At 39.4% G+C, this 47,479-nt stretch carries 24 protein-coding genes; 22 read left to right on the forward strand and 2 right to left on the reverse strand.

Going from position 1 to position 47,479, the window contains the following annotated elements; all coding sequences use genetic code 11:
- Positions 1-5: 5 nt before the first annotated feature.
- The 22 genes from RDN93_RS12335 (at position 6) to RDN93_RS12440 (ending at position 44,316) form a co-directional block, all read left to right on the forward strand.
- A complete protein-coding gene (locus tag RDN93_RS12335) occupies positions 6-2,066 on the forward strand; it encodes an acetate--CoA ligase family protein (RefSeq protein WP_308745831.1) in 2,061 nt (686 codons plus the stop codon).
- 98 nt (positions 2,067-2,164) lie between these two features.
- A complete protein-coding gene (locus RDN93_RS12340) occupies positions 2,165-6,181 on the forward strand; it encodes a two-component regulator propeller domain-containing protein (protein WP_308745813.1) in 4,017 nt (1,338 codons plus the stop codon).
- 12 nt (positions 6,182-6,193) lie between these two features.
- Complete coding sequence (locus RDN93_RS12345) at positions 6,194-7,072, forward strand: AraC family transcriptional regulator (RefSeq protein WP_308745814.1); 879 nt, start codon at positions 6,194-6,196, stop codon at positions 7,070-7,072.
- Positions 7,073-7,150: 78 nt separating this feature from the next.
- Complete coding sequence (locus tag RDN93_RS12350) at positions 7,151-8,575, forward strand: L-fucose/L-arabinose isomerase family protein (protein WP_308745815.1); 1,425 nt, start codon at positions 7,151-7,153, stop codon at positions 8,573-8,575.
- A gap of 40 nt (positions 8,576-8,615) precedes the next feature.
- Entirely contained in the window at positions 8,616-9,968 is a 1,353-nt protein-coding gene (locus tag RDN93_RS12355; RefSeq protein WP_308745816.1) for a glycoside hydrolase family 99-like domain-containing protein, read from the forward strand.
- 175 nt (positions 9,969-10,143) lie between these two features.
- The gene (locus RDN93_RS12360) at positions 10,144-13,056 is read left to right on the forward strand and encodes a glycosyl hydrolase 115 family protein (RefSeq protein ID WP_308745832.1); all 2,913 of its coding nucleotides are present in this window, start codon (positions 10,144-10,146) and stop codon (positions 13,054-13,056) included.
- A 7-nt stretch (positions 13,057-13,063) separates the two neighbouring features.
- Positions 13,064-16,018, forward strand: coding sequence for a glycosyl hydrolase 115 family protein (locus tag RDN93_RS12365; protein ID WP_374047409.1), 2,955 nt, complete (start codon positions 13,064-13,066; stop codon positions 16,016-16,018).
- Between the two features lie 206 nt (positions 16,019-16,224).
- On the forward strand, positions 16,225-16,725 hold the full coding sequence (locus tag RDN93_RS12370; protein WP_308745817.1) for a DUF1735 domain-containing protein: 501 nt from the start codon (positions 16,225-16,227) through the stop codon (positions 16,723-16,725).
- Between the two features lie 13 nt (positions 16,726-16,738).
- Positions 16,739-19,867: a TonB-dependent receptor gene (locus RDN93_RS12375; protein WP_308745818.1), complete on the forward strand. Its 3,129-nt coding sequence runs from the start codon at positions 16,739-16,741 to the stop codon at positions 19,865-19,867.
- 11 nt (positions 19,868-19,878) lie between these two features.
- A complete protein-coding gene (locus RDN93_RS12380) occupies positions 19,879-21,594 on the forward strand; it encodes a RagB/SusD family nutrient uptake outer membrane protein (protein WP_308745819.1) in 1,716 nt (571 codons plus the stop codon).
- A 34-nt stretch (positions 21,595-21,628) separates the two neighbouring features.
- Positions 21,629-24,637 carry a TonB-dependent receptor gene (locus tag RDN93_RS12385; RefSeq protein ID WP_308745820.1) on the forward strand — a complete coding sequence of 1,003 codons (3,009 nt, stop codon included), beginning with the start codon at positions 21,629-21,631 and terminating at the stop codon, positions 24,635-24,637.
- A gap of 12 nt (positions 24,638-24,649) precedes the next feature.
- Positions 24,650-26,467: a RagB/SusD family nutrient uptake outer membrane protein gene (locus RDN93_RS12390; protein WP_308745821.1), complete on the forward strand. Its 1,818-nt coding sequence runs from the start codon at positions 24,650-24,652 to the stop codon at positions 26,465-26,467.
- A 22-nt stretch (positions 26,468-26,489) separates the two neighbouring features.
- Positions 26,490-28,328 (forward strand): SUMF1/EgtB/PvdO family nonheme iron enzyme, encoded by a 1,839-nt coding sequence (locus RDN93_RS12395; RefSeq protein ID WP_308745822.1) that lies wholly within the window; start codon positions 26,490-26,492, stop codon positions 28,326-28,328.
- An 83-nt stretch (positions 28,329-28,411) separates the two neighbouring features.
- Complete coding sequence (locus RDN93_RS12400; RefSeq protein ID WP_308745823.1) at positions 28,412-29,815, forward strand: family 43 glycosylhydrolase; 1,404 nt, start codon at positions 28,412-28,414, stop codon at positions 29,813-29,815.
- Between the two features lie 528 nt (positions 29,816-30,343).
- Positions 30,344-33,466: a TonB-dependent receptor gene (locus RDN93_RS12405; protein WP_308745824.1), complete on the forward strand. Its 3,123-nt coding sequence runs from the start codon at positions 30,344-30,346 to the stop codon at positions 33,464-33,466.
- Positions 33,467-33,493: 27 nt separating this feature from the next.
- Positions 33,494-35,287, forward strand: a complete 1,794-nt coding sequence (locus tag RDN93_RS12410) for a RagB/SusD family nutrient uptake outer membrane protein (RefSeq protein WP_308745825.1) — start codon at positions 33,494-33,496, stop codon at positions 35,285-35,287.
- Between the two features lie 183 nt (positions 35,288-35,470).
- Positions 35,471-36,025, forward strand: a complete 555-nt coding sequence (locus RDN93_RS12415) for a glycoside hydrolase family 99-like domain-containing protein (RefSeq protein WP_308745826.1) — start codon at positions 35,471-35,473, stop codon at positions 36,023-36,025.
- 35 nt (positions 36,026-36,060) lie between these two features.
- Entirely contained in the window at positions 36,061-37,371 is a 1,311-nt protein-coding gene (locus RDN93_RS12420) for a glycoside hydrolase family 99-like domain-containing protein (protein WP_308745827.1), read from the forward strand.
- A gap of 4 nt (positions 37,372-37,375) precedes the next feature.
- Complete coding sequence (locus RDN93_RS12425; protein WP_374047410.1) at positions 37,376-38,353, forward strand: family 43 glycosylhydrolase; 978 nt, start codon at positions 37,376-37,378, stop codon at positions 38,351-38,353.
- A gap of 76 nt (positions 38,354-38,429) precedes the next feature.
- Positions 38,430-40,328, forward strand: a complete 1,899-nt coding sequence (locus tag RDN93_RS12430; RefSeq protein WP_308745835.1) for a beta-L-arabinofuranosidase domain-containing protein — start codon at positions 38,430-38,432, stop codon at positions 40,326-40,328.
- A gap of 44 nt (positions 40,329-40,372) precedes the next feature.
- A complete protein-coding gene (locus RDN93_RS12435; protein ID WP_083589266.1) occupies positions 40,373-42,412 on the forward strand; it encodes a hypothetical protein in 2,040 nt (679 codons plus the stop codon).
- Between the two features lie 92 nt (positions 42,413-42,504).
- Positions 42,505-44,316: a sugar-binding domain-containing protein gene (locus tag RDN93_RS12440; protein ID WP_308745828.1), complete on the forward strand. Its 1,812-nt coding sequence runs from the start codon at positions 42,505-42,507 to the stop codon at positions 44,314-44,316.
- Positions 44,317-44,795: 479 nt separating this feature from the next.
- Here the strand turns inward: RDN93_RS12440 and RDN93_RS12445 are convergent, their stop codons facing one another.
- Positions 44,796-46,334: a YifB family Mg chelatase-like AAA ATPase gene (locus RDN93_RS12445; protein WP_308745829.1), complete on the reverse strand. Its 1,539-nt coding sequence runs from the start codon at positions 46,332-46,334 to the stop codon at positions 44,796-44,798.
- 13 nt (positions 46,335-46,347) lie between these two features.
- Complete coding sequence (locus RDN93_RS12450) at positions 46,348-47,421, reverse strand: TlpA disulfide reductase family protein (RefSeq protein ID WP_308745830.1); 1,074 nt, start codon at positions 47,419-47,421, stop codon at positions 46,348-46,350.
- Positions 47,422-47,479: the final 58 nt, after the last annotated feature.

Genomic DNA, 47,479 nt, shown 5'->3' on the forward strand with positions numbered 1-47,479 from the left:
ATGATATGATAACAACCCAGTTGCTTCGTCCTGAAAGCATTGTTGTAGTAGGGGCATCGAATAATGTACATAAGCCGGGTGGCGCAATATTGAAGAATTTGATAAACGGAGGTTATCAGGGAGAACTTCGGGCGGTGAACCCGAAAGAGAAGGAAGTTCAGGGAGTGCCTGCCTTTGCGGACGTGAAAGATCTGCCTGATACGGACTTGGCGGTATTGGCTGTGCCTGCCGTGATGTGTCCCGATATTGTGGAAACATTGGCTAGTACAAAGCAAACTCGTGCGTTTATCATATTATCTGCCGGATTTGGCGAGGAAACTCATGAGGGGGCGTTGCTGGAAGAACGAATATTGGAAACAGTCAATAAGTACGGTGCTTCACTGATTGGTCCTAATTGCATCGGTTTGATGAACACCTGGCATCACAGTGTGTTCAGCCAGCCTATTCCTAATCTGAATTTGAAAGGAGTGGATTTAATTTCCAGTTCCGGTGCTACGGCGGTATTTATCCTTGAGAGTGCCGTAACCAAAGGATTGCAGTTCAATTCCGTCTGGTCGGTGGGAAATGCCAAGCAGATTGGTGTGGAGGATGTACTGCAATTCATGGATGAGAACTTCGACCCTGAGAAAGACTCCCATATCAAACTACTCTATATTGAAAGTATTCAGAATCCGGACAGATTATTGTTTCATGCTTCTTCCTTGATAAGAAAAGGATGTAAGATTGCGGCGATAAAGGCGGGAAGTTCGGAAAGTGGAAGTCGTGCGGCTTCTTCACATACGGGAGCTATTGCCAGTTCCGATTCTGCTGTTGAGGCTTTGTTCCGTAAAGCGGGGATTGTGCGTTGTTTCTCCCGTGAAGAACTGACCACCGTTGGCTGTGTATTTACTCTGCCGGAATTGAAGGGAAAGAACTTCGCCATTATCACTCATGCCGGCGGACCGGGGGTGATGTTGACAGACGCACTGAGCAAAGGCGGGTTGAATGTGCCGAGGCTCGAAGGCGAACTGACGGAAGAACTGAAAGTGCAACTTTTCCCCGGTGCTGCTGTTGGAAACCCGATTGATATTCTTGCTACGGGAACTCCCGAACACCTGCGCCTCTGCATTGATTACTGCGAAGAGAAATTTGAAAATATAGATGCCATGATGGCTATCTTCGGAACACCGGGATTGGTCACCATGTTTGAGATGTATGACGTGCTTCATGAGAAGATGCAGGTTTGCAGCAAACCGATTTTCCCGATCCTGCCTTCCATCAATACCGCCGGAGCGGAGGTTGCGGCATTTTTGGCGAAAGGACACGTGAACTTTGCAGATGAAGTGACACTCGGGACGGCCCTTTCGCGTATTGTCAATGCTCCTAAACCGGCAGTCCCGGAAATAGAATTGTTTGGAGTGGATGTTCCGAGGATTCGTCGTATTATCGATTCGATTCCGGAAGACGGATATATCGAACCTCATTATGTGCACGCATTGCTTCATGCAGCGGGTATTTCGTTGGTAGACGAGTTTGTTTCGGATAACAAAGAGGAAGTAGTCGCTTTCGCCCGCCGATGTGGTTTCCCGGTAGTGGCAAAAGTCGTTGGTCCCGTACATAAATCGGATGTTGGCGGAGTGGTATTGAACATCAAAAGTGAGCAACATCTGGCTTTGGAGTTTGAACGTATGATGCAGATTGCTGACGCGAAGGCAATCATGGTGCAACCGATGCTGCGAGGTACAGAACTCTTTATCGGTGCGAAGTATGAAGAGAAGTTCGGGCATGTAGTGCTTTGTGGTCTGGGAGGTATCTTTGTGGAAGTATTGAAAGATGTATCTTCCGGTTTGGCTCCGCTTTCTTACGAAGAGGCTTATTCAATGATTCATTCATTACGTGCTTATAAGATAATCCAGGGAACACGTGGACAGAAAGGAGTGAATGAGGATAAATTTGCGGAAATTATAGTCCGTCTGTCTACCTTGCTCCGGTTTGCGACAGAAATCAAAGAAATGGATATAAACCCGCTTTTGGCGACTGAGAAGGCTGTTATTGCAGTCGATGCACGTATCAGAATAGAGAAATAGGACGATTTTTTCATTCATTGAGACGTATTTATTATCTTTCGATTGTTATTTTGCCTACATTTGGTAACTCAAACGGGAAGATAGAAAACACGTATGTTATGAAGAAAGCACTGATACTTTTACTCTGTTTAATTTGCTATCAGATAAGCTGCCATGCGCAAGTGGCGGACGAGCATTATTATTTCAAAAACCTGAGCGTGCAGAACGGATTATCCCAAAACACAGTCAATGCGATTCTGCAGGATAAACAAGGGTTTATGTGGTTCGGTACGAAAGACGGGCTGAACAGATATGACGGTTTGTCGTTCCGCAAATTCAAGCACGATGACCGTAGCCAACGAAGTATCGGCAACAATTTCATCACAGCGCTTTATGAGGATGAGAAAGGAAATATCTGGGTAGGCACGGATGTGGGGCTTTATATTTATTATCCGGAAAAAGACTTTTTCGAGCATTTCATCGGGCTGAGCGCGGAAAATACGAAAATAGAACATACTGTGACTGCAATCTCCGGCGACAATCAAGGTTGTGTCTGGGTAGCAGTGGAATCTCAGGGACTCTTTTGCTATGAACTGGAAAAAGAAAGGCTTCGGAACTATACGTTAGAAAACTTCTCTTTTCTTACCACCAATGTGCAGACTTTTGCCTTCGATAATAGTGGAACCCTTTGGATAGGCTGTTACGGTGACGGGCTTTTCTATTCGAAAGACCGCCTGAAAACGCTTCATCCTTACCTCTCTCCGGTAGATAATAAAGAAACTTATGCGAACGATGTAGTGACCTGTCTTGTGAAGGGTGCGTACAACTGTCTGTATGTGAGTTCTTTGAAAGGTGGAGTGAAGGAACTGAACCTGACTTCAAACAAATTGCATGATTTACTTTTGGCAGATGAGTCCGGAGAGTCTGTCTTTTGCCGTGAGCTGCTGGTTGCTTCTGACAATGAATTGTGGATTGGCGCTGAATCGGGGCTTTATATTTATAATCTCCGGCTGGGGAAATTTGTTCACTTGCGCAGTTCGATCAATGACCCTTATTCCTTGTCCGATAATGCTATTTATTCGCTGTGTAAAGATCGTGAAGGTGGTATCTGGATTGGTTCTTATTTCGGTGGCATAAACTATTACCCCCGTTTCTATACGAACTTTGAGAAATATTATCCGAAAGGGACAGAAAACGGGCTGCATGGAAAGCGGGTACGTGAATTCTGCCAGGATAATCAGGGAATCTTGTGGATTGGCACGGAAGACGGTGGTTTGAACCGCTTTAACCCGAAGACCAAGACTTTCTCTTTCTTCACGCCAAGCAATGCCTTTACGAACGTGCACGGGTTGTGTCTGATTGGCGACCATCTTTGGGTGGGAACTTTCTCGAAAGGGGTGAAAGTGGTAGATACACGCACGGGAGCTATTGTGAAAACATATCAGAAAACTGATTCGCCCCGTTCTTTGATAGATAATAGTGTTTTTTCCATCTGCAGGACAACGACGGGAGATGTTTATTTAGGCACATTGTTCGGCCTGTTGCGTTATAATAAGCAGTCCGATGATTTTGACCGGATTCCGGAGCTGAATGGTCGGTTTGTATATGACATCAAAGAAGACTCCGGCGGAAACCTTTGGCTGGCGACTTATGCAAATGGGGCTTACTGTTATAATGTGAGTGAGAAGAAATGGAAGAATTACCTGCATGATGAAAACAACCCGAAAAGCCTTCCTTACGACAAGGTAGTGAGTATCTTCGAGGATTCCCACCGGCAGGTTTGGCTCACGACACAGGGCGGTGGCTTCTGTTTGTTCCATCCGGAGACAGAAACCTTCACCAGCTATAATCTGGCGGACGGATTGCCTAACGACGTCGTTTATCAGATTGTGGAAGACAAGGACGGGCTTTTTTGGCTGACAACTAATAATGGCTTGGTATGTTTTCAGCCTACCACCGGAGCAATGAAAGTATATACCACTTCCAACGGTTTATTGGGCGACCAGTTTAATTATCGTTCAAGTTTTGAAACGGAAGACGGTACAATCTATTTGGGAAGTATTGATGGTTTTGTAGCTTTCAATCCCAAGAATTTTTCAGAGAACAAGTCGCTTCCGTCTATTGTGATTACAGATTTTCTACTGTTTGGTAAAGATGTATATGTAGGTGAGCCCGGCTCTCCGTTGGAAAAGAGTATCACCTTTTCCGACGAACTTGTACTTCAATCCAATCAGAACTCTTTCTCTTTCCGTGTGGCGGCACTGGACTTCCAGGCTCCGAGGATGAGTAAGATTATGTATAAGCTGGACGGCTTTGATGCAGATTGGCTGACGGTGGGCGAGAGCCCTATTGTCACTTATTCCAATCTGCGGTATGGCAATTACACTTTCCGGGTGAAGGTTTCCAATAGTGACGGGGTGTGGAATGAAGAAGGGATAATTTTGAACATCCATATTCTCCCCCCCTTTTATTTTTCTATTTGGGCTTATGTTGTTTATGTATTGTTGATTGTTGGTTGCTCTGTCTATACATTCCTCTATTTTAAAAGACGGAGTAATAGAAAGCATCGTCGGCAAATGGAGAAATTCGAACAGGAGAAAGAACGGGAAGTATACCATGCAAAAATTGATTTTTTTACGAATGTAGCTCATGAAATACGTACTCCTTTGACTTTGATAAAAGGACCATTGGAAAATATTATTTTAAAGAAAGAAGTTGATCAGGAGACACGTGAAGATTTGGATATTATGAAACAGAATACGGAACGTTTGCTAAATTTGACAAATCAGTTGTTGGATTTCCGGAAAACAGAAAGTCAGGAGTTTCGATTAAATTTTGTTGAATGTAATATCACAGAGGTACTAAAGGAAACCCATAGACGTTTTACTTCTTTGGCTAAGCAGAAAGGTTTGAAATTCCTACTGAATGTGCCTGCACAGGATTTTTATGCGCATATTAATAGAGAGGCGTTTACTAAGATTGTAAGTAATTTGCTTAATAATGCAGTAAAGTATGCGGAAACTTATGTGCATATCTTTTTAGAGTTCGATGATAGTGAGGAGAAGATGCAATTCCATCTTCGTACAGTAAACGATGGGGTAATTATTCCGGATGAGATGAAGGAAGAGATATTTAAGCCATTTGTACGCTTTAACGAAAAAGATGATGGCAGAGTTACTGCTGGTACTGGTATTGGACTAGCTTTATCTCGCTCATTGGCAGAATTGCATCAGGGAAGTTTGATCATGTTGGAAGGGGAAGAAACGAATTGTTTCTATTTGACACTTCCGGTAGTACAAAACATGACGATTAAATTAGCTTCTGAAGTAACTGCCGGAATCGAATCTGTAATAGGAGCACATACAGAACAAGCTGAAGATATGGAAGATAGACCGACAGTGCTGATTGTAGAAGATAATCCTGATATGCTTGCTTTTGTGGCTCGGCAATTGGCGGATAGCTATGCTGTCTTGACTGCTACTAATGGTTCTGAGGCATTAGAAATATTAGATGGGCATTATGTAAGTCTAGTGATTAGTGATGTTGTTATGCCAGTTATGGATGGTTTTGAACTATGCAAGAAGATAAAATCAGATTTAACTTATAGTCATATCCCAGTGATTCTGTTGACGGCCAAAACGAATATTCAGTCAAAAATCGAAGGTATGGAGTTAGGTGCGGATGCTTATATTGAAAAACCTTTTTCTGTGGAATATTTACACGCTTGTGTTTCTAATTTAATTCAGAACCGGGAAAAACTGCGGCAGGCATTTACGCAATCTCCTTTTGTGGCAGCTAATACAATGGCATTAACTAAGGCTGATGAGGAGTTTATACAAAGATTGAATGAAGTGGTTCAAATGAATCTCAGCAATCCGGATTTCTGTATGGAAAATATGGCGGATGGTATGAATATGAGTCGTTCTAACTTCTATCGTAAGATAAAAGGGGTTTTGGACTTAAGCCCGAATGAGTATCTTCGTTTGGAACGCTTGAAAAAAGCTGCTCAATTATTAAAAGAAGGAGAAAATCGGATTAATGAAATTTGCTATACGGTAGGATTTAATTCTCCGTCCTATTTTTCTAAGTGCTTTCAAAAGCAGTTTGGAGTGTCCCCAAAAGATTTCGTTGGATAAATATCGGATATTATGGAACGAACTTCTATTAAATATTTTGTGAATAATAGTCCGGGATTAGATAGGAATATTTCCTCTGTGGGGTTTGAAGAGATTCCTCCTAATACTTCTTATCCTACGTATAATCATTCTGCCGGATATTATTTCAATCCTGATAAAGGGCGTGTTTTGAAGGAATATCAGTTAATATATGTCATAGATGGGGAAGGAGTGTTGGAGACAGGGAGTGGGGGCGTATTTACGATTAGGCGGGGGATGATATTTGTGTTGTTTCCAGGAGAATGGCACACGTATTATCCGAATTATCAAACGGGGTGGAGCCATTACTGGATTGGGTTTTGCGACTCTGAAGTTGATAATTGGATGAGGAATGAGTACTGTTCTCGAAAGAGTCCTGTTTTTAGAGTAGGCATCAATGACGAGATTGTTTCTTTGTTTAGAAAAGCTATTAATGTAGCCAATGAGGAGCTGAGTTTATATCAACAGGTGCTTGGTGGGTTGGTTACTTATTTGGTAGCACTGATGTGTAGCATTGATAAGAATCGTCGGGTAGAAACCGACGACTTTTCTTCTAAGATAGATTATGCTTGTGTACTTATGCGGGAATTAATAGATCAATCTGTTTCTATGCAAGAGATAGCAGAAAAATCGGGAATGGGATATTCCCTTTTCCGTAAATTGTTTAAAGAGCGAATGCATTGTGCCCCGGTGCAGTATCTCCAGAATCTTAGAATACAAAAAGCTATTGAATTATTAACCACTACAACTATTCCTATAAAAGAAATAGCTTATCAATTAAATTTTGAATCGCCTGCCTATTTCTCTGCCCGCTTTAGAAAACAGACGGGGAGATCTCCTGTAGAATATCGAGATGAATTTTGTAGCAAATAGTTATATTATTCTGGCAATAATTGAAAGCTCTTCTGTAGAATAGTTTCTAAGTTTGTATCGTAACTAAAAAATAGAATTATGATGCAGAATAAAGTGAAAATAGGGCTTTTGGGAGTTGGACTGGATACATATTGGGGGCAGTTTGAGGGACTTCTTCCCCGCTTATTGGCTTATCAGGAGGAAATATGTGCGGGTATTGAGCAGATGGATGTAGAAGTAATTAACGTAGGAATGGTGGACTCCCCGCAAAAAGCAGGGGAAAGTGCATTATTGCTTAAACAAGCGGATGTCGAATTTGTATTTTTGTTTATTTCTACTTATGCTCTTTCGTCTACAGTTTTGCCTGTTGCACAACAAGTTGGGAAACCTGTAATCATGTTGAATATGCAGCCTGTTCCTGCTATTAATTATCAGAAAGTCAATTCGATGGGGGATCGGGGAAAGATGACTGGGGAATGGTTAGCTCATTGCCAAGCTTGTTCTGTTCCGGAGTTTGCAAGTGTATTTAACCGGTCGGGTATTAGATATGATATCATAACAGGGTATTTGTCTGATCAATTGGCATGGAAAGAGATCGCTTCTTGGGTAGATGCTGCGCGTGTGGTAGGTGGAATGCGTAAGAACCGCCTGGGGATTTTAGGACATTATTATTGTGGAATGCTGGATGTTTATACGGATGTAATGCAGCAAAGCGCAACATTCGGAACGCATGTGGAATTGTTGGAGATGTGTGAATTAAAAGCTTATAGGGATGAGGTGACGGATGCTGATTTGAGACGTAAGTTAAATGAGTTTTATGATAAATTTGATGTAGAAACATCGTGTGAGTCGGATGAACTAGTAAGGGCGGCACGTACTTCTGTTGCTTTGGATAAACTGGTGGAAGCTCATCGATTGGGGGCGATGGCTTATTATTATGAGGGTTTTAATGGAAATGATTATGAGAATATTGTTACTTCGGTTATTGCAGGTAATACTTTGTTGACAGGGCATGGGATACCTGTTGCGGGAGAATGTGAGGTAAAGAACGCACAAGCGATGAAGATAATGTCATTATTGAAAGCTGGAGGCTCTTTCTCTGAATTTTATGCGATGGACTTTAATGATGATATTGTTATGCTGGGGCATGATGGACCGGCGCACTTTGCCATTGCCGAAGAAAAAGTAAAACTAGTGCCGCTTCCGTTGTATCATGGTAAGCCGGGAAAAGGATTGTCTATTCAGATGACTGTAAAGCCGGGAAATGTTACGTTATTGTCTGTTTGTGAAGGAAAAGACGGAGTTTTCTTGTTAGCGGCAGAAGGAGAAGCAGTACAAGGAGAAACATTACATATCGGCAATACTAACAGCCGTTATCGTTTCCCATGCGGAGCTCGTCGTTTTATGGATATGTGGAGTAAGGCAGGACCATCACATCATTGTGCGATTGGGGTAGGACATAAAGTATCGGAACTAAAAAAGCTTGCGTTTCTTCTGAATATTCCTATTGTTATAATTGAGTAAGATAATTTCCTTTTAATAACTGTAAAATCATCTTATAATTATGGATAGAAGGACGTTTTTAAAATCTGCAGGAGCTAAGGGGGCGGTTGTAATGGCTACTTCTGTTGTGGGTACGGAAATGTTACATGCAACAGAAGTCTTGGAGGAAAGGACTATTTTAACACCTAAACAACAAGCGACAGTGCCTCGGCTGCCGGAAGATCTGAATACGTTGGTAGGCGATGTCGCTTTACTGGATAAACCTCAAAATCTGACAGTAGCTTGCTATACATTCCCTAATTATCATGCTTCTGCCATACATGATAAAATTTATGGACCGGGATGGACAGAATATAATCTTGTAAGGAGTGCTCGTCCATGGTATCCAGGGCATGCTCAACCTAGGGGACCATTGCTGGGTGAACTCGATGAAAGTAAACCGGGGACATGGGAAAAATATAATGATTTATGTAAACAGAGTGGAATTGATGTTCTTATCTGGGACTGGTACTGGTATAATAATGAACCTTGTTTGCATGAAGCATTGGAGAATGGCTTTTTACGTGCTTCTAACAGGAATGACGTGAAGTTCGCATGTATGTGGACCAATCATCCTTGGTATGTGCTATACCCTACCTCTATGACGAATGGACATAATGCTTATCCACCCAGTTTTGCACCTGCAGATAGTTCTTTGAAAGAGTGTTGGCAAAGCTTATCATATATTATATCCAGGTATTGTCATTTGGAAAATTATTGGAGAATAGATGGAAACCCCGTGATTTGTATTTGGGATCCTAACCGTTTGGAAAAGAAGATAGGAGTGTCTCAGACTAAACAATTATTTGCGGAATTAACAGAATTCGCCAGGAAGCTGGGGCATAAAGGCTTGCATTTTCATTCTTCAGGATTTTATTCCCCTAATTCTAAATATGTGGGTTATAGTACGGCAGGCTCTTATAATCCTTTTACATGGGTTGCTGATAATTATCAGCCTAAAGATGTAGAATTACCGGACTATGGAATAGCGGCTGCGGATGTTGCTTTTAAACTGTGGCCGAAACATCATCATGATTTTGAGATTCCTTACTTGCCTTCTCTTTCTCCGGGATGGGATTCTACTCCTCGATATATCCCGCCACTGGCACGACCTGATAAACCTAATCGGGATAAATGGCCTACTTGTGTGATTCTGGAGGGTGAGAACCCGGCATCTTTTAAGGCATTAGTACAGTCGGCTTTTGCCTATTTAAACAAACATAAAGATGTACCTCCAATTTTGACTATTGCATGTTTTAACGAATGGACTGAAGGACATTACTTGTTACCAGATAATCGCTTCGGATACGGAATGCTTGATGCTTTGGCAGAGGCTTTGGGTAAGGAGAATAATCACTCAATACATGGTATATGACCTGTGTGAATAGCTATATATATTCTAGAGGAATGTGTATGGGACGTTTGTTTTATTAATTGGGATATTTATTTTATCTTGGAATGCTCGAATTGCCTACATTTGTAACATGGAACAAACTCCCAATAATACTAATAACATGAAAACATTTATAAACTCAGATAGATTTGAAATAATGAAGAAAGCAACCTTATTTTTATTGTTGTTCTGTTTTGTAACTACTGGTTATTCACAGGTAACTCTGTCAGATAAACAGCAGGACAAAAAAAGTTTTCCAATCGTTACTTCTGCTGCTAAAGCAGTGGTTTGTTATGATGAAGCAGATGCGGAAGTGGTCAGAAGAACGGCAGGGCTGTTGGTGGAAGATGTAAATCGAGTCACTAATAAAAAATTGAAATTGGTATCTGATTTGCCGTCTAAACAAGAGTATATTATTCTAGCCGGAACTTTGGGAAAGAATAAAGCAATAGATCGGTTAGTGGTGAATAAGAAGATTGACGTTAGTAGAATTCGTAATGGCTGGGAACAATATGCGATTGATTTAATAGATAATCCTTTCCCGGGAATAAAAAAAGCATTGGTCGTAGTTGGTTCTGACCGTCGGGGAACAGCTTATGGATTGTTCTCTATTTCTGAAACCATTGGAGTATCTCCCTGGTACTGGTGGGCAGATGTTCCGGTAGTCAAAAAGAAATCTTTATGCTTGAATGTAAATACCTTCTCGTCTAAGACACCTTCTGTCAGATATAGGGGAATCTTTATTAATGACGAGGATTGGGGATTAAAACCATGGGCTTCTAAGAATTTTGAACCGGAGGTCGGAGATATAGGACCAAAAACCTATGCGAAGATTTGTGAGTTGTTGCTTCGTTTGAAAGCTAATTATTTGTGTCCGGCCATGCATTCTTGTACGAAAGCATTTAATCATTATCCGGATAATAAATTAGTGGCGGATAGTTTTGCAATTGTCATGGGGTCAGTGCATTGTGAACCATTATTGTTTAATAATGCTTCGGAATGGGATCAGAAAACAATGGGAGAATGGAACTATGTGACTAATCGAAACGGCATTAATAAGGTTTTGCGTAAGCGGGTGAATGAGAATGGTAAATTTGAGAATGTGTACACGCTGGCTATGCGTGGAATTCACGATGCTGTGATGGCTGGTAATTTAACATTGGAAGAACAGGCACGTGTATTGGAAAAAGCTTTTGATGATCAACGCGAGATTTTGTCTAGTGAAATTAATAAACCGGCTGACCAAATTCCGCAGGCATTTACTCCCTATAAAGAAGTATTGGAAACGTATGACCATGGAATGAATGTACCTGATGATGTTACTTTGGTGTGGTCGGAAGATGACTTTGGATATATGAAGCGTCTTAGTAATTCAAAAGAACGGAAACGCTCAGGGCGTTCGGGGGTTTATTATCACGTTTCTTATTGGGGACCTCCAAAACATTATCTTTGGATAGCTTCTACGCCCCCTACACTGATGTATGAGGAGTTGGAAAAGGCTTATCGTTCTACCGCCGACAGACTTTGGGTTGTGAACGTGGGTGATATTAAGCCGGCAGAATATCATATAAATTTATTCATGGATATGGCTTATGATATTGAAAGCTTTAATTATGATAATATTAATGCACATAGTGTTGATTTTCTTTGCCGTATATTCGGTGAAAAATATAGGGAAGATCTGACTGATATCCAGCAAACTTATTTTCAGTTGGCTTTTGCCCGGAAACCTGAATATATGGAGCGGAGTACGGATACGGAATTCTCTATTCAGAATTACAAGGAGGTTGAGAGAAGATTAGCCGCCTATGAACGTATTGCCGCAAAAGCGGAGAGAATATTAAAAGAACTGAATAAAGAGGCGGTACCGGCATTTTTCCAGTTGGTATATTATAATGTTAAAGGAGCGGCCTTAGTGAATCAGATGACATTAGGCGGGCAGAAGAATCGTCTTTATGCTACTCAACAAAGAGCGACTGCTAATTTAATGAGAGATAAAGTTAAAGTGTATGGGGATAGCTTGGTTTTGATAACAGAACAATACAATTCATTATTAAATGGTAAATGGAAAGGTATGATGTCTTTGATTCATGGTGGAGCTCGTTCTTTCGGACGTGCAAAAGTTGATTCGGTGACATTAGAATCTGTCCCTACATTAGGCGTATCTTGTGAGGGAGAGGATAATAAGAAAGGTGTAATGAGCTTTCATACAATACCCTGTTTTAATAAATACCTTCCAGATGCTCATTATATTGATGTTTTTAATAAAGGGGTGGGAAGTTTGAAATGGAAGGCTGCTCCTTCTGCGCCTTGGATTCTGATTGATAAGAAAGCCGGGAAGACACTTTATGAGGATCGAATTACGGTTTCTGTAGATTGGAGTAAAGCTCCAGTTGGTGAAAGTGGTTCTGGGTTTGTAGATATTTATACAGATAATAATGAAAAGGAAACTGTATATGTGTCTGTATTTAATCCTGCTGACCCTTCAGTTGAAGAATTGAAAGGATTATATGTCGAGAATAACGGTTATGTATCTATTGATGCTGCAAAGTTTCATAGAAAGCAGGAAATTGGTGAGATTAAGTTCGATATAGTAGATGGGCTTGGATTCGACAATAAAGTTGTTCGTTTAGGAGATCCTTTTGCGAAAACACCTTATTATGACGGGTTACTGCTCACGTCCAATTATGTTGCTCCAGTGCGTGGCAATAAGTTTCCGGTACTGGAATATGACTTCTATTCTTTCCAAACTGGTCCTGTAGATGTATATACTTATATGTTGCCTATTTTCCCATTGGATAATGAACATGGTTCACGTTATGGTGTAATGGTCGATAATAGTCCTGTATACTTGCCGGAAGCAGGTGCACCTTATTATAGTACTCTATGGATTCAGAGTGTGCTGAGAAACTGTAGAATCAATAAGACTACTCATTTTATTGATAAACCGGGTAAGCATACGGTGAAAATTTATTGTGGCCATCCCGGAATGATGTTACAAAAAATTGTAGTTGATTTCGGAGGGTTGAAGAAATCGTATATGGGACCTGAATCGACCAGAATAAACTGAAAGAGATATGACAAAATTAAGATTGATATTATGGGGGTTGGCTGTAATAGCTTGTATGCCTGTTACCTTTGGTCAAGTAGTCTTGACTAAAGGTAACAGCAAAGCCAACGAATTTGGTATGATAAATCGGAAAAGTAATGCTCATCTTTATTTTGATGAACAAGACTTTGAAGTGGTAAAAAAGGCAGCTAATTTGTTTTCAGATGATGTGCAATTAGTGACAGGAAAGAAAATGCAAGTAGAAGCTACAAAAAACAAGTTAGCTTCGAATAGCATAATTGTAGGAACACTTGGACATAATGAATTGATAGACAATTTGGTTGCTAGAAATAAATTAGACGTCAAGGCATTAGAAAATCAATGGGAGAGTTATTTGATAGAAGTCGTTCGTAATCCTTTCCCTGGAGTTAATAAGGCTTTAGTTATTGTTGGTAGCGATCGTCGAGGTACTGCTTATGGATTGTTTTCTATATCTGAGATAATAGGGGTTTCTCCTTGGTATTGGTGGGCAGATGCTCCTGTAGCCAAACATACTGAACTAAATCTTAAAGTAGATAAAATAATCTCTAAAGAACCTACAGTGAAATATCGTGGTATTTTTATTAATGATGAAGACTGGGGATTATTACGTTGGGCAAAGAATACATTTGAAAAAGAGCGTGGAAATATTGGTCCTAAAACGTATGCCAAGGTTTGTGAACTTCTTTTGCGTTTGAAGGCGAATTATTTGTGCCCGGCAATGCACGAGGCTTCTACTGCATTTAATAAAATACCAGAAAATAAACTAGTTGCCGACAGCTTTGCTATTGTTATGGGGTCTGTACACTGTGAACCATTATTGTTTAATAATGCTAGTGAATGGGATAAGAAAACAATGGGGGAGTGGGATTATGTTAATAATAAAGAAACACTTAACAGGGTGTTAAAACAGCGTGTCACAGAAAACTCTCTTTATGAGAATGTCTATACGCTTGCTTTACGCGGACTTCATGATAAAGCGATGGGGGGAAGTAATGATATGAAGGAGCGTGTGAAGATGTTGGGTGAGGCTTTAAAAGATCAGCGTCAGCTTTTGACAGATGTTATTAAAAAGCCTGCTGATGAAATTCCGCAAGCTTTCACTCCTTATAAAGAGGTGTTGGATGTATATAGTGCCGGTTTGGATTTGCCGGAGGATGTAACTATCATCTGGCCGGATGATAATTACGGATATATGAAACGTTTGAGCAGTCCTCGTGAGCAAAAACGTTCGGGGCGTGCGGGAGTCTATTATCACGTTTCTTATTTGGGTAAGCCTCACGATTATCTATGGATGAGTACTACTCCGCCTGCATTGATGTATGAAGAACTTCGCAAGGCTTATGATGCAACAGCCGACCGAATCTGGTTGTTGAATGTCGGGGATATAAAATCATGCGAATCTTCTATGGATCTGTTTTTGACAATGGCCTATGATATTGACTCATTTAATTATGATAATATTTCTCTTTATCAGGCTCGCTGGTTATCCAAAATGTTTGGTAATAGATATTATGATGATTTTGTAGATATAACGAATACGTTTTATCACCAGGCATTTTCTCGTAAGCCCGAGTTTATGGGATGGGGATATCAATGGTCAACTAATAGGCATGGAAAAGAACGTAATACTGATACAGATTTCTCATTTGCCAATTATCAGGAAGCAGACTCACGATTAGCTGCTTATGATCGTATTGGGGCAAAGGTTGAGCGTATTTTGAGTGAATTGCCGGAAGAACAGAAAGCTGGTTTTTATCAATTACTTTATTATCCGGTGAAAGGTTGCGAACTGATGAATAAAATGGTCTTGAATGGGCAAAAGAATAGATGGTATGCTTTGCAACAAAGAGCAGCGGCAAATGAACTAAAAAATCAGGTAAAGGTTTATTATGATAGTTTACAAACGATCACTCAAGGGTATAATTCTTTGTTGAATGGAAAATGGAATCATATAATGACAACACGTCAAGGGTTTGCTGCTTCCTATTTTGAATTACCTAAGTTGGAGACGGTAACATTATCTAATACCCCTTCTTTAGGAGTGTGGGTAGAAGGGGAAGATGTATTGAAAGGAAAAAGTAGTTTTCATATGCTGCCTGTGTTTAATACCTATTTACGTCAACCGTATTTTTTTGATGTCTTTAATAAAGGTAAAGGCTCATTAAACTGGAATATTAAAACTTCAGAAAATTGGATACAGGTGAATAAAGAAAAAGGAAGTACAGCTTCTGAAGACCGGATATGGGTCTCTGTAGATTGGACAAAGGTGCAGTCTGGAGAACGTATCTCGGGTATGATTGAGGTCACTGCTGATGGTGTGGGAAAAGAAAATATATACGTTTCTGTTTTTAATCCTTCTTCTCCTTCATTAACAGAAATGGATACTTTGTTTGTCGAACACAATGGGTATGTCTCAATAAATGCGGCAGATTATCATAGAAAGGTTGAGAATGACGCTATTAAGATTATGACAATCCCTAATCTAGGCTTTGAGAATGCTTCTGTTCAATTAGGTAATCCTATTGCGCCTATGCAAAGAACCGGAAGTAGTATTGTACCGAGAGTTGAATATGATTTCTATACTTTCGGGCAAGGATCAGTGGATGTATATACTTATGTGTTGCCAACCTTTACATTAAGTGCTGATAAGGGGTATGCAGGTCATGAAGCTACTAATATTGAAACACGATATGGCGTATGTATTGATGATGGCCCGGTAATGAACCCCTCGACTTCTTCTTTCGAGTATGCACAAATCTGGTATGAGAGTGCCTTGAAAAATTGTCGTATTAATAAAACGACATTGCATATCAATAAACCGGGAAAACATACAATAAAAGTTTTGTGTGGCGATGCTGGTACTGTATTGCAGAAAGTTGTATTGGATTTTGGAGGAATGAAACGTTCATATTTAGGGCCAAAGCCGACAAAAGCGAAATAAAGGATTCGGATTATATATAAAATCAATAATGATTTACAAGAAAGCTACGTATAACACTTGTACGTAGCTTTTTTATATCTTATAGATGCTTTTGAGACGTATTTTCTATTTATTGGGATGTTTATTTCATTCTTAAATAATCGAATAACATACTTTTGCGTCAGTGAAATAACCCGATTATTAATTATAAATGGTTAACTTGTATTATGAGAATCAACACAGTCTTGCTTGTGCTATGTGCACTACTGTTCATCAGTTGTAATGATGATGAGCAGATGCAGTATGCAAAGATCTATTTCCCGCTAGCTACGTGGGCAGAAAAAAACGACTTTTTTATTGCTGATTTTAATTATGAGAAAGATACGACCTTCATTATTGGTGCGTATTGTGGGGGAAGTATCCCTGTTCCCCAAGAAGTGAAAGTTTCTATTGGCTTGGCAACTGATTCATTAAGGAGACTTCAAGCGAAAGACCCTTCTTTTGCAGATTATGAAGTACTTCCTGAAGGTAGTTATGAAATTACTCCGGTGGATATGGTCGCAGTGATAAAGAAAAATACTAATAGGGGGGATTTGCAAGTTGTTTTTCATACTACCAATTTGGATCCGGCCAAACGATATGTATTGCCTTTGTATATGAAATCTGCCTCTCATTATGAACTGGCTCCACAGCATGGTTATCTTTTTTTTGGAATCAAGAAACAATAATTTAGCCTTATAGATGATGAAAAACTGTATTAAGTTTCACTTATTATCGAAACAAACTGTTTTTTTTAAACTGCTTTGTTTTGCTGTTTTTTGTAATTGCAGCTTTTATGCCTCAGATGTGTTTGCACAAAAAAAGAAGCAAATAATAGTAAGAGGTAAAGTCGTTGACCCTAAAGGTGAAGCATTACAAGATGTACTGGTAGATGTGAAAGAAACCTTAGGGTTTGTTCTCACAGATAAAGAAGGACGATTTACGATTGCTGTACCTGATGAAGAATCAAGCCTCATATTTACATTAGATGACTATGAAAGGGCTACTGTTCAAGTCGGGAAAAAAAGAGACTTGAGTTTGACACTTTTTAAAGCGGTAGAAAAATATGAAGATAGAACCATAAACTTAATGTATGGTACACAGAAAGAGTCTCGATTAGTAACGGCTGTGGAAACAGTGCGTGGGGAACAAATAGAAAATGTCCCGGTCATGTTTCAAAATGCAGCAATTGCCGGTTTGATGATGGGCGTTCAAACAATTCAGACTACTGGTTTGCCCGGAGCGGATAACGCTAGTTTGTATGTGCGCGGACAGCGCTCTTGGCGCAGTGGTTCTCCCGTTGCATATGTGGATGGGCATTTGCGTTCTTTCTCTCTGCTCGATCCACACGAAATAGAATCTATTTCGGTATACAAGGATGCAGGTTCTCTTTCTATTTTAGGACTAAGGGGGGCTAATGGAGCATTTATGGCGACCACTCGCCGTGGTAAAGAGGGAAAGCCTGTTATACGTTTCAATGCGCAATTGAGTATTTCAAAACCGACACAAATGCCGGAATATTTAGACTCATATCATTATGCACAATTGTATAATGAGGCTTATCTTAATGACAATCCGGGAGCAGAGCCGGTATATAAGCAAGAAGATTTTGATTTGTATGTGAGTGGCGAGTCTCCTTATACTCATCCAAATGTAGACTGGGTTGGTGAACTCTTGAAAAAACAGACAATCGCTCAACGATATAATTTAAGTATTCAAGGAGGAAGTTCCAAGGCTAAATATTTTGTAAATTTCTCCTACCTTCATAATGATGGTTTGTATAAGACTGATGGCTTGAATACTTATAATACGAATGCTAACTTCCAAGCGTATTCAATTCGTTCTAATGTTGATGTATCATTAACTAAAGACTTATTATTGTCAGTTGATCTTTTTGGACGGCAACAATTGAGGAATAACCCGGGGGGATCGATGAGTGCGGACGTACTGTTCAAGACACTTTATTCGCTTCCCGCTAATATTTTCCCATTGAATTATGGTCCAGATAAGGTTGCGGGTACAAATGATTATCGCAAGAATCCTTATGGTATTCTGAACCATAGTGGATATTCAAAATACATTCACAGTACTATGGAGGCTTCTATGAAGGCAAATCAAAAACTGGATTTTATTACCAAGGGCTTAAGTGTATATGCTTCATTAGCCTTCGATGCTCGTTTTGATAATACAATTGATCGTAGCAAAGCATATATGGTATATGAGTATACTGGTAAAGATGCAGCTACAGGTGAAGATTTATTCACTACGTGGGGTGAACCAGGTAAGCAGGTAAATAAGAACTCTTTCGGTGACAGTAAAGTTAGAATCTTTGATGTGGAAGCAGGGGTGAATTATGCGCATATATTTGGAAAGAAACATGATGTCTCAGGATTATTGACATTTAATCGTAATCAGCAGACTACGGATACACAGCAGATGGCTAATTATCATCAAGGGCTATTTGGACGTGCGTCTTATGCTTTTGATTCTCGTTACTTGGCAGAGTTTTCTTTCGGGTATCAGGGGACAGAACAATTACCGAAAGAGAATCGTTATGGATTTTTCCCTGCAGTTTCATTGGGGTGGGTTTTGTCGGAAGAACCTTTCGTGAAAAATACTATTGGAAATGATTTGCTGAGTTTTGTGAAATTTTATGGCTCATATGGGTTGACAGCTACTGATGATGGTCTTCCTTATTTTTATTATTTACCTACTATGTCCAATAAAGGTTCAAGCCGCTATCATTTTGGTGTAAATGGAGCTAATGTTGGTGGATGGGGAGAAAATAGTGTGTTCAATCCTAATGTAACTTGGGAAGAGTCATTGAAATTAAATCTTGGTACTGATATTCGTTTATGGAAGGATCGCATAAGTTTAGGGTTTAATTATTTTAAGGAAAAGACGTCACAGATATTAACGACACGTTATACTGTATCTACTCTTTCGGGGTATGGCTTTGGAGGTCCTTTGGAAAATATCGGTAAAACGGAAAACAAAGGATATGAGGCACGTATTGCTTATGCTGATAGGAGGGGAGATTTTTACTGGACAGTAGGAGGCAATTTTAGTTTTATTGATAATACAATTCTGTTTAACGATGAACAACCATATCCATATGATTATCAGAAACGAACAGGAAACTCTATAAATGATTTATTTGGTTATGTTTCGGATGGGCTTTATATTGATGAACAGGATCGTCTTAATAGTCCCAAGACTGATTCTGGAGCAGCATATGCGGGGGATATAAAGTATCGTGACTTAAATGGTGATGGTGTTATTAATGAACAGGATCAGCGTAAAATTGGAGATGCAAATTTGGCAGAATGGAGTTATGGCTTTTTTGTTGGTGCTGCTTATAAAGGGTTTGATGTAAAGGCTCTTTTTACGGGAGTAGCTAATAGGGATTATACATATGGTGACCTTAATATCATGGCTTTTAAGAACGAAGCTGGAAATGGAAATGAATGGGGAGGCGGTAGTGTGCAAAAGTATCATTTGGAAAACCGTTATAATCCCCAAGATCCCTCAACTTGGCGTACTGCTAAATACCCTCGTTTGTCTTTATTAGGAGGAACTCATAATCGTTTGGATTCGGATTTTTGGCAAGATAATGGAAATTTCCTTCGATTGAAAACTTTGGAAATCGGTTATACGCTTCCGCAGAACTGGACTCGGAAAGTCAAAATCTCAAAGGCACGTATCTTTTATACAGGATATAACCTTTTTACTTGGCATAATATGCGTGTTATTGACCCAGAGAGCCAACCAGGGGCATGTAATTATCCGGTACAAAAAGTGTCAAGCTTTGGTGTGAGTCTTCAATTTTAATAGTTGTGAATATGAAAAAACAGATAATAATATTATTTGCTGGTTTGGCGTTATTATCCTCTTGTTATGATGCAATGAACGAGGTTCCATTAGAGAGGATGCCACCAGAAATAGCCTTTAAGGATAGCATAAAGGTAGAGATGTTTGTAAATGAGCTGTATGTTGGACTGAATACAGGCTTAGGAGGATATAATCGATTTGGCGGAGGTTCTGCTAACCAAAATAGTTTCTTCGATTGTGTGACAGATTTGGGAGTACTTTCTCCTGTTAGTACTAATACGGAGGTTAATAGTTTTACACGTGCTACTTTTCATTCAGGATCGGGAGGTAATAAAGACGCACGTTGGGCGGAGACTTATCAGTTGATACGTAAGACAAATATTGTTTTGGCATACATTCACTATTGTGAGACTTTGTCGGAAGCAAGAATGGCGCAGTATATTGGCGAGGCCAAATTACATAAGGCAATACTGCATTATGAAATGTTGAAGCGTTATGGAGGAATTTCTATTATGGATGAACTATTTGAAGGAGGTGATATTAATATTCCTCGTAATACCTTTGATGAATGTGTGGAATATATTGTTCGTTTATGCGATGAGGCTGCTGCCGGGCTGCCTTTACGCTATCCGGATAATGATTATGGACGTTTAACGAAAGGAGCCGCTTTAGGGCTGAAAGCCAGAGTTTTGCTTTACGCTGCCAGTCCCTTGTTTAATGAATCACCAATAGCTAATACAACTGAGCTACAACGTTATGCATCGCCTGAACGTACTCGTTGGGAGCGTGCGGCAAATGCAGCATATGATGTAATTAACCTAAGGTTACCGGATGGAACTCTTGCCTATGAACTTTATCCTTCATATGAACGACTTTTTTTCACTCGTGAAGGAAACCGTGAATTACTTATCATGAGGATGCAGGGACTGACTAATAATGTAGAGAAACGTAATGGTCCTGCTGGTTTTCCTGGAGCTACGGGAAATACCAGTTTGACGCAAGAATTTATTGATATGTTTGAATTGAAGAGTGGAAAATTACCTAAAGATGATCCTACTTATGACCCACAGAAACCGTGGGAAAACCGATGTGAGCGGTTTAAAGCATCTGTTCTTTATAATGGTAGTTCATGGTGGGACGGTGAGGTTGAAACATATGTTGGAGGAAAAGACTATACAGCATTAAATTCTACTGCAAAGGGATGTGTCACCGGATATACTTTGCGTAAACATTTGGATTCGGAAGTTCGAATTTCAGGTGTCGAAAAGAATACTTACCATGATTGGCCTATATTGCGTTTTGCTGAAATTTTGTTGAGTTATGCAGAAGCGGCAAATGAATATTATACAACATCTGATGATGAAATGGTAGATGATGAATTAATATATACCTATGTTAATTTGATACGTTCACGAGCTGGTTTACCTCCAGTTGAGAATAAAACGAAAGGAGAAATGCGTACTATTATTCACCGGGAGCGTACTGTTGAATTAGCTTTTGAGGAAATACGATATTTTGATTTACGTCGTTGGAGAGAGGCTGAGACTATATTAAATCGTCCTGTTCATGGTGTACAAATTATAAAGGATGAAAGTACGGGAGAGTTTGTTTATAGCAACCCAATTGAAGTGGAAGATCGGATTTTCCCTGAACGGTGTTATTATTATCCTATTCCTCAGAGTGAAATGAACAAGAATATGGCGTTAACTCAAAATCCTGGTTGGTAATTCAGTATTGTAGAATTAAATGAAAAACAAATTCATGAAGAAGTTTTTATTAACCTTAATAGTAGCAATAGCGGGCGGAGTATTCAGTTCGTTATACGCTCAATCATTTACGGTTACAGGTACAATTGTTGATATGAACGATGAAACTATGCCGGGAGTGAACATTGTAGAAACAGGCACTACAAATGGTGCTATTAGTGATGTAAATGGTAATTTTAGGATTACTGTATCAAGCCCTAAAAGTATTCTGGTTTTTTCTTTTATAGGATACGAGAATCAGGAAATAACAATAGGCAAACAGAGGAAATTAGATGTGAAAATGCTGGAGTCCGGTGTTAGTTTGGAAGAAGTGGTAGTAGTAGGATATGGTTCACAAAAGAAAGCTTCTGTTGTAGGCGCTATTTCTACTGCTGATGCTAAAGAATTGCAAAGTACTGGAACTACTAATCTGACACAGGCTATTGGAGGTAGAATCGCTGGAGTTATCTCCAGATCTCCTGGTGGACGCCCGGGCGATGATGATGCATCTGTATATATTCGTGGTGTTGCTAGTTATAATTCTGGTACTTCATCTCCATTGGTGTTAGTTGACGGGGTGGAACGTGATTACTCGCAGATTGATCCGGAAGATATTGAAAGTTTTTCTGTTTTAAAGGATGCTTCTGCTACTGCTGTATTTGGTGTGCGTGGAGCTAATGGAGTTATATTGATCACGACTAAGCGTGGTGAGACAAGTAAACCTGTGGTTGACCTGAGAGCATCGTTCACGATGAATACTCCAATTAATTTACCAGAAAAGTTAGGTTCTTATGATTTTGCACGTTTAAAAAACGAAGCATTGATGAATGTAGGTGAAGTACCAGAATATAGTGCTCATGATTTAGATATGTATCGTACAGGTACTAGTCCTTATACGCATCCGGATAATGATTATATTGGTGATTTATTGAAGAATGTTAGTACAAAGCAACAATATAATCTGACAGTGCGTGGTGGAACTCCTTTTGTCCGCTATTATGTGTCCGCTAATTATGTGGATGAGCAAGGTATTTATAAAACGTTTGAAAATAATGATTATAATTCGAATGTATATTTCAAACGTTATGGTATGCGTACCAATTTGGATTTTAATGTAACGAAGACTACCGTATTTGGGGTAGATCTTTCTGGAAGATTGGAAGAAAGGCATGATAATGATGCTGAAAAAGGTTTATATGAATCTATGGTTCGTTTGCCGCCTAATTATTTGAATTATGTGAATCCGGATGGAACTTATGGTGGTAAATTGAATGTAGTAAATCCTTATGCAGCATTATCTCGATATGGTTATAATCACTCAAAACGTAATGTGTTCGAAGCTGTAATAAAGCTGAAACAGAATTTGGATTTTGTAACTAAGGGGCTTTCTGCAAGAGCTATGTTTGGCTTTGTATCTACTATGGCATCTCGAAGAGATTTAACAGAACGCCCGGAATTGTGGGAATATACCAAAGATGGACAATATGTGATTGTAAGTGAGGAAACTCCAATTAAGATAGAAACTTCAGCTGGACCTCATCGGCGGAATATAACAACAGAATTTGCAGTTAACTATGACCGGAAATTTGGTTCTCATGCTATTACAGGATTGCTGGCGTTTAATCAATTGAGCCAATATAATAATGCGGCGTTACCTACTGGATATATAAACTATGTAGGGCGCATCACTTATGGTTATAAGAATAAGTATTTGGCTGAGTTTAATGCTGGTTATAATGGATCGGTTCAGTTTGCTGAAGGCAAACGATATGGCTTTTTCCCGGCTTTCTCTTTAGGTTGGGTTGTTTCAGAAGAGAAATTCTGGAATAAGGACAATAAGATTTTCAATTACATGAAAATTCGCGGCGCTTATGGTGAAGTTGGTAATGATAAAATAGGATCTGACAAATATTATTATTTGCAAACTTACCCTATGCTGACTTCCAACCGCCCTTCATTTGGTATTGAAAATAATCCGGAAAATCGTATTTATGAAGGAAAAGAAGGAAATGTAGATGTGACTTGGGAACGAGCTCGTAAATTAAATGTGGGTATTGATATGCGTCTCTTTAATAGTAAATTAGCAGTGACCATAGATGCTTTTACAGAAAAAAGAGTGAATATCCTTGATTACGATCGTTCAATATCAACTATTTATGGTATGCTGGGGGCTACTGATAGTACTAAGGGATTTCCCCCTCAGAATTTGGGAGAAGTCCGTAATTCTGGATTTGAATTTGATGTTTCATTTAATGATAAGATAGGAAAGGTATCTTATTATGTAAAAGGAAATGTGTCGTTTGCACGTAATAAGGTATTAAAGAAAGGTGAAGAACCTCAAACATATTCATGGACTTCTGGGATTGGTCGTAAGGTTAATCAGCGTTTTGGTATGATTGTTGATGGCTTTTATAATACTCAAGAAGAAATTGACGCCTTACCATCTAGTTTCTCCAGTAATTTGAAACTAGGAGACTTGAAATATCGGGATATAAATGGTGATGGCATGATTGATAGTTATGATGTAGCTCCGATTGGAAAAACTCGTTTGCCTGAGATTATGTATGGCTTGACTTTGGGTGGTAACTGGAAAGGTATTGATTGGCAATTATTCTTTCAAGGTGCAGCTATTACTGATCTTTATGTTAATGGATATGGTTATTGGGAATTCACTAATACTGGGAGTGTGATGAAACATCATTTAGGAAGATGGACACCGGAGAATAAGGAACATGCTACTTATCCAAGTTTATCTCCGACTACTTCTAAACAGAATCACAGGCTATCTACATTTTGGTTGAAGAATGGAAACTATCTTCGTTTAAAGAATATGCAGATTGGTTATACATTACCTTCTGTTTGGACAAAAAAAGCTAAGATAACATCTGCTCGTATTTATGTGAGTGGAACAAATTTGTTGACATTTGCAGGGTTTAAAGAATATGATCCAGAGTCTAATGACGGGGGAAATACTTCTTATCCCCAGATGAGAAACTATAGTGTGGGATTGAATCTTAAATTTTAAAATTTGTCAAATATGAAAATAAAACTTTATACGATATTAGGCTTGACTCTTTTCATGTTGGTTCTGAGTTCATGTTTAGACGCTTCTTCTTTGATGGATAAAGAAGATGTAGGAGATTTATATGAGAAGGATGTATTTAAAGATCCTACATATGCACGTTATTTTGTAAATGATATTTATTATTCGCTGCCTAAGGGTGCTGAAGTTCCTGGTTCATGGGGAGGAGCATATTTGGATTGCGCAACAGATAATGGTGAAGCTCGTTCGTTAGATTCTGATGCGCAACGGTTCAACAATGGAAACTGGAATGCTGAAAGTGTACCATTGGGGAGTGTCTGGTCTAAATCTTATGCAGCAATTCGTGCATGTAATAAATTTTTAGAGAACTATGATTATATTGAGGAAAGGTCAGGAGTGGCAACTAGGATAGATTTGGAATATTTGCGTGGGCAGGTAATTTTCTTACGTGCATTTTTTTATGCGGAGTTACTGAAACATTTTGGTGGGGTACCTATTCTGGATCACACACTGCATTTTGACTCTTCCGAGTTGCAACAAGCAAAACGGGTCACTTTTGACCAATGTGTAAAATACATATTAGAGGAGTGTGATATTGCTATCGCAATATTTAAGAGTGTGAATCAAGACTGGGCTGGCAATAACTTCGGACGTGCTAATGATGGTGTAGCATTAGCCTTGAAAGCAAAAGTGCTTGCTTTAGCGGCTAGTCCATTATATAATCGACCTCCACATTATCCAAAATATGATGAGGAAGATCCTAATAAAGAGCTATGGCGTTATCCGGATTATAATAAAGAGCGTTGGAATGATGCAGCTAAAGCATTAAAAGCCGTGATAGATATGGGGCGTTATGATTTGTATAAGAAGACTAATGGAACAAAATCAGCATATGAGACTTATTTCGTAACCCGTAACACAGTAGAGGAGTCTATATTCCCCTTTTTGAAGGGACCTTCGATTGATGTATATTATAATAATTTGCCCTTTAATTTTATGCTTGTCCGTGGTAAAGGAAGTCCAGTTTGTTATAATTTACCTACTCAGGACTTAGTGGCAGCATATGAAATGAAAAATGGCATGTTGCCTGAGCAAGAAGGTTCTGGCTTTCGTCCATTACATCCATTTTCCGGACGTGATCCACGTCTGGATGCTACGATATGGTATGATGAATCGATTTTCTGTGGTATAGAATTTAAGACTTGGAGACGTGATATCGACTCGGATAAACCATGGGGAAAAGATTATATTCGTGGATATTCCCGTACTGGCTTTTTCTTAAAAAAGTTTATGGATAAAGATTTGAATCCAACTAATAATGTAACTGTTCCTAACTCTTATCCAATCATTCGTTATGCCGATATCTTGTTGTTATATGCAGAAGCGCTAAATGAGTATTATGCCGAACCTTCTTTAGTTCCTGATGATGCGATTTGTTGGGCTATATCAGAAGTGCGTGCTCGAGCTGGGATGCCTGATGTACGTACCACTTTTGCTAATCGTGGTTGGGCATTGACGCAGGAAAATATACGTAACTTAATTCGGAACGAACGCCGTGTGGAGTTTGCATTTGAGGAACATCGTTTTTGGGATGTGCGTCGTTGGATGATTGGTACGGAAACACAAAGAGTTGTTCATGAACAGGATATTGTTTTAAAAGAAGATGATAAAACGAAAGAATATAATGTTAGGGAAATAGAAAAGCGTAGCTATGAGGACTTTATGAATGTACTACCTATTCCACAGTCAGAGATAAATAAGAATAGGAATCTGATTCAGAACTGGGGGTGGTCACCACGTGTGGTAGAGTAATTAATTTAAAGGATGAAATGATATGAAAAATAGAATATTTTTATTTTTGATGGTCACGCTGATAGCTTTGTTTGTTACTTCATGCAAGGAGGATGAAATTGTAGAATCATCAATACAAGTGACCACACAGGGATTTGCTCAGATCGGACAAACTACGGCCTTTGTGAGTGGATATATAGTGAAGGGTACTCTGTCTGAAGGTATGGTGAGAGGTTTTTGTTGGAGTGAGTCTTCTTCTCCTACTCTAGAAGATAATAAAGTGGAAACATCGAAGGTTACAGATGAAAATGGGTATATATTACAATTGGTAGGATTGGAGCCAACAACTGAATATTATGTGAGGGCTTATGTGAGTGATGGCAACTCTATTTACTATGGAAACGAATTGCAATTTACAACAAAAGATATTCCTGGTGATGGATGGTGTGTGATTGATGACATTACCAAAATAACTCCTACTACAGCAACCGCATTAATGCAAATTGCGGATAATGGTGGTTCTGAGGTATTGGAATATGGAGTGTGTTATATCGAAACGGATACCGAGCCGATACCTCCTGTTAATAACGAACCGACAATTGATGGAAAAACTGTTGTTGCTGATGCAGGTGGGTATGCTTTTGACGCACTTCTGGAGAATCTTTCTCAGAATACTCATTATTTAGTTCGACCTTATTTCAAAACAGAAGAAAGTCTTGTGTATGGTGAGACTGTATGGTTTACAACAATGAATTTTGTTAAAACCGGAGATGTATTTCCAGGTTATCAAAGTGCTTATTTATATGGTGAAGTTTTGATGGATGCAGGTTCTGCAACAATAGAGCGTGGTGTTTGTTGGGGGGCTACTCCGACACCAACTATTGAGAATGATTCTTTTGAAAAGATAGATAAAGGTGTTGGTTCTTACTATTCTATCGTTGGTGGACTAGAAAAAGGTCATACTTATTACGTGCGCGCCTATGCGAAAAATTCTGATGGGGTTTTTTATGGTCTTCCTGTGGAGTTTACGACTCGTACTGGGGATATTGTTCCAGGTATGACTTTGGAGGATATGGTTTTGGTTGAAAATGGTATTTTTGATATGGGCAACCCGAACACTGATACAGAAGCTTCGCCGATTGATAATAAAACAATGGGTAAAGAACCAGTACATAAAGTGCAAATATCAAAGAATTTCTATATGTGTAGATATGAGCTAACGGTAGAACAGATGTGTGTATTTCTTAATGTATATCAGAGTAGAAATAGTCGGACACAACCTGTTAAAGCATTACACAATAGTAGTACTAATGCTTGGAGTTTTGAGTATTCGGGAACAGCACCGAATTTGGTATATAAACCTCGTGCAGGGAAGAACAGATATCCTGTTGTTAATGTAACTTGGCCTGCTGTCGAACAATATTGTGAATGGCTGTCTGCAGAATTGGGCGTAAAGGTACGTTTACCGAGTGAAGCAGAGTGGGAATATGCTGCTCGCGGTGGTAATAAGAGCCAAGGATATGTGTATAGCGGAAGTAATAATTTTAGTGAAGTCTCTGTTTCCACTAACAATAGTACTGCCCCGGTGGGAACTAAGAAGCCGAATGAACTTGGTCTCTATGATATGACAGGTAATGCAATGGAATATTGTAGAGATTTTTTTGATTGGAATTTTTATGGGGTACATGCAGGTGAAATAGCAGTAGATCCTGTAAATGCAGGAAAACTGACTGCAGATGGTAAAATGATTGTGCGTGGAGGTAGTTTTAGACATCCGGCTTATCTAAAGGTTTATACACGTGGTTGTAATCAACACAAAGGAGATGCCGGTAATCATAATGGTTTCCGTTTTGTAATGGAAAAACTTCCTGTAGATTTATAAATGATTGAATTGATTAAGAAGGAGCACTAATAGACATATATAGTGCTGCCTTCTTATTTGTAACCTTTTTAATAATTAAGACTATGAACCGATTCTTATATATTCCATACTTATTTTTTTTCTTATTTTTGATGCTTTCTTGTGACGAAACGGACAGTTCACAGAATTTGAAAGAAAACCTTCAGACATTAACTGGCAAAGATTATTTGTCTGTATTACCAGCAACAGTGCAAGTTGGGAACTTTTCCGGAACATTCAAACTGAACATTGCGACAAATCTTATTTGGAATGCATCTACTGAGGATGAATGGATTCTGTTATCTAAGACAGAAGGAGGGAAAGAAGTACTTGAGGTAAACTATACTGCTAATACTGATGTAACATCTTCCCGCAAGGCTAAGATTACGTTTTCAGCTAAAGGAATGAATGATGTAGTATATGAGGCAATAGTGGAGATAGTTCAAAGTGATAAAACTTTTAATAATCCGATAGCTGGTATACCAGATCCATGGATTGTACAGTACCAAGGTGCATATTATACATGTAAAGCACATGGTAATGGAATAAATGTGTCTAAATCGGAGAAGTTGACTGTTATTAATTCGACAAAAGCTATTTGGACAGCCCCTAAAGATAATGGCATAATGAAACCATGGAACACTTCGCATGTATGGGCTCCAGAACTTCATTTTATAGATGGGAGATGGTATGTGTATTATGCGGCAGGGCGTCCATCGTCAGAAAGTGGAAGCTATAAAATGCAACGTACCGGAGTACTTCGTTCAAAAACGACAGATCCAATGGGAGAATATGAAGATATGGGTATGATTTATACAGGCGATGAATATTCACCAAGTATAGTAGCTACTACTGATAACACATGTTATGCAATTGATATGGGAGTTGTGAAAATTGGTGCAAAGTTATACGCTGTATGGTCAGGTACAATCAATAAGGAGTCGGGTGGAGATCAACGCATCTATATTGCGGAGATGAGTAATCCTTGGACAATTTCCTCTAATCGGGTAGAAATATCTAAGCCGGACCAGTCTTGGGAGCTTATAGAGCCTGCGGCAAAAGTGAATGAAGGCCCGGCTTTTTTACAACGCGATGATAAGTTGTTTGTAGTATACTCATGTAATGGATCATGGACGAAATATTACCGTTTAGCATATCTTATGTTGAATATAGGCGATGACCCGATGGTACCGTCAAATTGGAAAAAATCTCCTAATGCAGTATTTTATCGTTGTGATGATACGGTTGATGAAGATGGAGTGAATGGAGTAGGACATTGTTGTTTTACAAAGTCATTGGATGGAACAGAGGACTGGATTGTTTACCATGTGAAGAATCGGAATCATGGTAGTTATGAAACAGGACGTTCTACTTTTATTCAAAGATTTACATGGAATGCGGATGGAACTCCAAATTTTGGAACTCCTGTAGGCTGGGGAGAGCCAGTAGTCGTACCTTCGGGGGAATAATGATAAAAATGATATTGACATATGATGAAAAGAAGAATAACTTTCATGTTAAGTAGTTTAGTACTTTTAGCTTTTTAAGTAAATCTGTTTCAGTAGATATTCCACATAAGAATCCTAATGTATTATTTATTTGTATAGATGATTTGAGACAGGTACTAGGGCATTATGGTTCTGTGGCGCAACTCCCGAACTTAGATAAATTGTCAGATAGAGGGTGTCTTTTTTATCATTATGTTCAGGTGTCTACTAGTGATGCTTCGTGTGCAAGTTAGTTGTCTAAAAAAGAACAGGATTTGTAATTCGTACATAATATATCTGAACTAGATATAGTTTGATTTAGAGGGTAACAGGAACTAAACTTATTAATGAATAAATAATGCTATTTTTCTTCTTTATAAAGGTAAATTGAGACGTTTTTATTCTTTTATGAGACATTTATTCTATCATTGAAAATATGGATTGCCTAATTTTGCCATTATTGAAAATGGATAGAAGACTACTTTTAAACAATGGATTAATTTTAATATTATGGAAAAAGAATTTCTAAAAAAAATTATGGATGGTAGGATCAGGTTACTTTTATTATTCTTGATTTCTACGATGTATGTTCAGGCTCAGACAGTAAGAGCTGTTTCTGGAACGATAAAGGATGCATTGGGAGAACCACTGATTGGGGTAAATGTAGTAGTTAAAGGAGATGCTACCTTAGGAACAATTTCTGATATGGATGGGGGATATTCTTTGAAGGTACCTCGTAAAAAAGTTACTTTAGTATTTTCTTTCATTGGATATAAAACAATGGAGAAATCGATTGATGCGAACATGACAAAGCTTGATGTAATGTTAACGGAAGATACGGAATTACTTGACGAAGTTGTGGTAGTGGGTTATGGTACAATGAAAAAGAAAGATGTGACAGGATCTGTTTCACACATTGGAAAGGAAGTGATGGAGACGAAAGTAGCCACTAACGCGGTCGATTTTCTGAAAGGTAATATTGCGGGAGTAAATATTAGTGTAGATAATAATGCTTCTGGTGGAGGAACAATTGAGGTACGTGGCCCGGCTTCTTTAACTGCATCTACCTCTCCTTTGATAGTCTTAGACGGTAACATTTATTATGGTAATATTAGTGATATCAATCCGAATGATATTGAAAGCATGGATGTACTGAAAGATGCTAGTTCTACAGCTGTTTATGGTTCTAAAGGTTCTGCAGGTGTGATTATGATTAATACGAAAAGGGGTAAAACGGAAAAACCTGTTATCAATCTAAGTGCTAGAATTGGAGTGACTACTTTATTGGATATTCCAGACCTTCCTACGCCTAAGCAATATATACAAAGACGTGCTGATTATTGGAAAACATTGGATTATTTTAAGCCAAGTGCAGATCAGAAAGGAACTGGTTATTATGATGATCCTTATAGTCTTCCGGAAGGAGTAACAATGGATGAATGGGCAGCATATGATCCTTCTTTTTCAGGAGATTATGTGGAAACCTGGTTAACTCGTCTTCAGTTGTCTAATGTAGAGATTCAAAACTATAAACAAGGTAAAACAGTAGATTGGCGGGATCAAGTCTATCGTTCAGGTTTGAGACAAGACTACAATATGTCAATTTCTGGAAAATCATCAAGAACTAATTATTATGCTTCATTGGGATATACTAATAATGAAGGTTATAAGGTAGGCGACAGCTTTCAGACAGTAAGAGCCCGGGTGAATCTGGACACAGATATAACAAAATGGTTGAAAGTCGGTTTGGCTGCTCAGTTTGCAGATCGTGGAAATAAGGATATAGTAGCTGATACTGGCAATGCTGATGTGATGAGTCCTTATGCTAGCATGTATGAAGAAGATGGTAGTTTGAAGAAATATCCGACAGATGATGCTAGAATTATAAATCCTTTATTGACAAATTCTGTTGACAAAAAGTTCTATAAAACGCAAACATTGAATTCAACAATTTATGGTAAACTAACGCTTCCTTACGGAATTAGTTACCAAACTAATCTTAATGTTCGCTATGGCTGGAGAAAGCAATATTATTATAAATCGGATGAAAGACCTAGTATTTCTGAAGGAGGAGAAGCTAGCCGTGATGAATATTCCGACTATGAGTGGGTGGTTGACAATATGTTAAAATGGAATTATACCATTGCGGGTATTCATAATATTGATGCTACATTTGTATATAGTGCTGAGAAATATCAATTCTGGAATACCAATGCAGCTAACTCCGGTTTTGTTCCTAGCGGTGTTTTAGGCTTCCATAATTTACATGCGGGTATTAATCCTGTTATAAAAACTAATGACGAAGTACAGACTGGTAATGCTTTATTAGGTCGTTTGAATTATTCATTGATGGATCGTTATTTACTGACGGCCTCGGTACGTAGGGATGGATTTTCCGCTTTTGGAGTAGAGAATCCGTATGGTACATATCCGGCATTTGCATTGGGATGGCGTATGTCAGAGGAATCTTTTATTAAGAAATTGAAGATTATTGATAATTTGAAATTACGTTTTTCTTGGGGTGAGAATGGTAATAGAGATATTGGACGTTACGCTGCTCTTTCTAAATTAAATGTGACAGATGCAATAATTGATGGAGATAATGTGAAAGGAGTATGGACTAATAATCTGTCTAATAATAAATTAAAGTGGGAAAGAACTCGTGCAACTAATCTTGGATTAGATTTTGGTTTATTCAACGGCCGTTTGAGTGGTATTTTGGATATGTATTATAATAAGACATCAGATTTGATTGTAAATCGTTCATTGCCAACTATTACAGGATATGATAAGGTTATTGCTAACTTGGGACAGGTAGATAATAAAGGATTGGAATTGACTTTGACAAGTGTGAATGTCAATATTCCGAAGAAAGTATATTGGACTACTACATTTATTTATTCTACAAATAAAAATACAATCAAGCATTTGTATGGTAAAATGGTGGATGTAAAAGATGAGGCTGGTAATGTAATAGGTCAGCGTGAGGATGACGATGTACAAAATGGTTGGTATATTGGGCATGGAATTAAAGATATTTACTACTATAAATGGCTAGGAGTCTGGCAATTGGGGGAAGAGGACGAAGCTAAAAAGTATGGAAAACAACCGGGGGATCCTAAATTGCAGGATTTAGATAATGACGGTAAGATTACAGAAAAGGATAAAGTTTGGTTGGGATCAAGAACACCGCGCTACCGTATGTCATTGCGTAGTGATTTGAACTTGTTCAATTGTCTGGACTTCTCATTTGTACTTCGTGGAGAATTCAATTATTTGGGGGAAGATAATTTGCGTAGGAATGAAGATAACCGTTTCTTCGACCGTTCAAACTCTATTATGACGGAATACTGGACTCCTTGGAATCCAAGTAATGAATATGCTCGGTTAGGAGCAAATTGCGGTAATCCAAGTGTTTTAATCTTTAAGAAAAGAGATTTTGTTAGATTGCAAAATGTTTCTTTAGCTTATACTTTCCCAAAAACTCTTTTGAAGAAATTTTCAATTGAGAATCTCAAAGTCAGTTTAAATGTAGATAATGCGTTTGTTTTGACCAAGTGGAACTATTATGATCCTGAAAATATGGGTACTTGTCCTCGTATTTGGACATTGGGAGTGAATGTGACTTTGTAATTTGTAAAACAGAAGAAAGATATTCAGATGAAAACAATGAAAAATATAATTAAATGTTTGACAGCCTCTTTGTTGGTTGTGTATTTATCGTCATGTGTTGATCTTGACCCGGAACCATTATCATTTTATGCTCCGGAAAACACTTTTTTGGATAAAGAAGGACTTGAGGCTCTTCTTGTTACTTCACGTAAACAAATTAAGTGGGAATGGTTTGGTGACGCTTTTAATGCTGGTTATTGTGAAACTCCTTTAGTATATGAATATGCATGGTCTGATATTTCGGTAATGGGAGCTCCTGAAGTAAAAGAGATACATAACTTGGAAACTCAATTAACACCTAATACATCAATGGCGTTACATCTTCGCTATTGGGATTTAGCTTGGAATGGAATCAAATATGCAAATACTGTAATTAGCCGTGTACCGAAATCAACTATCACTAATGAAACAGATAAAAATGAATTGTTGGCTGAAGGATATTTCCATCGGGCGTATTGGTATTACTTACTGGTTAATCAGTGGGGAGATGTACCTTTGATTTTGGAGGAAATAACTGAGCCTAAGTTGGACTTTTACTCTACTTCCAGAATGAAAATTCTGCAACAATTGAAGACGGACATGGAATTTGCCGTGCAATGGCTTCCCAAAAATGTAAAACCGGGTTGTGTAAGTAGAGCTGCAGGAGAACACTTGTTAGCGAAGATATATCTTTGTACAGGTGATTTTCAACTTGCGGTAGATGCTACGACCAGATGTATTAATGACTATGGTTTGCATTTGATGAAGGAGCGTTTTGGAGTAAATGCAGCAGATCCAAACCTGGATGTGTTTAATGATTTGTTTCAAGAAGATAATATTAGTGCTTCAGAAAATAAAGAAGGTATTTTTGTAGTTCAGGAACGGTATGGAGTGGAAGGAAATGTTGCTCCTAAAGGATCGAATCGTATGCGTAACTTTGTACCCTATTGGTGTAATGGTGCAGCTGTGAAAACTCCCGATGGAAAACAAGGTACTACATATGACGCTGCACCTTATGACGGGTATGAATGGGTAGAGAAGTTAGGGCGTGGTATAGCTAAGATTCGGCCTACAAACTATTCACAATATGCCATTTGGGGCAAGTGTGAAAATGATTTAAGACATAATGAGAATAACTGGTTTGATATATCACGCCTTACATACAATCGTCCGGCATCTAAAGGAGGTAGTGCAACATATTTTGGTACACCTGTACAGCGGTCTTTTGTAACTGACACTATGCGCTGTTATTTTTCATTTCCAACAGTGAAAACTCTGATTTATAAAGATGATATAAATAAAGGAAAAACTCCTACCGGTGGATTTACAGATCATTATGTATTCCGTCTTGCGGAAACTTATTTGATGAGAGCAGAAGCATATTATTGGTTGGGAAATGCTACTGGAGCAAAAGAAGACGTAAACGAAATACGTCGTCGTGCAAAAGCGCCAGAATTACCTTCTGTTACTTTGGATGATATATTAGATGAAAGGGCAAGAGAATTATATATAGAGGAACATCGGAAAGTGGAGTTGACTCGTATCGCTTTCTTAAAAGCTCAATTAGGTAAGGATGGATATTCTTTAAATAATTTTTCAGAGAAAAACTGGTATTATGATCGTATAATGGAAAAAAATAATTTCTTTGCAGAGGAATATTTTTATTCAACTAATGCGTTTGTCATGAAACCTTATCATGTGCTTTGGCCAGTTCCTTTGACAGCCATAACCTCGAATAGTCAAGGACGTATTAACCAAAATATTGGTTATTTTGGTGCAGAAGATAATGTGCCGGTAGAATAGAAATAATATTATAGATAATTATCTCTTCGGAGCATAGATATTTGCTCCGAAGAGATTTGAAGGTCGAATATTGTTGTAAAAGAGGAAATCCTTGGGACGTTTTTTTTATTTATTGGGATATTTATCTTATCTTATGTGATAAGAAGGGCTTATTTTTGCATCAGTAATCTTAATGTAGGTAATATGATGAAACTATTATTCTTCGTTTTTGCAGTATTGTTAAATGTTATGTTCCTTTTTGCTCAAAAGGAAGCAACTGTAGGAAAAGCTAATGATTTGAAAGATATACTGGTTGCATGTTATTATTTCCCTAATTATCATACAAGAAGTAAGAACGATCCTCGTATTAGTAATCAGCATTGGGAGAACTGGTCAGAATGGGAGTTGGTGAAGCGAGCTAAACCTCGGTTTGAGGGACATCATCAGCCGAATGTTCCGGAATGGGGATATACTGATGAAAAGGAGCCGAAAGTAATGAAGAAAAAAATACAAATGGCTGTAGAACATGGCATTGATGTATTTATTTTTGATTGGTATAATTATAATGGTAATAATACTCCGGAGAATTTCAAAAAAGCATTGCAGATGACTAAAGAGGTTTTACTGAATGAACCGGACTCTCCCGATATTTTGAATATCAATTGTTGGAATGAGTGGCCAGAAGGTAGTTATTTAGAACCTGACATGGTACATGGAACGGCTTATTTGGATGTAGTGAAAGAGGTGATGGGTGAATAATGTATGAGATTAAAATATATAATAATAAAGAATGTATGAATAAGAAATTAGTGAATCGTGTAGGAAAACTGATTGTTTTGCTACTAATTGTAGGATTACTTCCTGCTTACGCTCAGAAAAAAGGAAAAGAAAAAGTGAATCGTCTACCGGATGATTTGGAAACACTTGCGGGCGACCCAGCTTTATTGAAGAAGCCTGAAGGATTGACTGTAGCTGCTTATGCTTTCCCAAATTACCATGCTTCAGCTTTACATAATAAAATATATTCGCAGGGATGGACGGAATATAATCTGATTAGAAGTGCACGCCCATGGTTTGAGGGACATCAACAGCCACGTACTCCTTTATTGGGAGAATTGGATGAAAGTAAACCGTCTACCTGGGAGACTTATAATAAGCTTTGCAAGCAAAGTGGTATTGATGTCCTGATTTGGGACTGGTATTGGTATGATGGTAAACCTTGTTTGCATGAAGCGTTGGAGAATGGTTTTCTGGAAGCTAACAATACAAAAGATGTGAAGTTTGCCTGTATGTGGACTAATCATCCTTGGTATGTACTATATCCGACAAAGAAAACAGATGGAAGTAATGCTTATCCTCCTAGTTATGATGCTCCTGACTTCTCTAAAGAAGAGTGTTGGAAAAGTCTTTCTTATATGATTTCCCGCTATTGTCATTTGGAGAATTATTGGCGAATCGATGGTAAGCCTGTTATCTGTATTTGGGATGCCCGTCGTTTGGAATCTAAATTAGGAGTTGCCGGAGTGAAACAATTATTTGCTGAGCTGACAGATTATGCTAAGAAATTGGGACATAAAGGACTGCATTTCCATGTAACAGGTTTCAGTTGTGGAAATATGAAAGAAGAAGGCTATAGCACAGTTGGTTCTTATAACCCGATGGACTGGATTGCCGGTCGTTTTCAACCGAAAGAAATCGAATTGCCTGACTACGGAACTGTTGCGGCTGATGTAGCGTTCAAACTTTGGGATGAGCATCATGGTCAATTTGACATCCCTTATATTCCGGCAGTGGCTCCGGGCTGGGACTCTACACCGAGATATATTGCTCCTGCCAGTCGTCCGGAAAAGCCGAATCGCAGCCAATGGCCTGCATGTACTATCTTTAAGAATGAGAATCCTGCCTCCTTTAAGGCATTTGTTCAGTCTTCTTTCGTGTATTTGAACAAGCATCCGGAAGTACCCCGTATTCTGACTATTGCTTGTTTCAATGAATGGTCGGAAGGGCACTATTTGTTGCCGGACAACCGTTTTGGTTATGGAATGTTGGATGCACTCGGAGAAGCTTTGGGAAAAGAAAGCAACCATCAGAAACATGGAAAATAAGTATATGAAGAAACTGGTTTTAATAGAAACGCTTCTTGTCATAAGCCTTTCGCTTATGGCAGGAGGTCCTGCTAAGACTTACAAGAACCCGGTGGTGAATTACAGTCTGCCCGATCCCAGTGTGATTAAGGGAGATGATGGCTATTTCTATCTGTATGCAACGGAAGATATCCATAACTTGCCGATTCACCGCTCTAAGGATTTGGTCAGTTGGGAGTCTGTCGGCACAGCTTTTACGCCTGAGACACGCCCTACCTTTGAACCGAAAGGAAATTTGTGGGCACCCGATATCAATAAGATTGGCGATAAATATGTGCTTTACTATTCAATGTCCCGCTGGGGCGGTGAATGGACTTGCGGGATCGGTGTAGCCACGGCCGACAGTCCGAAAGGTCCTTTTAAGGATCACGGAATGATGTTCAGGAGCAATGAAATCGGAGTCAAGAATTCGATCGACCCTTTCTATATAGAGGATAGAGGGAAGAAATATATGTTTTGGGGAAGTTTCCGTGGAATCTATGGGGTGGAACTGACGGAGGACGGATTAGCGGTAAAACCGGGTGCGGAGAAGAAGCAAATAGCCGGAACCGCTTATGAAGGAACTTATATTCATAAAAGGAAGGGTTATTACTATATGTTTGCTTCTACCGGAACTTGTTGTGAGGGACTGAAGAGTACTTATCAGACAGTGGTAGGACGTTCTAAATCCTTATGGGGGCCTTATCAAGACAAGCAAGGGAAGCCTATGCTGGAAAATAACCACGAAATCCTGATTCATAAGAATAAGAGTTTTGTTGGTGTAGGACACAATGCGGAACTGATGACGGATAAAGCTGGTAATGACTGGATTTTGTATCATGGGGTAAGCGTTGCCAATCCTCATGGAAGGGTATTATTGTTAGATAGAGTTGATTGGAAAAGTGGATGGCCTGTAGTGAGAGGAAATTCTACTTCTATCGAATCTAAGAGACCAAAATTATAAAGAAGGGTTTGAAATGGATAGGGTTAATCATAACAGAATGGTAAAAAGATTGTTTATGGTATTGTCGGGCTGGGTGATGGGAGGGACATTGGCGTTCTCCCAGAATCAACCGACGGCGATTGTACAGAAGGAAGCTTATTTCCCAATGAAGGAAGTTCGTCTGTTGGATAGCCCTTTCCAGACTCTTCAACAGAAAGGAAAAGAATATCTCCTTTGGCTAAATCCAGATTCTTTGCTTCATTTCTATCGGATAGAAGCGGGGTTGCCGTCAAAAGCTGAGGCTTATGCCGGCTGGGAATCGCAGGATGTATGGGGAGCAGGTCCTCTACGGGGAGGATTTCTCGGATTTTATCTTTCTTCAGTATCGATGATGTATCAGTCGACAGGTGATAAAGAACTGCTAAGACGATTGAAATATGTGTTGAAAGAATTAGAACTCTGTCAGGAAACCGGCAAAGACGGTTTTTTGTTAGGGGTAAAAGATGGTAGAAAACTATTCCGGGAAGTAGCATCGGGGAAGATAAAGACCAGTAATCCTACGGTCAATGGTGTTTGGGCTCCTGTTTATCTGATTAATAAGATGTTGCTTGGACTTGCTGCCGCATATACCCAATGTGACTTGAAAGAAGCGCTACCGATATTGATTCGGCTGGCCGATTGGTTTGGCTATCAAGTATTAGACAAATTGACGGATGAACAGATTCAACAATTATTAGTTTGTGAGCATGGCTCGATTAATGGATCTTATGTCGAGGCTTATGAGTTGACAGGGCAGAAGCGCTTTCTTGATTGGGCTCTTCGTTTGAATGATCGGGCTATGTGGGTTCCTTTGTCCGAGGGAAAAGATATTTTATTTGGTTGGCACGCCAATACGCAGATTCCGAAATTTACAGGTTTTCATAAGTACTATATGTTTACCGGCGATCAGCGCTTTCTTGCCGCAGCTACTAATTTTTGGGATATCGTGAAGCAGAATCATACCTGGGTGATAGGTGGAAACAGTACCGGAGAGCATTTCTTCTCCAAGAAAGAGTTTATAGAGAGAATGCTCCATATTAGCGGGCCGGAAACGTGCAATTCTGTAAATATGTTGCGTCTGACTGAATCTCTGTTCAGTCAGCAACCGGATGCGACTAAAGCGGCATACTATGAAAGAACCTTGTTCAATCATATTTTGTCGGCATATGATCCGGTGAAAGGCATGTGCTGTTATTTTACTTCCATGCGGCCGGGGCATTATCGTATCTATGCTTCACGCGACAGTTCCTTCTGGTGTTGTGGACATACCGGACTGGAAAGTCCGGCAAAATTGGGTAAGTTTATTTACAGTCATAGAGTGACGGATGTTCATGAAGAGAAAGAAATTAGAGTGAATCTGTTCATCCCTTCAGTTCTTTCCTGGCACGAAGGTGGAGTTGAACTTATTCAGCGAAACCGGATTCCGGAGTCCGAACAGGTTGACTTTGCATTAAATTTAAAGAAAAAGCAGAAACTGGTTTTGCGCGTTCGCAAACCGGATTGGACTGATAAAGCCACTTTCATGATTAATGGAAAGGAAGAAGAGCCCCTGCTTGGCAGTGATGGATATTGGATAATAGACAGAGTATGGGAACGGAAGAATGTGATAACATTGCGGCTTCCGATGCATATATACACAGAAAATTTAATAGGCACCGACCGTTATGTCGCGTTGCTATATGGGCCTTACGTGCTTGCTGGACGTATGGGAACGGAAAATATGCCCGCTACTTTTTGGGGAAAGATGAATAATACGGCAATGAACGAGATAGACATGGCAAAGATTCCGGCTTTCAGAGAATCTGCCGGGCAGATTCCGGCTCATGTAAAGGCTGTTCTTGAAGGAAATACATTGAAGTTCGGCATAAACATGAAAGGTTTTGAGAATATAGTGCTGGAACCTTTTTATAAAGTTCATTTTGAACGTTATGCGGTATACTGGCCGATAGTTCATTAGGTTTTGAATGGGAATGGAAGTATAATAGAACATATATAATAGGTATGAGAATGATATTAAGGACATTTGTAGGTTGTGCAGCAGTCTTATTTGGTACTGTCTGCATGGGAGCGGTAAGGTATGTTCCTGAAAATGTGAAGGTAGAGCTATCTTTAAAGGTTCCGGGTAATGATGCTGTGGATTACAAACTGTATCCGGACAAGTTGGAGAATAGTTATTTTGATTATGAATGGCGTTCGGAAGGCAAACTTCCGATGACGGTCTTTCATAAGGTGGAAGAGCGGCAAGGACGTACGCGGTTGACGGTGCAACTTACTGCCGCAGAGGACGTCTACTTCAACTATCACCAATGGATGAATACAGGTTATCGTCATGATAACTGTCAGTTTTATATGCCCGGATTTTGGTATCGTCGCAATCTGCGTTCTCCTAAGGAAGCTCCCTCGTTTCATACATCAGATAGTTGGCTGGTTCGCGAAGATAGATTGAGTGCACCGCTTACAGGGATCTTTTACGAGAAAGAAAAGCGGTTTATGATAGTAAACCGTTTGGATGACTTTTCTATGGATGCTCTGACTACACATAAAGAAGGTGAGATAATTCTTTCAGGGAAGACCTCTTTGGGCTTTACCGGATTTGAAAATTGTCAAGGCATATCTATGATTTCTTTTGGTTTTCCTTATCGGGAAGCCCCTAAAAGTTATATCCGTAAATTGACATTGGCACCCAAGGTGGAAGCCTTCCAACTGATAAAGAAGGGCGAGTCGGTATTATTGACATGGGAAATAATGGAGAGTAGTGCGGATAATTTCTCAGATTTCGTTCAGTATACATGGGAGTATTGTTATGATACTTATGCTCCTAAACCAGTGGAAAGTTCATATTCGATAGCGGATATGAAACAGAAACTTAGCTGTTTTTTTGTAAATAGTTTGGTCGAGAATCAGCCGCTGGTTTATAATTCCGGCATACATCTCAAGACGGGCGACTGTGAGAAAAACGGGCAGGCTGAGGTCGGTTTTGTCGGTCGGGTACTTCTTAACGCGTTTAATGCATGGGAGTATGGCTGGCAATCGAACCGAGAAGAACTGAAGGCGAATAGCACTAAAATATTTAATAGTTATTTGAAGAATGGTTTTACACCAGTCGGGTTCTTCAAGGAATCTGTCAATTTTGATAAGGGATACGAGGAGCCAGTTCATAGCATTCGGCGGCAGTCGGAGGGGATATATGCCATATTCCATTTCTTGGCCTATGAGAAGGAGAATGGTCGTCGCCATCCAGAGTGGGAACAGAAAATAAAGGGGATGCTGGATATGTTTTTACGGTTGCAAAGTGCAGACGGTAGTTTTCCCCGTAAGTTTCGTGATGATTTCACGGTCGTCGATTCCAGTGGGGGAAGTACGCCTTCTGCTACGTTGCCATTGGTAATGGGGTACAAATATTTTAAAGATAAGCGTTACTTGGCTAGTGCAAAACGGACAGCTGATTATTTGGAGAAAGAGTTGATTTCAAATGCCGATTATTTTTCATCTACGTTGGATGCGAACTGTGAAGATAAAGAAGCTTCGCTTTATGCTGCTACTGCTACTTACTATCTTTCGTTAATAACGAAAGGAAAGGAACATAAGCATTATGCTGATTTGGCAAAAAAAGCTGCTTATTTTGCTCTGTCCTGGTATTATTTATGGGACGTTCCTTTCGCCCCGGGACAGATGTTGGGTGATGTAGGTCTTAAAACCCGTGGCTGGGGAAATGTTTCTGTAGAGAATAACCATATTGATGTTTTTGTTTTTGAATTTGCTTCTGTCCTTCAATGGTTGTCGAAAGAATATGCAGAACCTCGTATGGCTGATTTTGCGGAAGTGATATCTACATCTATGCGTCAGTTGTTACCATACGAAGGACATTTGTGTGGAGTAGCAAAATCCGGTTTCTATCCGGAGGTGGTTCAGCATACTAATTGGGATTATGGTAAGAACGGGAAGGGGTATTATAATGATATCTTTGCGCCGGGATGGACTGTTGCTTCTTTATGGGAACTGTTGACTCCGGGACGTGCGGAAAGGTTTTTGCTTGATTAAATAGAACAGAATCTATTGTTTATTGACCTGCTGATTTCCTACAGAACTAGGAAACTCTACTAGTTTTGCATCGAAACTTTAATATAAATATCATGATAAAGCATTTGATTTTCTTTTTAGTAGTATTATTTAATTGTTCGTGTCTGTTTGCGCAGTGGAAGCCGGCAGGAGAACGGATTCAGACAGAATGGGCATCTAAAATAAACGTCGGGAACGTATTACCCGAGTATCCGCGCCCTATTATGGAGCGTCCGGATTGGATGAATCTGAACGGATTATGGAATTATGCTATTTCTCCGCTGGGGCAAGCGGCTCCGCAGGAGTATGACGGTCAGATTTTAGTTCCTTTTGCCGTTGAATCCAGTTTGTCCGGTGTTGGAAAAATATTAGGAGATAAGAATGAATTGTGGTATCAGCGTAAGTTTACAGTTCCTGCAAAATGGAAAGGAGAACGGATATTATTACATTTTGGGGCTGTTGACTGGAAAACGGATATATGGGTGAATCAAATAAAGATAGGTCAGCACACAGGTGGTTTTACTCCTTTTTCGTTCGATATAACTCCGGCTTTGCGAAATGGGGAGAACGAATTGGTGGTAAAAGTGTGGGACCCTACAGATAAAGGACCTCAACCTAGGGGAAAGCAGGTGAGTAAACCGGGAGGTATTTGGTACACGCCGGTCAGTGGCATTTGGCAGACGGTATGGTTAGAACCTGTGCCTGCAAAGGCTATCGTAAATATCAGAACAACACCTGACATTGATGCAAATAAATTGACTGTAGAAGTAGTAACGAATGAGAAGGGCGCTTCGGATAAAGTGGAAGTGAAAGTGTTCGAAGGAAAGCAGTTGGTAGCTAAGGGCAGTTCGATTAATGGTGTGGCAGTTGAGATAACGATGCCTGCTGATGTGAAGTTGTGGTCACCGGATTCTCCAACTTTATATGGTATGGAAATTTGTCTGTATACAGGGAATAAGTTGGTAGATAAGGTTGAAAGTTATGCTGCTATGCGTAAATATTCCACAAAGCGGGATGAAAACGGCATTGTACGTCTACAATTGAATAATAAAGATGTATTCCAGTTTGGACCTTTGGATCAAGGTTGGTGGCCCGATGGCTTATATACTGCCCCCTCGGATGAGGCTTTGGTTTATGATATTCAGAAGACGAAGGATTTAGGGTATAACATGATCCGTAAACATATAAAGGTAGAGCCTGCACGCTGGTATACGCATTGTGACCGTTTGGGCATAATAGTGTGGCAGGATATGCCAAGTGGGGATAAGAACCCGGAATGGCAGAACCGTAAATATTTTGAGGGAACAGAATTAAAGCGCTCTGTCGAATCAGAAGCTATCTTTCGCAAAGAATGGAAAGAAATTATTGACTGTCTTTACTCTTATCCTTGCATCGGCACATGGGTTCCTTTTAATGAAGCATGGGGGCAATTCAAAACCACTGAGATTGCAGAATGGACAAAGCAGTATGACTCGTCGCGTTTAGTGAACCCTGCCAGTGGTGGCAATCATTATACGTGTGGTGATATGCTTGACTTACATAACTATCCGGGACCGGAAATGTATATATATGATGCGCAGCGTGCAACGGTACTTGGGGAGTATGGTGGTATCGGATTGGTACTGAAAGACCATATCTGGGAGCCGAACCGCAATTGGGGGTACGTTCAGTTTAATACTTCTAAAGAAGCTACAGATGAATATTTGAAGTATGCTGACATGTTGAAAGGTATGATTGGACGAGGATTCTCTGCCGCTGTTTATACACAGACTACAGACGTTGAGGTAGAAGTTAACGGGTTGATGACATATGACCGTAAGGTGGTTAAGATGGATGAACAGCGATTGAAAAAGGTAAATACGGAAATATGTAATGTATTGAAGTAGTTTCCCTTTTTCTAAACAGAAAATCATGAAGCACTTGACAAATGCATTTTAATGTTGTATCTTTGTAGTTCAAGGAAATGGATTTCTGTCTGATAATAAATGAAAAATTAGATAAAAATGAATATAGAAGTAGTATAATATAGTGACAATTAGCCTCTTTCTTCTTGGGTTATACCAGAAGATAGAGTATTTGATATAGGCTAAGGCTGCGGATTTTATGGAATTCGCAGCCTTTTTTGTTGTAAAAAATAGACGATAAAATTCGGATTTACAATTTGAGAGTTTATAATAAACTTGGATACCGTTTTTAATAAACTGCTCAAGAATTTATTATAAATGTACCATACATTTATGTGCTAAACTGTAACGATTTTTGCGAGAACGTTTCCCTTAGTGTGGTATCTCTCGGGTTTGAGGTAATTATAGTACACAAATAGTGTGGTATCTTACTTTTACAAGATGGAGCGGAAGACGGCTTGTTATCCCGCCCAGTTCTCCCTATCCAGATTTCTATAACTGATCGCTTCCGCTAAATGTCCGGAAAGAATTTGCTCACTTCCTTCGAGATCGGCAATGGTGCGTGATACTTTCAATATCCTGTCATAGGCGCGGGCGGATAAATTGAGCCGATCCATTGCATTTTTTAATAAGGCGAGCCCTTTGTCATCCGGTCGGGCAAATAGTGACAGTAATTTGCAGTTCATCTGCGCATTGCAATAGATACCGGGATATTCGGCGTAGCGCTTTTCTTGTATCTGTCGGGCTTTAATGACCCGTTCACGAATGGCTGTACTGGATTCTCCTCTCCGTTGGTCGGAAATCTTATCAAAAGGGACTGGGATGATTTCAATCTGAATATCAATCCTGTCGAGTAAAGGGCCGGAAATCTTATTCAAGTATTTCTGTACTTGTCCCGGACTGCATACGCATGCTTTTGTGGGATGATTGTAGTAGCCGCAGGGGCAAGGGTTCATAGAGGCCACTAACGTGAAGCTGGCAGGATAGTCTACACTGCTTTTTACACGTGAGATGGTGATTCGTCTGTCCTCCAGTGGTTGTCGTAGTACTTCGAGTACGTTTTTGGAGAATTCTGGGAGTTCGTCAAGAAATAGAATGCCGTTATGAGCCAGACTTATTTCTCCCGGTTGAGGAAAACTTCCCCCTCCCACCATTGCTGATTGAGAGATTGTATGATGGGGAGACTGGAACGGGCGTTGGGTTATTAATGAAGAGTTCCGGTTTAATTTTCCGGCTACAGAGTGTATCTTGGTCGTTTCGAGGCTTTCTCCCAAAGAGAGTGGCGGAAGGATAGATGGCAACCGCTTGGCCATCATTGATTTTCCACTGCCCGGAGCACCTACCATAATTATATTATGCCCGCCGGCTGCGGCCACTTCCAATGCCCTTTTTACATTCTCTTGTCCTTTTACATCAGCGAAATCAAACTCAAAATTACTTTGTTGGGTGTAAAACTCTTCCCGGGTATTGACAATAGTCGGCTCTAATTCACGCTCATTATTGAAAAATTCAATGACTTCTTTGATATTACTGACTCCGTAGACTTTCAATTGATTGACAACAGCGGCTTCCCGTGCATTCTGCTGTGGGATAATTAATCCTTCAAATCCATCTTCACGGGCTTTGATGGCAATAGGGAGCGCTCCCTTAATGGGTTGTATGCTTCCGTCAAGGCTCAGTTCTCCCATTAGCAGGTAGCGGGGGAATTTCTCGGATGATATGGTGTCACTGGCGCCCAGCAGGCCGATGGCAAGCGGCAAGTCGTAGGCTGAACCTTCTTTCCGGATATCGGCTGGTGCCATGTTGACCACCAAGTTACTGGTCGGCATCTTGTAACCATTGACTTGCAGTGCGGAAATGATACGTTGATGGCTTTCTTTGACCGCGGAATCCGGAAGGCCGACGAGATAGAACATACAGCCGCGAGAGCTGTTAACTTCGATTGTGATGAGTGTTGCATCAATACCTTGAACAGCCGCTCCGAATACTTTAATTAACACGTTTGCTTACTGGTTATTTTTTCTTTTTGTTGTCCTGCTTTTCTTTTTCTTCTGCTGCAGAGACTACTTCTTCTATTTTCTTTTTTAATTCTTCTCCACTGAGATTTTTAGCCAGAATCTTACCGTCGGCCGATAAAAGGATATTGGCAGGTATTTGCTTGATGGTATATTGTTTGGCTATTTCTGAATTAAGTCCGCCGAAATCACATACTTGTTCCCAGTCCAGTGTGTCACGCTTGATGGCATCTTTCCATTGTTCCTTGTCTACGTCGAATGAAATGCCGAGCATAGCTACATACTTGTTCTTTTTATATTTTTTATAGAGTTCTTTTAGCTCGCTGTTACTGCGATAGTTGGAAGCACTGTCACTCCAGGAAGCCCAGAAGTTGATTAGCAGGTTTTTCTTTTTGAAATCTTCGGATGAACGGGTTATCTTTACTCCTTTTATATTAGGTAGGCTGAAGAACGGTGCATATTTGCCTGTCTCCGTTTTTTCCGCCTGTGAGATGCTTTCGTTTAATCGTTCAATATAAAGTTTATCTTGTAATATACCTGTCATGACTTCAATCAGTTTCTTTATCTTATTGAAATCGGGGGACTCCTTTTGGACAAAGTATTTATCTAATAGATAGAGACTGACAAAGGAAGAATGATGTTGCTGTATAAATTCTTCCGCCTTTTGTTCCAAGACCTGTTCGGAAGGGTTATCCAAGTCTTCCAATTCTTTCTGAAAAACTGTAAATTCTTGGTTGTATATGTTCCCGTCAATAGTCAGGACTCCGGGATTGCTGATATCTCCTTTTATTTTGATTTTGTTGCCTTTGTCAAGGAATATAGGATATTCAGTCTGATTCTTGATGAGAAGAAAAGCAGAAGTAATCGTATCTATCGGGGTTGAATAAGAGAATTTATCGTCTTTCACAAAAATAGTATCTATACGGTCGCGTATCTCGTCCATTCCATATAGATAAATCGTGTCTGTACCCAATCCTTTGATTTCTCCGGTTATGCTCACTTCTTTTTGGGAAGTCTTGCTGCAACCGGATAAACAGATGGCTATAAGGATTAAAATGCTGCTCTTTTTCATTGTTTTGATTTCTTTTCTGCGAAAGTACGGTTTTTACGGATAAAAAAAAAGAATTGCC

This window comes from uncultured Bacteroides sp. (genome assembly GCF_902491285.1).
Classification (GTDB): Bacteria; Bacteroidota; Bacteroidia; order Bacteroidales; family Bacteroidaceae; genus Bacteroides.

What these genes read in the sequence shown, in the direction of transcription:
- RDN93_RS12335 (WP_308745831.1), top strand. Translation starts at nt 6, where the DNA reads ATGATAACAACCCAGTTGCTTCGTCCTGAAAGCATTGTTGTAGTAGGG.
- RDN93_RS12340 (WP_308745813.1), top strand. Translation starts at nt 2,165, where the DNA reads ATGAAGAAAGCACTGATACTTTTACTCTGTTTAATTTGCTATCAGATA.
- RDN93_RS12345 (WP_308745814.1), top strand. Translation starts at nt 6,194, where the DNA reads ATGGAACGAACTTCTATTAAATATTTTGTGAATAATAGTCCGGGATTA.
- RDN93_RS12350 (WP_308745815.1), top strand. Translation starts at nt 7,151, where the DNA reads ATGATGCAGAATAAAGTGAAAATAGGGCTTTTGGGAGTTGGACTGGAT.
- RDN93_RS12355 (WP_308745816.1), top strand. Translation starts at nt 8,616, where the DNA reads ATGGATAGAAGGACGTTTTTAAAATCTGCAGGAGCTAAGGGGGCGGTT.
- RDN93_RS12360 (WP_308745832.1), top strand. Translation starts at nt 10,144, where the DNA reads ATGAAGAAAGCAACCTTATTTTTATTGTTGTTCTGTTTTGTAACTACT.
- RDN93_RS12365 (WP_374047409.1), top strand. Translation starts at nt 13,064, where the DNA reads ATGACAAAATTAAGATTGATATTATGGGGGTTGGCTGTAATAGCTTGT.
- RDN93_RS12370 (WP_308745817.1), top strand. Translation starts at nt 16,225, where the DNA reads ATGAGAATCAACACAGTCTTGCTTGTGCTATGTGCACTACTGTTCATC.
- RDN93_RS12375 (WP_308745818.1), top strand. Translation starts at nt 16,739, where the DNA reads ATGATGAAAAACTGTATTAAGTTTCACTTATTATCGAAACAAACTGTT.
- RDN93_RS12380 (WP_308745819.1), top strand. Translation starts at nt 19,879, where the DNA reads ATGAAAAAACAGATAATAATATTATTTGCTGGTTTGGCGTTATTATCC.
- RDN93_RS12385 (WP_308745820.1), top strand. Translation starts at nt 21,629, where the DNA reads ATGAAGAAGTTTTTATTAACCTTAATAGTAGCAATAGCGGGCGGAGTA.
- RDN93_RS12390 (WP_308745821.1), top strand. Translation starts at nt 24,650, where the DNA reads ATGAAAATAAAACTTTATACGATATTAGGCTTGACTCTTTTCATGTTG.
- RDN93_RS12395 (WP_308745822.1), top strand. Translation starts at nt 26,490, where the DNA reads ATGAAAAATAGAATATTTTTATTTTTGATGGTCACGCTGATAGCTTTG.
- RDN93_RS12400 (WP_308745823.1), top strand. Translation starts at nt 28,412, where the DNA reads ATGAACCGATTCTTATATATTCCATACTTATTTTTTTTCTTATTTTTG.
- RDN93_RS12405 (WP_308745824.1), top strand. Translation starts at nt 30,344, where the DNA reads ATGGAAAAAGAATTTCTAAAAAAAATTATGGATGGTAGGATCAGGTTA.
- RDN93_RS12410 (WP_308745825.1), top strand. Translation starts at nt 33,494, where the DNA reads ATGAAAACAATGAAAAATATAATTAAATGTTTGACAGCCTCTTTGTTG.
- RDN93_RS12415 (WP_308745826.1), top strand. Translation starts at nt 35,471, where the DNA reads ATGATGAAACTATTATTCTTCGTTTTTGCAGTATTGTTAAATGTTATG.
- RDN93_RS12420 (WP_308745827.1), top strand. Translation starts at nt 36,061, where the DNA reads ATGAATAAGAAATTAGTGAATCGTGTAGGAAAACTGATTGTTTTGCTA.
- RDN93_RS12425 (WP_374047410.1), top strand. Translation starts at nt 37,376, where the DNA reads ATGAAGAAACTGGTTTTAATAGAAACGCTTCTTGTCATAAGCCTTTCG.
- RDN93_RS12430 (WP_308745835.1), top strand. Translation starts at nt 38,430, where the DNA reads ATGGGAGGGACATTGGCGTTCTCCCAGAATCAACCGACGGCGATTGTA.
- RDN93_RS12435 (WP_083589266.1), top strand. Translation starts at nt 40,373, where the DNA reads ATGAGAATGATATTAAGGACATTTGTAGGTTGTGCAGCAGTCTTATTT.
- RDN93_RS12440 (WP_308745828.1), top strand. Translation starts at nt 42,505, where the DNA reads ATGATAAAGCATTTGATTTTCTTTTTAGTAGTATTATTTAATTGTTCG.
- RDN93_RS12450 (WP_308745830.1), bottom strand. Translation starts at nt 47,421, where the DNA reads ATGAAAAAGAGCAGCATTTTAATCCTTATAGCCATCTGTTTATCCGGT.